Consider the following 57,671-nt stretch of genomic DNA (forward strand, 5'->3'; position numbering starts at 1 on the left):
CCGCCCCCGAATCGGAGCGGCCCGCGGCCGCCGCTCCGCCAGCGCCCCCGGCGGCGTCCGAGGCCCCGCCGCCGCCGGATGCGATGAGCCGTTTGCTGGAAGCGAAACGGCGCAACCGCAAGTAAACGCCGCGCCTTCTGGCGTTTTTTCCGCAAGTGAGATACACTATTTGCAGATGAGTGTCGAACGGGCGCTCACTTTCGGCGAATTGGGGAGGGAAGCCTTATGGCTAGAAACAGCTACTCCATCGGTGTGCTGCTGATCGGGGTTGCGATCGTTTTGCTGCTTGGGAAATTAGGGGTCTTTCACTTTGTCTTTGCTTATTTATGGCCGCTGGCGCTGCTTATTCCGGGGCTGTTGTTTCACGCTTTGTATTTTAACCGCATGCTTCCGGCCGGGGTTCTGCTGCCGGGCGGCATATTGACGACGTATTCGCTCATGTTTTTTTACTGCAACATTTTTGGCTGGGGCTCGATGAGCTACTTGTGGCCCGGCTTTATTTTCGGCGTGGCCGTCGGTCTATACGAGCTGCATTTGTTTGACCGGGGCAGCGACCGCGGGGTCATGACCGCCGCGCTGATTTTGGGCGTCGCATCCGCCGTTTTCTTCGTCCTTGCTTTATTGTTCAAGCTCGGCATCTACGTCGTTGCCCTGCTGCTCATCGTAGGCGGTGTGCTGATCATGATGCGCAAGCCGAGAATATGGTAGCGGGGATGGGCCTGCAAAGCGGGGAAATGTCCGTTTACAATAAAATAAAGTGCAAAATCCTTGCATAATGTCGCTTTTTTGCATATAATAATGTTAAATGTCAAGCGTCGGCGCTTTCGTCCGACGCTTCTTTTATGATCAGAGACGAAAATCATAGGGTAGAGAGGGTTTGAATAATTCATGCACGCTAGAGACAAGATTCGCAATATCGCGATTATCGCGCACGTTGACCACGGCAAAACTACGCTCGTCGACAAGCTGCTGCAGCAGTCTGGAACGTTCCGCGATAACGAGGCCGTTCAGGAAAGAGCCATGGACTCCAACGATTTGGAGAGAGAGCGCGGCATTACGATTTTGGCCAAAAATACGGCGATTAATTATAAAGACTATTTGATTAATATCGTGGACACCCCGGGACACGCCGACTTCGGCGGCGAGGTTGAACGGATTATGAAAATGGTCGACGGCGTTCTGCTCGTAGTCGACGCTTTCGAAGGCACGATGCCGCAAACGAAGTTCGTACTGCGCAAGGCGCTGGAGCAAAACCTGTCGCCGGTCGTCGTCGTCAACAAAATCGACCGCCCGAATGCGCGTCCGGCGGAAGTCGTCGACGAAGTGCTCGATTTGTTCATTGAGCTTGGAGCGACGGATGAGCAGTTGGATTTCCATGTCGTGTACGCCTCCGCGCTTCAAGGCACATCCAGCCTTGACCCGGATAAGCAGGATGCGAACATGGAAGCGATCTATGAAACGGTCGTTCAGCATATTCCTGCGCCTACGGAAGACGTGGATCAACCGCTGCAGTTCCTCGTTACGCTGATGGATTACAACGAGTATTTGGGACGCATCGGGGTCGGCCGGGTTAACCGCGGCAAAATCCGCCAAGGGCAACCGGTTGCGGTTATTACCCGCGAAGGCGCTACAAAACAGGCGAGAATCGAGAAATTGTTCGGTTTCTCCGGCTTGAAACGGATTGAAATCGAAGAAGCCGGCGCAGGCGATATCATCGCGATTGCCGGGATTAAAGAAATCAACATCGGCGAAACGGTTGCCGATCCGGCGAATCCGGAAGCACTGCCGGTGCTGAAAATCGACGAGCCGACGCTGCAGATGACGTTCCTCGTGAACAACAGCCCGTTTGCCGGCCGCGAAGGCAAATGGGTAACGTCCCGCAAGCTGCGCGAGCGTCTGTACAAAGAGCTGGAAACCGACGTCAGCTTGCGCGTGGAGGACACGGACAGCCCTGATGCTTTCATCGTCTCCGGGCGCGGCGAGCTTCACCTCGGCATCCTGATCGAGAATATGCGCCGCGAAGGTTTCGAGATGCAGGTGTCCAAGCCGGAAGTCATCATCCGCGAAATCGACGGGCAAAAAATGGAGCCGATCGAGCGCTTGATCATTGACGTTCCCGAGGACAGCATGGGCGCGGTTATGGAAAGCCTCGGAACCCGCAAAGCGGAAATGGTCAATATGATCAACAACGGCAACGGCAACGTGCGCTTGGAGTTCCTGATTCCTGCACGGGGCTTGATCGGATACAGAACGTACTTCCTGACGCTGACACGCGGCTACGGAATTATGAATCACGCGTTTGACAGCTACGGTCCTTACCTGGGCGCAGGCGTCGGCGGCCGTCACGAAGGCGTGCTCGTATCCAGCGAAACGGGAGTGTCCACGCTGTACGGCATTCTTTCCGTCGAAGACCGCGGCGTGCTGTTCGTTCACCCGCAGACGGAAGTGTACGAGGGCATGATCGTGGGCGAGCATACTCGCGACAACGACATCATCGTCAACATTTGCAAGGAAAAAGCGGTCAACAACATCCGTTCGGCGAACAAGGAAGAAACGGTGAAAATGAAAACTCCCCGCATCTATTCCCTGGAGCAGGCGCTGGAGTACTTGAACGATGACGAGTACTGTGAAATTACGCCGAAATCCGTTCGTCTGCGCAAAAAGATTTTGAATAAAAGCGAGCGCGAACGCGCTGAAAAACACCGCAAAATGTCCGAAGCAGGCGTATAATAAATAAAAGGAAAAAAAGGGAAATGCAGCAGAGTTACTTTCTTGAGCTGTCATTTCCCTTTCCCTATATTTTTCGTATGCTTGTGAGAATTCGCTTTCATGGAGGTGAGACTTGTGTTGACTGGGTGGTTTGGCGATCATATCCTGATTACATATTTGTTGATTTTTGTGTTTATGTCGTATGTGTATAATAAAGTGTTCCGCGCGCGCAAGCTGCCGGTTTTGAAGACGCTCATCATCTACGTGCTGATTGCGATCGGCTCGATCATGCTGCTCTTTTTCCAGGTCGCGGGATTGCCGATCGTGCCCAGTCTGGCTGTGGCCGTATTTCTCATGTTCCTGGTCCGGGTGCGCTATTTTGTTGAAAAAAGAACCGGTAAAAGGTCTTCCCAATAAGGGAGGGGGATTGGTTGATGAACCGCTATTGGTTAACTCCTATTATTTGTAGGGAACCTGTAACTTTCGGGGCTGATCGTCTGTGCTGCGAACCGCCGGGCGAGGTTGACGCTTTGCGGGAGGAGGCGCATGCGCTCCATCCGCGGCTTTTGCCGATGTTCAAAGCCAGTCTGCTGCTGAGCGATGACGAAGAGCTGTGCGGCTCCGAGCTTGTCGAGGCGGATCTGGCCGCTCCTGGCGTGCTGGCGTTCGACGGCAATCCCTTGCATATATCCCATTGCGCGGAAGCTTTTTTGGATCGTCTGCTTGCTCCCGAGGCATCGAGAGATTTGGTAAGGGAACTGAAGGGCGGCGCAGGCGGACTTTCCGACCGGCAGCTGCTGTGGAAGCGCCAATGGCTGGAATGGCTGGAGAACGGGTATGAGGTCATTTTGCTGAGAGAGGATGGTAGATGAGTGAAACTTCAGGATGCGCTGTTTAATTGGCTGCAGATGCATATTGTCGCGGAAGCGCGGACGGAAGATCGGGCGGCGGCGGAAACGCTCGATTTCTTCGCCGTTCTATTGCGGGAGGATCACGCGGTAACAGGGATGCAGATCGAAGGTGAAGACGCCATCAAGGTCATCATCGCTTATGAGCAGGAAGGAGTAAGCAGGAGTGTATCCTTCGACCGGGAGGCGGCGGAAAAGCTGCTGGAAGACATCAACTCAAATCCTAAATATAATCAATAACTTGCGACACCGACATAACTTTGCCTTCCGGACGATACAATAGGGTATATCCTGCCGCAGGCCGAAGGAGTGTTCGCATGGATTGAAAAATGGATACATAAAAGTGGAACACGTGCTCTTGCTTGTGATATACTGAAATTGTAAGGCTAGTATGCTACTACCTTGTAGGAGGCGCAAACATCATGGCCGAACCAATTACAACTTTACCGGAGCAATTGTTTTCAGCCTTGCCAAGCGACAATCCGGCTTGTGCCGAGACAGACATCAAGTCGGCTCGGACCGCCGTGTTCTGTGCATTCAACCGACGTGCAGCGATTGAGCTGGACGGACAAGTTTTTCATGCGATAAAAAAAGCCTAGACATGCTTACGCTGTCAGGCTTTTTCTCGTCTTTTCCAAGTTTATCCGGTTATCGGGCTACAGGTTAGGTCTTCCTACCTGATTCGCATCGTTCGGTACGGGGGTGCTTGGGACATCTCTAAGATCGCGGGGGATCTGCGGCATAATCCGGCCGACGATATCGGCCATCTGCTCGGCGAAGCCTGTGACAGGCCTTCCAGCCCTAATATTATCGCGAATGTTGCGCAAGCGCTGATCGAGGTCCATATCCGCGGTAACGATGGCATTGACGCCGTACGGGTCTTTGCGCAGCGCTTCTGCGACGGAATACTTCACGGTTCCGACTTTGGATCTGTCCATATCTTTTTTTACATTGATTCCTACGACAGCCGTGTTGCCGAATACAACACAATGGGCACTTTCCACTTGCGGAACGCTTACCGCCAGGTTCTCCAAACGCTCTGCGACTTGCTGAGGATTTTTAATTTCCAGTTTTTGCGGAGCGATTTGTTGCACTTTAATTTGATCCTGATTTGCATTTGGAGAGGGGGCAGCACCACTTTTCGGCGCTTGGCTGCAGCCGGCAGCAAGGAAAAGCAGCGGCACTATCAGACAAATTCGTTTCACCAGCATCGATCCTTTCTTTTCCTTGAATCTTGCGTTTAGTTTGTCCTGCACAGCTATTTTGTATGTATGCATCAGATAGCATGGCATCTGGCACAAGGAATGAATTTGATTCCAGCGAATCAAAAATTGCATTCCTACAGCAAAAGATCTAACGCCAAATCCGGGAGGGGACACACATATGAAAAAAATTTACGTGTTGGATACCAATGTACTGCTTCAGGACCCTAATTCTTTATTTGCTTTCGACGATAATGAAGTAGTCATACCCGCCGTGGTGTTGGAAGAGATCGATTCGAAGAAACGGAACGCCGATGAGATTGGGCGAAATGCCAGACATGTATCCCGTCTGCTTGACGGTCTGCGCGTCAAAGGTACATTATCCGATGGAGTCACGCTGGAAAGCGGCGGCAGCATCAAGGTGGAGCTGAATCACCGCAGCTTTGCCAAGCTTCAGGAAACGTTCGCCGAGCTCACCAACGATAACCGGATTCTTGCGGTTGCGCTCAACTATCATCTGGAAGAACAGGAGAACGACGATCCGAAGCCTGTCGTGATTGTCAGCAAAGACACTCTGGTGCGAATTAAAGCGGACGTTCTCGGGCTGACGGCTCAAGATTATTTGACCGACCGCATTGTCTCCCAGACTGATATGTATACGGGATATGTGACGCTGCATGTGCATCCGTCGATCATAGACGAATTTTATACGTACCGCTTTTTGAACCTCCATTCGCTGAATCTCGGGTATTCGCTGCATCCTCATGAATTTGTTATTTTAAGAGATGAACTTGGAACGTCGAAATCCGCTTTGTTAAAAGTCAATGCCGAAGGCAAAAAGCTGGAGCCGCTTTATATGAGCAACGAGCCCGTATGGGGAATCGCGGCGCGCAACGCCCAGCAGCGCATGGCGCTGGAATTGCTTTTAAACGACGAGATCCCGCTGGTGACCTTGACCGGCAAAGCGGGCACTGGCAAAACGCTGCTGACGCTTGCCGCGGGGCTTATGAAAATCGAAGACGAGCGCAAGTACAAAAAGCTGCTGATCGCCCGCCCCGTCGTTCCGATGGGCAAAGATATCGGATATTTGCCCGGTGAAAAAGACGAGAAGCTGCGCCCCTGGATGCAGCCGATCTATGATAATCTGGAGTTTTTGTTCGATACGAAAAAAACGGGCGATATCGATAAAATATTGGCAGGGCTGGGCAGCATACAGGTGGAGGCCTTGACGTACATCCGCGGGCGCTCCATCCCGGGACAATTCATTATCATCGACGAAGCTCAGAACTTATCGAAGCATGAAGTGAAGACGATCGTCTCGCGTGTCGGCGAGAACAGCAAAATCGTGCTGCTGGGCGACCCCGAGCAAATCGACCATCCTTATTTGGACGCATCCAGCAACGGCCTCACTTATGTGGTCGAGCGATTCAAGCAAGAGGGGATCAGCGGCCACATCACGCTGGAACGAGGTGAACGTTCGCACTTGGCCCAACTGGCGGCGGACCTGCTATAACGAGAAACGCAAACAAGCCCTTATCCGTATCTGCGGATAAGGGCTTGTTTGCGTGGCATCGGTTCGTTGCGTGGAAAGCCCGCGATTGCATAGATATTCCCCGCTTAGAGCGGGCTTGAGCCTGCGCAGCGGCTGGAATGCCGTACTAACCTGAAAATAACGAACGATGAACACATGGGCATGGGGCTGCCCATAAACCCACACGCCAGGGCCGATCGCACAATCTGCCAAGCTGCACGAAAAACCTCAAAAGTCAGGCTGCCCAAAAAACTGCCGCGTCATAGGCGATAGCCACAATCTGCCTGGCTGCACGAAAAAACCTGCAAAAATACATGAATTTGTGTCCTTAACCACTGGCCACGAAGAATTCCTGCAATTGTGCAGGCTTTTCATCGAATACATGGACTCCGATTCACTTTCAGCGAAAATTCCTGTACTTTTGCAGGTTTTTCGCCAAAACAAACTAATTTCGCAGAAAAAACCTGCACTTTCGCAGGTTTTCTCCCTGTCCAGCCGGCTTGTGTCCTCCCACTTCAGCGCTGTAACTTGCTCAGGAGAGGAGTGGATTGGGGAAGAACGCTTGCACCACGGCTGCCCCCCTCAGGTTCCTCTATCCCATCACTTTATTATCAATCTGATTGTTGCAGGTTTTCGACGCAGCCCATCCGTTCACTTTGTAAAGGATAGCTTGAGTTTGACGACAGCCTTCCCGTCTTTTGTTTCTACGCTCACGACATCGAGGTAGCTGACCATCTTTTTCGGGATGAAGCCTAGCTTGAATTCTTTCATCATGTCCGCGATCGTCGTATCCGGCAGCTCGAAGCCGTTGAATTCGATACGGTCGATCAGGAACCGGACTTCGTTCATGTCCGTTCCTTCAATTAAGGCGAATTTGCCTTGCAGCTTGAAGGCGAGATCGTCTTTTTTCCCCGAGGCGACAATGCCGTCGTTCTGAAAGGTGAAGTCGAGATTTTTCAACTGCTCGTTAGTCCGGTGCAAATAGTCGTTGAAATCGCGGTCGCTGATCGTGATCAGCGGGTTGCTGAAGGAAGACAAATCCAAATATTTATTGTCGGCGCCGCTTTGCGTAATAAACTGGGGAAATTCAAGGAAAGCGGCGGACAACTGCTTCAAGTATTCGCGAAACACAGGCAGGCCTTCTTCTTTCCATTGATCGTTCAACGACTTGATCTGCTGCTGAACGACCGCCGCCTGGGCCGTCACTGCAAGCTGTTTGTCCAGTTCTTCCTGGAGCGTGACGAGCCGCTGCCGCTGCTGCAGCCAATTGTCTTTCGTTTTCTGCAAATCGCTGCGGGACGTATCGAGATCCGCCCGCAATTGCTTGAGCTTGGCGAACGATTCGGTAAAGCTGGCCAGCGCTTTGTGGTCGTTCACAAGTATCATTTGTATGTATTCCAACATTCGGATCGCATCGCTGACCGAAGTAACGGTGAACAGAAGCGTCCAAATCGTATCGCGGTCTCCGGTGTAATAGGCTCTGAGCACTTTGCCGGCATGCTTTCTCGTTTCTTGAACGCTGTCGTTTTGCCGAACGATATCCTGCTCGTTAAGCCGGATTTGGTCGGCGAGCTTGGCGTCCTGCTCGTTCAGTCTGGCGAGTTCCCGGTCGATTTCGTATATCGTCAGCCCTTTTTGCAGCAGCTCTTTCGTATTATCGTGTGCAGCGCCTGCCTCTTCAGCCAATACCGAACGGATGGGCGCGGCCGTATTCCAGATGAGCATTGCCGATAAAACGACGAGCATGATTCGGTTCCTGTATTTCATTCAGACGTTTCTCCCCCTATGTACAGATTATCATATTTCTATTAAATGAAGCACAAAAAAATACTTGCCCCCGGCGAAAGGAGCAAGCATGTAAGGAAAGCTATTTTTTTGTTTTGACTATCAGCTTAAGGACGTCATTAAAGTCTTTAACCTGGGCTGGAACTTGCTTGGTGAAGGCAGGGGCTTGATTGATCCCGTCATAGGTTTGGTGGAGCGTCAATTTGTTCTCCGACGATTTGCCGTCAGCCGCAGTTACCGTGAAAATAATGTCCATCGACTGGTCGCGGATGAAACCTTGATCGTCGATCGCGACGCTCAGCGTGCCAGGGGCTTTCAGTTGGACGCCGGTCAGCGATTTTTTGAGCTGTTCCGCTTTGTCTGCGGCGAGCAGGCCGTTATTTTGCAGCGTGCCGACGAAATCCGGCAGTTTGGCTTGCAGCATGGCGTTCAATTCTTTTTCGTTTTTCGCGGTCAGGTCGATGCTGATCGATTTGGCGTTCGAACCGTCTTTCAGCTTGACAGGTTCTTTGGCCTCTTTATACCATTTGGGATCGGTGCCCTGGAAAATGATGCTGCTTAGCGCCGCGGTCAATTGCGATGTGTTTTTCAAATTATCAAGCTTCAGCGGTGCCGCGCTGTTTTGGCTAAGCTGCTGCAAATCGACGGCATAATATTCGTCAGCCGTTTTATTGATAGCTGGTATATTGAAATACAATTTGTTATCTTTAATAAGAATAGGTATTGCAATCGGAGACGTAGTCCCTTTGGGGGTAATTTTCAAATCGGTCTCGAACTGCAGCGGATCGAGGCTGCTGGCGCCTTTCCACTCAATGGTGCTTTCCCGGAATACGCCGAGAATTCCGTTCGTAAGAGGATTCGGAGAGCTTATCAGCGCGTCGCTGATTTGCAGAGCTGCGCTGCCGTCAAACGAATACGATTTCATTTCCTGCTGCTTGGTTAACGATGTTTCCACTGTTTCTTTGATCTTGGTGTTATCCGTACAAGCTGTTAACGAAACGAGGCCGACCGAGGTGATCACCGTTAATGTCATCCATTTTTTAAACATGTATTCCAGTCTCTCCTTCCATAAGTCCTTCTTCATTATAATGGTTTATACCCGGTTTGTCTGTATGTAAACAATTGCAAAAAACGCTTGCAATTTGCAGCGAATTTCAGGAGGCAATCTTTGTGAATGTGCAGCTTGGTCACCCGGAAGTCGTTCAAGCGCTGATAGCCGCTATCCGGCGGCACGAGAAGCGGGCGATTCCGTTTCGCGATTATATGGATATATGTTTATACCACGAGCCCGGAGGATATTACCGCAGCGAGACTGTCAAAATCGGGAAAGACGGCGATTTCTACACCAGCTCTTTGATCGGCACCGCAATGGGCGAGATGGTGGCCGCGTTCATCGTTCGCCTGGCGGCCGAGACCGTACGGGAAACGGAGCCGGTTTCCATCGTAGAATGGGGAGGGGGCAGCGGCCGGCTTGCTCTTCATCTTTTAAATGAGCTGCGGCTGGCAGCACCGTCTTTGTACGCCCGTCTCAGCTATACGATGATCGAATCCAGCGGATATCATCGGCGGTTGCAGGCTGAGACCTTAAAGCCGCACGAGGCTGTCGTCCGTTTTGTTGCGGATGCGGACTGGCTTGCCGCTCCTCCGGTCGACGGGATTTTTGTGCTCGCCAATGAGCTGCTCGACGCATTTCCGGTTCACCGGGTAAGGTACCGGGAAGGGCGGTACGAGGAGGCGTACGTGGCGTGGGACGAGCCGGATCGATCTTTCCGGGAAGTCTGGCATCCTGCAGCATCCAAACGATTATTAGACTATATGACCGGGCTAAAAGTTCAATGGCTGGACGGACAAATCGGGGAAGTGAATTTCGCCGCGGAGGACTGGCTGCACGCGGTAGCGAAGCGCGTTCGGAGCGGAGGCGTCATGGTCATCGATTATGGCGATCGGGAAGAGGAAATCTACGGGGCGCACCGGCAGCGCGGCACGTTGATGTGCTACCGGCAGCATCAGGCTGCGGACGATCCGTTTCAATTTCAGGGGCGGCAGGACATGACAGCTCATGTCAATTTCAGCTTGTGCCTGGATGCGGCGGCGCGAGCGGGGTTTACCGGCTGTACGCTGCGGACGCAGCGGGAGTTTCTTGTGGAGCAGGGCATTTTGCACAAGCTGCAGGAGCATCACGACCCGAATCCGTTCAGCGAGGTTGCAAGGAAGAATCGCGCCATCCGCCAGCTGCTGCTCAGCGATCAAATGAGCGAGCTGTTCAAGGTAATGACAGCGCATAAAAAAAGGTGACCCGAATGATGTCATTCGGATCACCTTTTTGAATTTTACACGGACATTCTGAAGAAAGACCAATACGTAAATCCGCTGAAGGAGATGATCATATATCCCCAAAACAGCAGTATGTAGGTGCGTTCTGATAAGCGCATATAGCCCAGAATCACGAAAACGGCCGTTTGGAAAAAGAAAAGCAGAGACATCGGAATCATATCTCCCGCTAAACTCATCAATGCGATGACAAGCGTCCAAAATCCTAAAACCCGAAACATGCGATCCATTTACGTTTTATCCCCCTCTCATGCCGCGATGCACTTTTACTACATCACATTATACCTTTTGCTTAGACGAGTGTAAACCTCCAAGCGCGAAGAAATTAAAAACATTTCGTCTTGCATCATTAGTATGGCTTTTTGTCCGAATCCGATGTATGAGCCGTAAAAAAAATGGCAATACCATTTAGTATCAAATAGATTCTATGAACTCTACTATGGGCATAGAAATAGTAATAATGGCACGAATCAATTTATACCTTCTCTTGCGAATTGATTCTCTCTATATTTAGATGCATTTGCACAAATACGTTAGGAGGATTGACCTTATGTCAGCAATTAGACAAGACGCTTGGAGCGACGAAGACGATTTAATTTTAGCGGAGGTGACGCTGCGTCATATTCGTGAAGGGAGCACTCAGTTGTCCGCTTTTGAAGAAGTGGGGGAGCGGATCGGCCGTACGGCTGCTGCATGCGGTTTTCGTTGGAACAGTTTCGTCAGAAAGAAATATGAGGCCGCCATTCAAATTGCGAAAGCCCAGCGGCAAAAACGCACACAACTGAAAAAACATGCTGCAGTCAGCATTTCAAGCTCATCCGTGGCTCTGCTTGACACCCAGGAACTGCCTGGAGGCAAAGCGGAGGCGATTTCCGAAGAAACGCTATCGATCGATGCGGTCATCCGCTTCCTCAGACAATGGAGAAGCACCTATCAGGATATGAACAGGCATATTAAAAACCTGGAAAAAGAATTGCAGGACAAAGAGGAAGAACTCGACCGGCTGGGCCGGGAAAACGACAAGCTGAACAAGCAGGTCAACGAAGTGGAGACCGACTACCGGGTTGTCAATGACGATTACAAGGCGCTGATCCAGATCATGGACCGCGCCAGGAAAATGGCGTTCCTCGTGGAAGAGGAAGAAGAAGGAAAGCCGCGGTTCAAGATGGACGCCAACGGCAACTTGGAAAGAGTAGACTGACAGGATCTCAGTACCTATAAAAGCATAGTCAATCGAGAAGCTCCGGAGCAGGCCAACGCCTCGCTTGCGGGGCTTTCGTGCTATAATGAGGAGCGTATCCAAGTAAAGAGGGGGCGGGCTACATGCACATCATGATCATTGGAGCGGGTTCGCTGGGGCTCTTGTATGCGGCCAAGCTAGCGGAAGTTTGCGACAGCATGACGGTAACGGCGAGGACAGAGGCGCAAGCTCTGGCGCTGCAACGGGAAGGTATCGTGCTCGACTGCCGGCCCGCTGCGGCATTTTCGCCCGCGGTCCGATTCGCAGCTTTTGAAGAACATCGGCTTTCTACGGGCGGGGATGCGCCGTACGATTTTATTTTTCTGATGGTCAAGCAATCCGCCATTGAAGAAAGCTTGCTTTCTTACATGTCAGCGAAGATGTCACGGCATACGGTTGCCGTTTGTTTTCAAAACGGGATCGGCCATGCGGAAAAGCTGGAGCAGGCGCTAGGCGCGGATCGCGTGCTGCTTGCGGTGACGACGGAAGCTGCCAAAAGGGACGGCCTGCATAAAGTCAACCATACCGGCCATGGGGTTACATACATCGGAAATGCCGGAGGCAGCGAGGAAAACAAAGGACCTGAGAAATTTAGACAAATTTTATTGGCCGACACGCTAAGAAAGGCAGGATTTGACGCGCAGGTGTCGAAAGACATGGATACGCGGGTTTGGAACAAGCTGATTATTAATTGTGTCATTAATCCGCTTACGGCGATACTGCGCGTGCGCAACGGCGAATTGCTGGAATCGGAATGGACGAGGCAGCTTATGCGCGAGCTTTATCAAGAAGCGGCCGGATTGGCTTCGGCCAAAGGCATACCCGTATCCGAAGATTTGTGGGGGACGCTGCTTCAAGTATGCGAGGCGACAGCGGACAATCATTCCTCCATGCTTCAGGATCTTATGAACGCCCGACGGACGGAAATCGACAGCATGAATGGGAGTTTGCTTGGGATGGCCCGGGAGGCAAAGATGGAGCTTGCCGCTCACCAAACCGTTTATCGCTTCATAAAAGCCCTTGAATAAGAAGGTGATCCGTTCGTGGATGTTATTGCTGGTGTACTGACAAAATTATACGCTATTCTCGCTATTGCCCCGTTTGTGACGTTTATCGCCGTCTGGTTTGCCGTGTATTTTTTTATGAAAGACAAAAAGATGACGACAAGGCTGGCTATGGATATAACGACATTGTTTCTGATCGGATCCGTGTCCGTCATGTGGAACCAACTGTTCCAGACTTCGTTCGGTTTCTGGCTGATTTTGCTCGTTCTGCTGATTGCATTCGGCACGATCGGCGGCTATCAGACGCGGGTGAAAGGGAAATCCGAACTTTTGAAAGTGGGCAGGATCGTTTGGAGAATGGGTTTTCTCGGACTATCGGCCTTGTACATCGTTCTTTTTCTTCTGAATATAGGAAAGACCTATATATACTCTACATAATACGATTACATCAATGAGGAGATGGATGACATGGTACGTAACTTGATGGAAGAACTTGTATGGCAATGCTTGAGGGATTTGCAGCAGCATCAGGAACTGTTAAGAGGTTGTGAGGAGCAAAAGTTGGCCGATATTATGGCGATCACACTGAACCGCATTCCCCCGAAATACGTGTCGTCCTCGCAAGGAGAAATGTTTGTGAAAACGCAATTAAGGCAGCTGGAGCCGGAAATTTACCGGGAACTCGCTTACGCCATCGACAAAGTTATGAATGATAGCAGAAAAAGCGATTTCTGATAGTACAGGGCCTTTTTGTAATATTTATTTGAGAATTGTAGAAAATAACAATGATTTTCGTGTAGATTTTATTAACCGTTGGTTGTATAATTAAAATCCATGAAGATCTTTTTTTAGACATTAATTTGACACTGGTGAATTAAGGCTGGACATTATGGCGTAATATGTTATAATTTCTCACGTATTATATAGTAAATTTTTTTACCAGAGATATATGTTAGATTATATTACGTATTTAAAAGGTTTTCATTGTATCTTGGGTTTTCGGTGTTAGGTTAACGTAAATTTATTTGACAACATACACCTGACCATAAATAGATATACATATTTTTAAAGGAGGAGTTTTATGAAATCGAAGAAGTGGGTTACAACAGCATTGGTTCTTACACTGGCAGGCAGCTTGATTACTGGATGTACAACGACGGGGGACAAGAGCGCTACGGACAGCAGTTCGGGAACAAATAGTACAACCAAAGCGAAAGAAGCCGTAATTAATACTTACATTAATGGTGAGATCCCGACTATCGATCCTGGTATTGCAAAAGACAGTGCTTCCAGTTGGGTATTGGATCATGTTATGGAAGGATTATACTTTCAAGATAAAGACGGTTTAAAACTGGGGCAAGCTAAAGATGTTCAGGTCAGTGCGGACGGTTTAACTTATACAGTCACGCTGAAAGATAATTTGAAATGGTCAAATGGAGACCCTGTTACCGCTGGGGATTTTGAATTTGCATGGAAACGCGTGCTTGATCCGGCTACGGCTTCTGAATATGCGTACCAAATTGCTGATTATCTTAAAGGCGGAAGAGAATATAATGGAGCGGATTCCAAGAAAGTAAGCGCTGACGAAATGAAAAAGCTTCGTGATGCGGTTGGGGTCACAGCTAAGGATGATAAAACGTTGGTTATTACGTTAGCTTCGCCGACTCCTTACTTTACACAATTGCTTTCCTTCTATACTTATTACCCCGTTAATAAAAAAGTAGTGGAAGCGAACCCGAAGTGGGCCGCCGAAGCTAGTACGTATGTTGGCAACGGTCCTTTCAAAGTAACAGAGTGGTCAAAAGATAAAGTGCTTGTCGCCGTGAAAAATGACAATTATTATGACAAAGCCAAAATTACAGTCGATAAAATTGTCTGGAACAACATTTCTGACGACAATACAGCTTGGCAAATGTATACCAACGGCGATCTGAATTTTTATCGTGCAGTGCCTCCAGCAGCTGTCGAAGTTGCTAAAAATAGCGGGGAGTTGAATGTAAAGCCCAAGTTGTCCACTTACTTTTACCGTTTTAACACAACTAAGCCTCCTTTCAATAATGTAAATGTTCGTAAAGCTTTTGCGATGGCTATTAACCGCCAGCCAATCATCGACAATATATTGAAAACGGGCCAAAAACCAGCGTTTGGCATCGTATCTCCAGGTATTCTTGTTGATGGCGGTAAAGACTTCCGCGAAGGCATTCAAGATTACTTTAAAGAAGACAACGCACAAGCGAAACAGCTTCTGGATCAAGGTCTGAAAGAACTGAATCTCACAGCACTACCCAAAATAGGGATCAGCTACAATACCAACGAAGGGCACAAAAAAATTGCTGAAGCTGTTCAAGAAATGTGGAAAAAGAATCTGAATGTTGAAGTTGAATTGAAAAACTCCGAATGGAAAGTTTATTTGGATCAGGTGCACAAGCTTGACTATCAAGTTGCACGGGCAGGTTGGGTTGGTGATTACCTTGATCCAATGACCTTCTTGGGGATGTTTGTAACTGGCGGAGACAATAATGAAACCGGTTGGAGCAATGCTCAATACGACGCATTAATCAAACAAGCACAAGTCGAGCAAGATCCAAAAAAACGTATGCAAGAATTCCGTGATGCGGAGAAAATATTAATGGATGAAATGCCAATTGCGCCAGTTTATTACTATACATCAGCTGATGCGGTTAAAAAGGATATACAAGGTGTTTACACTCCGGCGAACCGTGACTCAATCTTCCGTTACGTAACAACAAAGTAACGTCCCTTACTGTAAAGAGAAATCTAATGTATCTTTCTGGTAGAGGTATGCCGGAGTTATGCTGGCGTACCTCTACTTGCTAATTTAAATGGACTTTTGAGGAAGGGGGAAGGTGTATGCTTCAATTTATGATCAAAAGGGGCGTTAATGCTCTTCTGACCATTTGGGTAATCGTTACACTTACATTTATTCTTATGCATCTTGTACCAGGAGGTCCCTTTACAAGTGAAAAACCTGTTCCTCCCGCGGTTCTTGACAATTTAAACAAGTACTACCATCTGGATGAACCCGTGTTTCAGCAATATTTGCGTTACGTAAAATCTTTACTTTCCGGGGATCTGGGTCCCTCTTATAAATCGAATACTCGTACTGTAAACGATATGTTGGCGGACACATTGCCTGTGTCATTCCAACTCGGTTTGCAGGCTTTGATTGTGGCTTTGATCGGTGGGACGCTTCTTGGCACTATAGCCGCGTTAAATCATAATAAATGGCCAGATTATACAGCTTCTATTTTTGCTGTTTTAGGTACGGCAGTTCCCAGTTTCGTGGTAGCTACCCTACTCATTCAAGTATTTGCTATAGAACTTAAATGGCTTCCTGTTGCCACTTGGAAGTCCTGGGAGTATACAATCCTTCCTACGATAGCTCTTGGTGTTGGTCCAATGGCCCAAATTGCCAGGTTGATGCGGTCCAACATGTTGGAAGTGTTAGGACAAGATTACATTAAAACAGCAAAATCAAAAGGTTTGTCGAAATATCAGACTGTTGCTTCTCATACTGTTCGAAATGCAATTATGCCTGTAATTACAATTCTTGGACCTATTGCCGCCGGTCTTCTGACAGGAACTTTTGTTGTAGAACAAATATTTTCTATCCCTGGAGCGGGCAAACTGGCTGTACAAAGCATAGGAAATCGCGATTATCCGTTGATTCTTGGAACTACGGTTGTATACGGAATTGTTTTGGTTGTGATTATGTTTATCACTGACGTTATATACTCGTTAGTCGATCCTCGAATTAAATTAGCGGGAAGGAGGGGGCGCTGATGTCGAAACAACTGCATCCGGATTTATTTCAACCGGTTGGGGATCAAAAAGATACGGAGTTAATCGTGCGCCCCAGTATGACATACTGGCAAGATGCATGGCGGCGTCTGAAGAAAAATAAAATCGCTATGGCTGGATTGGCTATTATCTTACTGTTTATGATCATGGCAGTTATAGGTCCGATGATTAGGCCATTTTCTTTTTCGGATCAAAGTTTTGCGGATGCAAATAAAGGGCCTTCCTTGCTGCATTGGTTTGGAACTGATGATCTTGGAAGGGATTTATTTGTGCGCGTTTGGTATGGAGCTCGTTATTCCTTATTTATCGCCATAATGGCGGCTCTCATTGATCTGGTCATTGGTGTGATTTATGGAGGTATTGCCGGGTTTAAGGGAGGAAATACAGACAATGTGATGATGCGTATTGTAGAAGTGCTTTATGCGATACCCACTTTGTTGGTTGTAATCATGTTGATGGTTGTTATGGGACAGGGCTTATTTACGATTATTGTGGCTCTGGGTGCATTAGGATGGATGAGCATGGCCAGATTGGTTCGGGGGCAAATTCTTCAGTTGAAGGAGCAGGAATATGTGCTTGCAGCTAAAACTCTAGGTGCCAACAGCAATCGTCTATTATTTAAGCATTTGGTTCCGAATACGTTAGGTGTTATTATCGTAAATATTACATTTACAATTCCCGGAGCTATTTTTTCTGAAGCTTTTCTCAGTTTCTTGGGACTTGGTGTTCCTGTGCCAAAAGCAAGCTGGGGAACTCTGGCTAATGACGCGCTGGGGAGCCTGATTCAAGGTCATGTTTACCAACTGTTTTTTCCTGCTTTTATGATTTCGATGACGATGTTGGCATTCAATTTATTTGGCGATGGTTTACGCGATGCTTTGGATCCTAAAATGCGAAAGTAAAGGAGGGAGATTTCATGAATAACGTTATTTTGGAAGTCAACAATCTCGAAGTCTCTTTTGATACGTATGCAGGCGAGGTGCAAGCTGTTCGCGGAGTTAATTTCGTTCTGGGTAAAGGTGAAGTTTTGGCCATCGTAGGGGAATCCGGTTGTGGCAAATCCGTAACAGCGCAAACGATTATGCGGCTAATTCCAACTCCGCCTGGAAGGATCAAGAACGGGCGAATTTTATTTGGCGGTAAGACGGATATAGCAAAGCTAAGTGATAAAGAGATGGAGAAAGTACGCGGTTCGAAGATGGGAATGATTTTTCAGGATCCGATGACTTCCTTAAATCCGACGAAAACGATCGGCAAGCAGATTATGGAAGGCTTGATAAAGCAACAAGGTATTTCAAAGGAGAAAGCGAAGGAACGGGCTATTGAGATTCTGGGTCTGGTAGGAATTCCGAGTCCAGAGACGCGGATTAAGCAATATCCTCATCATTTAAGCGGAGGGATGCGCCAGCGTGTTATGATTGCGATTGCCTTGTCTTCCAATCCGGAGCTGCTGATTGCCGATGAGCCTACCACTGCACTTGACGTAACCATACAAGCGCAAATTATCGATCTGATGAAAGATCTTCAACAAAAAATGGGCACTTCAATAATTATGATTACTCATGATTTGGGCGTTGTGGCAGATATCGCACAGAGAGTGGTTGTTATGTACGCAGGAAAAGTGGTTGAACAAGGTTCCATCAGGGATGTTTTCTATAATCCTCAGCATCCTTACACTTGGGGGCTGCTTCGTTCCGTCCCGCGGCTTGACGACGATTCTGATTCTGAATTAATACCAATCAACGGAACGCCGCCGGACTTATTCGCGCCGCCTAAAGGCTGTGCATTTGCTGCACGCTGTCCATACGCGATGCGGGTATGTTTGGAACAGGATGCCGAACATACTGTGATCGCGGATGGACACACAACTGCCTGCTGGCTGACGAATTCCATGGCTCCAAAAGTAGTGCGCCCGGTAGAAGTGGAGGGACGTTGAGATGACAGATCATATACTGGAAGTTCGAAACTTGAAAAGGCATTTTCATTTAGGCAGAGGGGCAATCCTTAAAGCTGTAGATGGCGTTTCCTTTTCAATTAAGCGCGGAGAGACTTTCGGGCTTGTCGGAGAGTCGGGCTGCGGAAAATCTACGCTGGGACGAACGATCATTCGCCTCTACGATTCTACGGACGGAGAGGTTTTGTTTAATGGAAAGAATGTTCATAAATTGAAGAAAAAAGACTCTCAGGAATTTCACAAAAAGATGCAGATGGTCTTTCAAGATCCATATGCTTCTTTGAATCCACGTATGACTGTAGGAGATATTATTGCTGAAGGTATCGATATCCACGAAATCGCTCGGGGTAAGGAACGAAAAGAACGCGTTCATGAACTTCTGAATACAGTAGGATTGAATGTGGAACATGCTAATCGATATCCACATGAATTTTCAGGCGGACAGAGACAACGCATCGGAATCGCCCGCGCATTGGCTATTGAGCCTGAATTTATCGTTGCTGATGAGCCGATTTCAGCGCTCGATGTTTCAATTCAAGCACAAGTGGTAAATTTGTTCGAGCGACTTCAAAAAGAACGCAATTTGACTTATCTTTTTATTGCGCATGATTTGGCAATGGTGAAGCATATTTCAGATCGAATCGGAGTCATGTACTTGGGAAAAATGGTTGAAACGGCAGCATCGCAAGAACTGCATCGCAAACCGCTTCATCCCTATACACAAGCCTTGTTGTCGGCTGTTCCGATTCCTGACCCGGATTTGTCGCATTCGCGGGAACGGATTATTTTACAGGGAGATGTTCCTAGTCCTATCTTTCCGCCTAGCGGTTGTCCGTTCCGAACCCGTTGTCCGAAGGCAATGCCGGAATGTGCTGCTTCGATGCCTGAAGTGAGAGAAGTGGAGCCTAATCATCTGGTTGCATGCCACTTGTATTCATCTTCTTAGTTTTAAGTGCATAGTTGCACTAGCTAGAACAATAATTTAAACCCTAGCAGGAAAAGTGGTTGAACAGAAGTTGCTTTCTGATCAACCACTTTTAAATGTTTTTTCGTTGTTCTCCATTCATTTGGCTGAATTTGAAAAATTGAATTTATTGTAAAAAAGAACCTCGTTCCGAAAATGTGGGAACGAGGTTCTTTTGAAAATTATTGCTCGTTGAAACGTTGGAGATTTTGGACCTATATGTTCGTTATGTCCGACTCCGCCGAAACTGCCGCTAGTTTCTAAAATCTTGCAGTTCCTATGTGTATAAGAAGGCGTTCCAGCATATTTTAGATCAGATCGGACGCATGCTCCAACTGGAATGAGGTTCAGGGTGGAATACTCCTATTGAAAAAAAAGCAACTGAGGAGCAGAGGAGCAATCGGGTTTTCATCGCCCTTTTCACGCCCGTTATTATACATATCATCTATTTTATAACAAGATGCAATGTGCACCTCCACGCTTGCCGTCTACTATTTTAAATAAAATACCATCTTATACTTATTTATACATATATCCCAACTCAATAAATTCGTTATGAATATTTCGGGTTTTATAATATTATACCATAATTGTTAAAAATCCGGACAACTAATTCTAAACAGCTTGTGGTTGTGTTAAGTCAAAAGCTAATTTCGCACCTTCCTTAGTAACTACTCCATTTTTTATTGAAATTGCGTATGGCTTCGGGGTCATTTTAAATGGAGCAATTAGTGAATCAGATACAACTAACGGAACCTTTAATTCGTTTGTTTTATTAATGTACTTCTCAAGTGCATGACTTTCATCCTCATTGATAAGTGCTACGATTTTATTCTCAACATCTTCTGCCGAAAAATTAATCTTATTTGTTATTGCTTGGTCAAGCAGATTACCGCATGAACCGCATTGTGAATCAAAAACAAAGATTGTCAATTCGTTATCACTTATTTTATTGACTGGAAGTTTATTTTGAATGTGTTCAATCGGAAGAAAATCTTCGATATTCTTATTTACGAATCCAACCTGCGGATCATTTTGAAAAGTATATTGTTTTTTTTCTACGCTTAATGCATCAACTTTATTCACAAAGGTACCAACAATCTTTAACAATCGGTAAAATGTAAAAATAACTAATAAAAATAGCACCAATAAAATTACGTTTATTATAATTAATACATTATTCATATTTTTAGAAACTCCTTTAGCTCTTATATTCGATTATCTTTATTTTTTGTTTCACACTAGAAAATTCATTTAGTATTTGGATAAATATTGAAATTAAAATGCACAACAAGATAATATAGATTAAAGCAATAATATTTTTGGGTTCAAAATAATTTCCGTATACAAATATTACAGGCGAAGAATTTAACAATATTACTATCGGTAAGAGCGCATATATTATATTTCTAAGTACGAGATACCAAGATAATTCATGATTGCCTGCAATTCCACCGCACCCGCACTTTGCTTTGTTACCTCTAAGTAGATTAATGATTATTGCCATCGAATAAACTAACAGCATGCAAATTATTAATATCGATGTAATCTGAAAATAAAAACCAAAAAATAAAAACGTACAGATTAGCGCTTGTATTACAATGTCAACATACGCAAATATCTTTTCAAAGCCATATGGAACAATTCGATATTGTGTTATATATTTAACATGATCATTAAACTTTATTACTTTGTCTAACAATGTGCTAAAGAAGAGAATAAATAACATTACTCTACAAAATAAAATTAAATAATCCATAACATCCTTCCACCTACATATACCATTTTAGTTGTTGTGAATACATTTCGAAATACATGCCTTTTTGTTGCATAAGCATATTATGATTTCCTGATTCTTGAATCTGACCTTGCCCCATTACGAAAATCCTGTCTGCCATTTTAGCTGCGGACATTCTATGCGATATAAAAATTGCAGTTTTGTTTCCAACTAGTTCTGCAAATTTCTCAAACATCTCTAATTCAGAAATTGGATCAAGGGATGCCGTAGGTTCATCTAATATAAAAATCTCTCCACCTTTCATAAATGCTCGAGATAGTGCAATTTTTTGCCATTGTCCACCTGAGAGATCTTCACCTTCAACAAGCACATTGCCCAAATTTGTATCATATCCAGTTGAGTAGCTACTTGCTATTCTGTTTACGCCAGTAAGCTCAGCAGCACGATATATTTTACTTTCATCATTAAAATCTTTAATATTTCCTATCGCAATATTTTCTTTTATCGATAAATTGAATCGAACAAAATCTTGAAAAATGCAAGTAAGATTATTAAATGTTTCATCTTTTCTTAATTCTGAAATTGGAATTCCATCTATTAGAATTTGTCCTTCTGTTATTGAATAGAAATTCAATAAGCAGTAGATTAGACTTGATTTACCAGAACCATTTTCACCAACAATTGCAATTTTCTCACCAGCATTAATATGAAAAGTAACATTTCTTAGTGCGTATTGTTCACTATTTGGATATTTTAATGAGACATTAATAAATTCTATGCCTTTTACCAAAGGCTTTGGAAATTCCAGATTTCCATTTACTTTATTGTCTACATTCTCGAAAGAATCAAATTGAAGAAATTTAAATAAATCTGTTACAAATAAATTGTTTCCATATACTTTTGCGATACTATTGGCAATCGTGATAATTAATCTTTGAGCACTTTCAATGGATTGAATAATTGCTGTATACGTTCCGATTGAAAGTAAATTGACTTTTAAAAGTTTTATGACAACAAAAATTGCAAGGATTTGAAAAATAGATGAAATTGAAATATTAACTAATCTAAAAAGCTCGTGCAATCTTGTGTGCGCTAGTCTTTCGCTTAGATTTTTCAGATAAGTTTTTGACCATAAAGTGATAAAAAAGTCTTTCAGCTGAAATATACGAATTTCCTTAACACTATCTCTATCATTTAGCATTGCAGCAAAGTAAGTAGCTTTTCGCTCATCTGGTGCTTGCTTTGAAACCAAATTAAATTGTTTTTTGCCGAACCGAGATTCAATCACTAAGGTTGGAACAACTGAAATTGTTGCAAGTACAGCAAGTAACCAATGTAGCTGAAATAGAAATATTACAAAAGAAACGCAGGTAATTATATCTTTTACGAATGAAAAAAACTCTTGAATTGGAGTTAGAATGCGCCTGCCTAAATGCCCTTGTAATCTTGCATGACTATTGTAAAATTCAGGGTTAGAAAAAAAGGAAACTGGAACAGAAGACACTTTTTCAGAAACCATTTTTATCAATGTATAGTTTAGTTTTTCTTGTACATTTGTGTCAAAAAGATTAATAGCACTTCTGACAAAAGAACTTAATATCAGCACTATTGCCTGCAATAAAATAAAAGTCATTAGTTCTTTGTAATTATCGCCATTGGATTGAATAAAGAAACTAATCTGATCAATTGTTTGCTTTGACAACCAAACATTAATTAAAGGAATAAAACCAAAAATAATAGTAGATATTAATGATATGTAGATCCAACTTTTATATTCAGAATATACAAGTTTCATAGATAACATCAGCGATTTAAATTCCATTATATTTAACCTTCATCACATTGTAATTTATCTTATATTAAAAATAACAGGGTTCTAATAATAGAACCCTGTTTGTTGTTTCTAGCAAAGTGCTGGAATGCAATAGTCATAATATTCAGGATAAATTCCATCTGGGCAACATAAGTATGCACTTTGTGTACCACCTGGACGGACATCCGCAAATTTAGTTGCATGATACCCACATGGGCAGCAAGTTTCACAAACCACTTTGGGTGAAATAGTACCTAATGTCTTAGCGATTTTTAACAACATTGTAGAAATCTCTCCCTAGAATAATTTAGTGTCTTCGAGTGTTGATCACCACTGTCAGAGTGTTAAAAGGACGTCCCTCATACAAAATATACCAAGGAATAAAATACCAGTCAATAAAATATTTTCTATATAAACAAATAATGAATTAGATTGGTGAATAAACCCATCTCTAAACGCGGCCGATTCTTTTTGAAAAGCCTTGGTTTGTGGGGCGAGGCAAAAAGCAGGGATGGCGCAGCCCGATTTTGCTAGTTTTGGTGCCCGAAGACGGAATCTGCGCCCTGATAGGCGGCTCGGCACTTAATGCTCGGCGGTGTGGTAAGTTTCGCGGACGTCAAAGTGCTCCACGGACTTCGCTACTGCCGGTTTTGGGGGAGAGACAAGGTGCAGATGCAAGTGCTCCTAACTGCAACTGCACAGAACATGAAAAAGATAGCCCTCCACCTCTCCAAGAAAGCAGGATGATTGCACATTTTCAGGAATTTGTCGTGGCGGGCGTATCCATCGGGCAAAACTGTATTTTTGCAGGCTTTCTGGTCGTTGGCAGGTAGACGTTGGCTCCGGATGGGTTTTCGCAACGCACGTACCTTCTGCGAGTGTCCCTCGGGTGAAGTAGCCGATGCAGCTGCACATTTTCCTTTCAAATGCTTTCGCACCGCGCGCAGATCCTAGCGCGCGGTGTGGCGTCGCATGACGGTCGTCAACCACCACTGCATGTGGCCGCGGGGGCGGGCGCCATCCCGCATTTCACTTCCATTCGAATTGCAAGGAAGCCAGTCCCGGCTTCTCTCGATCTTAAGGATGCGCAGCATTCGCTCTTTTTTGGGAGTGAAATGTAACTGAATAAAATACAGTTTTGACTTAAGCGGGACCGGAAGTGTACAATCAAACATAGGAGTCTGTTCGACGGAGTTACTCCAGAGACACATCTTTATTTGGGATAAAGAGGAGACAACGGAATGCAAACGGAAGCTTTTCACTGGAAAAGAAGTCAGGCGCTTGCCGAAGACTACATACAAAACAAAACTGGTTCCAAAAAGTTGTTCCCGTATCATTTTGGCAGTGCCGACGACTGGGCCGAGCGGGCGCAGTGGCTGACGGAGCCGTCCGGTGCGCCGCGCGCCGACCGCGGGGAGCTTGTCAACGTTTTGACCGCTTATAATGAAAGAATCGGCAATGCGCCGCTTGCGTTCGATAACATCGGCGCTCTTGCCGATCCCGGGGCGCTCGCCATTGTCGGCGGTCAGCAGGCGGGGCTTTTCGGCGGGGCTTTGCTCGTTCTGTATAAAGCGGTAACGATTATTCAGCTTGCCCGCGAATGGGGCCAAAAGCTGAATCGTCCGGTCGTTCCGGTGTTTTGGATTGCCGGGGAAGATCATGATTTTGACGAGGCCAATCATACTCACGTGCTTACCGGCGCCCAGCAGGTTGAGAAGATCAAGGTCGATCATCCTACAGGGCTGCGAACTTCCGTTAGCAAGCTGCCTTTGCCGGATGAAGCTTGGGCGGAAGCGCTGGACATGCTGGACCGCACGCTGATGGATACCGAGTTCAAGTCGTCGCTGCTGTCCAAGCTGAAGCACGCTTCCAGCGGTTCGGCGACGCTGTCCGACGCGTTTGCGCGGTGGATGGCCGCGTTGTTTGGCGAATACGGACTCGTGCTGATCGATTCCGACGATCCTTCCTTACGCCAGCTGGAAGCGCCGATGTTCGAGCGGCTTGTCGCGGACAACGAAGCTCTCGGCCAGGCGCTGCTCCGCACGCGGTCCAAGCTTCAGGAGGCGGGCTATGAGCCGCAAGCGGAAATCGCCGATAACGGGGCGAATTTGTTTGTTTTTGCGGGCAGCGGACGGCTGCTGCTGCAGCGGGATGGCGAGCTTTTCACGGATAAAAAGCATGAATTCGCCTATTCGCGCGAACAACTGCGCGATATTGCGCTTACGCAGCCGGAGCTGCTCAGCAACAATGTGATGACGCGGCCGCTTATGCAGGAGTATTTGTTTCCGGTGCTTGCCACGGTTCTCGGGGCGGGCGAGATCGCTTACTGGGGCTTGACGGGGGAAGCCTTCGAGCTGTTCGGCATGAAAATGCCGATCGCCGCGCCGCGGCTGGAGTTCACGCTGTTGGAAGGAACTGTTCAGAAGCATATGAACAAGTACGAGTTGACGGTGGAGGATGTGCTGGAACGGTTCGAGCAGAAGCAGCGGCAGTGGCTTGACGGGAAGGATACGCTGAAGCTCTCGGAGCGGTTTGACGCCGTGAAGGCGCAGTTCCGCGCCAGCTATGAGCCGTTGGTGGAATCCCTTTCGGCGATCAACCCCGGCGTTAAGAAGCTGGGCGATACGAATCTGGCCAAAATTTTGGAGCAGATCGAGTTTTTGGAAAATAAAGCCGCGGATGCGTACAAGTCGCAGTTCGATTCGGCGCTTCGCCAGTTGGAGCGGATCCGGCTGACGATTTTGCCATTAGCAAAGCCGCAGGAAAGAGTGTATAATGGATGTGCTTACATGAATCGATACGGCAGCGATTGGCTGAAAAGTCTGGTTGAAACCCCGATACCGGTAGACGGTATGCACCGCATTTATTATCTGTAGGATATAGGAGGACGTTCGAATGAACACTGTAGACAAAAGTATTGTCACGGATATGAAGCTGGCGCCGGAAGGCCATTTGAAAATCGATTGGGTGCAGGCGCACATGCCGGTTTTGAACCGGATTCGCGAGCAGTTCGAAAAAGAGCAGCCTTTTAAAGGGTTGAAAGTTACGATTTCGCTCCATCTTGAAGCCAAAACCGCTTATTTGGCCAAAGTCGTGAAAGCCGGCGGCGCCGATGTGACGATTACGGGCAGCAACCCGCTGTCCACGCAGGATGACGTGTGCGCGGCTCTCGTCGAGGACGGGGTCACGGTTTTTGCCAAGTACAATCCAAGTCCGGAAGAGTACAAAGAGCTGTTGATCAAAGCTTTGGAAACGAAGCCTGATCTGATCATCGACGACGGCGGAGACCTGGTTACGATTTTACATACTGAGCGCCAAGATTTGCTGGAAAACGTCAGAGGCGGGGCTGAAGAAACGACGACAGGCATTCAACGCCTGAAAGCGATCGAAAAGGACGGGCAGCTGCGCTTCCCGATGGTTGCGGTCAATGACGCATTTTGCAAATATTTGTTCGACAACCGCTACGGTACGGGACAGTCCGCATGGGACGGCATCAACCGCACGACGAATCTCGTTGTAGCCGGCAAGACCGTTGTCGTCGTCGGTTACGGCTGGTGCGGCAAAGGTGTGGCGATGCGCGCCAAAGGCTTGGGTGCCAACGTTATCGTGACGGAAATTGACGCGATTAAAGCGGTGGAAGCTTACATGGACGGGTTTGCCGTAATGCCGATGAGCGAAGCGGCCAAATTGGGCGATTTCTTCGTGACGGTTACAGGCAACCGCGATGTGATCCGCGGCGAGCATTACCAAGTGATGAAAGACGGTGCCGTTCTTTCCAACGCGGGCCATTTTGACGTGGAAGTGAACAAGCCGGAGCTGGAGGCACTGTCGGTTTCCATACGTACGGTACGCCGCAACATTGAGGAGTATCAGTTGAAAGACGGACGCAAGGTTTACCTGCTAGCCGAAGGCCGTCTCGTAAATCTCGCGGCAGGCGACGGGCATCCCGCGGAAATTATGGATATGACGTTCGCGCTGCAAGCGATGTCGCTGAAGTACGTGAACGATGAGTACCAAAACATCGGCAAAAAAGTCGTGAACGTGCCGTATGCGCTCGACGAGCAGGTTGCCAGATTCAAGCTCGAATCGCTGGGAACGAGCATTGATTCCTTGAGCGAAGAGCAAAAAGCTTACCTGGACAGCTGGACTTTGCACTAAGCGATAGTAAGAAGGCTGAGGCCCGAGGGGACGAATGTTGTCTGCTCGGGTTTTTTTGCATTTTTTTCGGGGCGGGTGCCGCTCCTGGAACGGGATGCAAGCCTGATTGACGCTGCGCAGCCGTTTCCTTTAGCGAGGAAAGGCTGCGTGAAGCGGGGGCGGTGGCAGGGGCAAGGGCAGGGGCAGGGGCAGGGGTCAGTGCGCGGCGGTTACCGTCAGGCCATGCGGCGCCGTGTGGGGTTCTGACCGCTGCCATGCGTCGGCGACGCAGTGCGCGCCCGAGATTCACGCGCGTTGGGGGCCGGGGGTTGCCCTCAAGGCTGCGTTCATAGCAGCACATCGTGCTTCTGCTTCTTGGCAGCGCGGAAAAAGCCTGCAAAAGTGCAGTTTTTTGTCCGCGGCTACGCTTTCAGCGAAAAATTCCTGCAAATGTGCAGGCTTTCCAGCTGCTGCACGAGCTCAGACGCGTTTTAACGGGAAATTCCTGCACAATTGCAGGAATTCCTCCAAACGAATCATTTTGCCCGAAAAAGCCTGCACTTTCGCAGGCTTTTCGTTTGCGCAGCCGCACCATGACCACCTACGCCATCTTGTGCAGCAAAAGAAACGTTGGGCAAAAATTAGGGGCGCCCCATCCGCTCTAACTATCTCCCATTTGCCTTATTTGTGCCTCATCCGCTCAAAGCGGCCGTCTTTCCACCCAAAGCAGCCTCCCCGTCGCAACTTTTCAAGGGTGGGGTCCGTTAATAGGGTGTGTCACCTATATATGGAAAAGGGGCGATGAACATGGTGCAGAACTTGCAATCCGCACAAAGAACGCATCACGGGGGAAAAGCGGGTAGGGGAAGGCGCATGGCGCTGCTTGCGCTGAGCTTTTTGCTGCTGGCGGCGGTGCTGAACGGCTGCAGCGCGGCAAGCGAAAAGAACTCGTCAGCTGCCGGCGGAGAGGCTAAAATGGATGTGCAGACGAGCGGTGCCACGGCTGATAAGTCGATGAAAGCGGCGGACCAACGCGCAGAGTCTGCTTCCGCGGCAGCCGGTGCCGCTCCAAGCGGCAAAACGGCGCAAGAGCCGGCAAAAGCTCAGGCGGAAGAAAAACCTGCGCCGATTGCGATCGCTCCGTCGGATGGAGCGGACGGGAGTGATAGTTTTAGCCGGAAGCTCATCTATCGCGCCAATCTGGTCATGCCTGTCGAGAATTACAGCGAGGCGCAGACGCAGCTGAGGAATTTGGTCGCGTTAAGCGGAGGTTACATTTTACAGTTTTCGGAAAACGCGAGTACGGGGGAGCGCGGCGGGACTTTTACGATTAAGGTCGCTGCCGGCGGATTCGTCTCCTTGCTGGACGGATTGGAAAAAATCAGCCCTTCGATACAGCGCAACGTGCAGGGGCAGGATGTAACGGAGGAATACGTCGATTTGAATTCCCGCCTGAAGGCGAAGCAGGTCGTGGAATCGAGGCTGCTGAGCTTTATGGAAAAAGCGACCAAAACCGATGAGCTGCTCGCTTTTTCCAACGAGCTTTCCAAAGTGCAGGAAGAAATCGAGCGAATCAAAGGCCGCATCAGATATTTGGATCAAAATGTAGCGTACTCGACCATTGAGCTGCGCATGTATCAACAGAGCGGAAACAAGCCGCTGCTGTCCGATCCGAACAAGCTGACGCTGGGCGACCGTCTGCAAAAAGCGTGGAATTCCAGCTTGAATGTGCTGGCTGCGGTGCTTCAGGGAGTATTGGTGTTTTTGGCGGCTGCGCTGCCGATTATCGTCATACTCGCGATCGTCGCGATCCCGCTATGTCTGGTAAGACGCAAAAGAAACAGGAAACTGCTTGAGATGAGGAATCAATTTAAAGAACAAAACACAGCCATTACGACATCCCAAAGCGAAGATACGGAATCCAAGGACGGTCCATAGTTGAAAACAGAAATAAAATTTTCGGAAATCCTGCGTCTTTAGCAGGATTTTTTGCATTTTTGGCGAATAGACATATAAAAGTGGTGGAAAGTGGTACAAAGTGGAGGGAAAGGGGGCGCCATGCTATGTTCATGGGGGAACACCAGCATAGCATTGACGAAAAGGGCCGGATCATTATCCCGGCAAAATTTCGCGAAGCGCTCGGCGAATCCTTTGTTATCACCCGCGGCTTGGACCAATGTTTGTTTGTATATCCGAGGTCGGAATGGGCTGTGCTGGAGCAGAAGCTGAAGGCGCTGCCGCTAATGAAGTCAGATGCGCGCGCATTCACCCGCTTCTTTTTTTCCGGGGCGACGGAGTGCGATCTTGATAAACAAGGAAGAGCGAATATTCCCGGTAATCTGGTCGAACATGCCAAGCTGGAAAAAGATTGCGTCGTCATCGGCGTGTCCAGCCGGGTTGAGATTTGGAGCAAGCAAATTTGGGAAAGCTATTCCAGTGAATCCGAGCAGTCATTCAATGAAATCGCCGAAAAGCTGGTGGATTTTAATTTTGATCTGTAGCCGGAAGGGGCAGACGCTTACGAAGAAAGTTTTCCTTCGGAAAACTCTTAGGAGGACACCAAGTGTTTCATCATGTGACGGTATTAAAGGAAGAATCTGTTGAAGGATTACATATAAAGCCAGGCGGCGTATACGTGGATTGCACGATGGGGGGAGCCGGCCACAGTGCTCTGATTGCGTCCAAACTCGGCCCCGATGGGCTTTTGATCGCGCTGGATCAGGACGATGTGGCGCTGGCGAACGCCCGGACAGTGCTTGCTCCTTATGGAGACCGCGTGAAAATCGTAAAAAGCAATTTTCGCGAATTGGAGCGGGTGCTTATGGACGAGCCCAGGGCGGTTCGCGACGGGAAACCGCAGGTCGACGGCATTCTTTTCGATCTGGGCGTATCCTCTCCGCAGCTGGATGACGCCGAACGCGGCTTCAGCTACCATCAAGATGCCGAGCTCGATATGAGGATGGACCGGCGGACGGAGCTGAGCGCGAAAACGATTGTCAACGAGTGGCCGGAAGATCGAATCGCGAAAATATTGTATGAGTACGGCGAGGAGAAGTTTTCGCGCCGCATCGCCGCCAATATCGTGCAAGCGCGGGCCAAGCAGCCGATCGCAACGACCGGGGAATTGGTGGAGCTGATCAAGGAAGGCATCCCGGCAGCGGCGCGCCGAACCGGCGGGCATCCCGCCAAAAGGAGCTTTCAGGCGCTTCGCATCGCCGTCAATGACGAATTGGGCGCTTTTGAAGAAGCGTTGGAGCAGTCCATCCGCTGTCTCGCGCCTCAAGGAAGAGTAGCCGTCATCACGTTCCACTCGCTGGAAGACCGAATATGCAAGCAAATTTTTGCGAAAAATGTTGAAAAATGCACATGTCCGTCAGATTTCCCGATATGTGTATGCGGAAGCGTCGGAGTTGTCAAATTAGTGAATCGTAAGCCGATAATCCCGGGAGAACAGGAACTTGAAACCAACCAGCGGGCCAGATCGGCGAAACTGCGCATTGCAGAAAAGCTATGATACCAAAGGAGGAAACATGACATGCCTTCCTACATTCAAGGGAACCTCGCTCTAGACCCGAAACGGACGCCTAAAGTCAAAATCAAAGAAACGACGAAAGTTGTGTACCGCGCCAAATCGCTGCCGGTTCAGGAGAAAATGCTGTATTTGTTTACGGTTGTGCTCTGTGTCATCGTCGCCGGAGTTATCATTTGGCGGTATGCAACCATTTATCAAATGAATGCAAGCATTTTGAAAATGCAAAACGAGATTCGTCAAATTCAGGCGGAAAACAGCGCGCTCAAGCAGGAAGTGGAGATGCTGCAAAGTCCCGACCGTTTGAAAACGGAGGCTTCGCGCCTCGGGCTGAAGCCGCAAGATGATATACCGGCAGGCCAATCGGCCGCCCAAAAAGGAAAAACGCCCGCCTCAACCGACAAAAAAAACAAAGTGGCCTACAATCCATAAACGGGCGGGGATGACATGATGACGAAAAAAATTAAAATTCGCTCATTTTTGATCGGGGGGTTCTTTACCCTTTTTTTTGTTGTTCTCATCGCGAAAATCTATTGGATTCAAGTCGTAGATGCGGCGTGGCTGACAAGTAAGGCGGAGAAAATTTGGGAAAAAGATAAAGTGATCACGCCGGCCAGAGGCGAAATTCTCGACCGCAACGATAAAGTGCTGGCTGTAGATGCGACCGCATATACCGTTTCGCTGAACCCGGAAATTATCAATCTTTATAACATTTCGGACGACGTCGCGCAAGGGCTGGCTGATATTTTAAAAGAGTCGGACGATGGCAAAGCAGCTTTGGTTGCTAAAATCCGTGACATGGCTACGAGAAAAAGAGATAACGGCACGTTTGCAAAAAATGTGGAGGTTCGCAGCGAAGGCTGGAAAATCGAAAAAGATAAAGCGGACGCCGTGCAAAAACTGATCGCCTCGCTGCAAACCAAACTGGATAAGAAACCGAAAGATAACGTCGGCATCTACCTCCTTGAGGACAAGAAACGCTATTATCCAGGAGAAACGCTCGCTTCCCATGTGCTCGGCTATACGAACAAAGAGGGAGCCGCTTCGATGGGGCTGGAAGCCAATCTCGACGATATCCTCAAAGGGGTTCCCGGCATGATGAAGCACGAAACCGATCCGAAGGGCGTCGAGCTTCCCGATTCCAAAATCAACTTTAAACCCGCCGAGGACGGCAAAAACGTCAGGCTGACGATCGATAAAAACATCCAGTACTATATGGAAACCGCACTTGCCAAAGTGAACGAAAAATGGCATCCTAAAAGCTTGACGGCTATCGCGGTCGACCCACAAACGATGGAAATACTTGGAATGGCTAATTTACCGACGTTCAATCCGAACAAGTACTGGACGTTCAAGGACCAGAACGATTTTAAAAACAACGCCATCGCTTCCCGTTACGAGCCCGGTTCCACGTTCAAAATCGTCACTCTCGCCGGCACGGTGCAGGAAGGCTTGTTTAACCCGAACGCTACATATCAATCAGGCGCCATACGTGTGGAAGACAGGGAGCTTCATGACCATAATCGCGTAGGATGGGGGAAAATAACTTATCTGGACGGTTTGAAACGTTCCAGTAACGTGGCATTCGTCAAGCTTGGCTATGAAATGCTGGGAAGAGAACGGCTCGATGACTATATTAAGAGATTCGGGTTCGATAAAAAAACGAATATCGATCTGCCGAACGAGGTGTCGGGCTTGATCGCCATGAAGTACGGCCCTGAGTACGCAACGGCGACTTACGGTCAGGGCAAGGTCGTTGTGACCGCGATTCAGCAAACTGCCGCGTATGCGGCGATGGCCAACGGCGGCAAGCTGATGTGGCCGCATGTCGTCAAAGATATCGTCGACCCGAAGACGGGCGATGTCATTCAGTCTTTTGCCCCCAAAGTAGTCAGCCAGGTTGTAACTGAGCAAACCGCCAAGCAGGTGACCGATTATTTGGAGCAGGTCGTTTCCGACCAGGATATCGGTACAGGCAAGCTGGCCTACATGGAGGGGTATCGCGTCGCCGGGAAAACAGGAACGGCAAACATCGTTTTGCCCGGTGACAAAACGTATTCCACCAATACATGGGTCATTTCGTTTATCGGCTATGCGCCGGTTGAAAATCCGAAGATTTTGATTACGCTGATTGCCGACCAGCCGGACCTTGGCGGGAACTACCACTTGGGCGGTCAGGTGCTCGCTCCGGCGTTCAAAGAAATCGCGACCGAGTCTCTGCAGTACATGGGCGTTGCCTCGACCAAGCAGACGAAAGTCGTGACGCAGGAAGCGAACAAGATGACGATGCCGGATCTCGTGGATGCGACGCAGGACATCGTAACCGACAAAGCCAAGGAGCTGAATTTGAAGCTCGAAGTGTTCGGCAAAGGCAGCCAGGTGATCGAACAATTTCCGCGGGCCGGTACTGAAATTTTGTCGACCCAACGAATTTATGTAGCTATGCAGCCGCTTGATTCTTTGCCTGTTCCCAGCTTTAAAGGCAGGTCGCTGCGCGATGCGATGGAAGCCTGCTCATTTCTCAAGCTGAACTGCCAAACTTCGGGAGAAGGCTACGTAACGGATCAATCGGTGGCGGGAGAAGGGGATTCGCGTACGGTAACCTTGCAGCTCCAACCGCTAGGCGAAACGGCTTCACCGCCGTCACCATCTCCGTCGCCATCGCCGGGGCCGAATGCGAAAGATAAGGACAACGGCAAAAAATCGGATACGGCTGCGAAAAACGGTGCGGCGAAAAAAACGCAGTGACGGATAGCTTGTTCTAACCCCAGTTTGTCCCGAATAGTCATGATATGAACGATCTTGACTTGTTTGGAAGGGGGAGCGAACGCACATGCGCGTATCCAACGTTACCGTTCGTCGCAGACTGTTTGCAGCGCTCATTATCGGAACGGTCATTTTCTCGGCGCTCATCCTGCGTCTGGCTTACGTACAAATATGGATGGGCCCGGATTTGGCGGAAAAGGCGGAGAACAGTTGGCGGAGGGATATTCCGTTCGCACCGAAGAGGGGCGAGATTCTCGACCGGAACGGCGTCGCGCTCACCTACAATGTCAGCACGCCGTCGGTGATGGCGATTCCCGTACAGCTGAAGGACGCCCGGACTGTCGCCGGGAAGCTGGCGGAAGTGCTGCAGGGCAATGAGGACGAAATCTACAAGCAGATGACCAAGCGGGCGAGAATTAACGAAATTAAGCCTACAGGCCGCAAAATTACAGTTGAAAAAGCGCAGGAAATCCGCAATTTGAAGCTGCCCGGCATCGTCGTCGCGGAAGATAACAAGCGTTATTATCCGTTCGGCACGCTGGCCGCCCATATACTCGGGTTTACAAACGCATATAACGAAGGATTGACCGGTGTAGAAGCCAAGTACAACAAATATTTGAACGGCATTCCCGGCAGCATTTCCTACATGGCCGATGCGGCGGGAAGGCAGCTGGAAGGCACGACGGACGAGTATGTGAAGCCCAAAGACGGCCTGAACCTGCAGCTGACGATCGACAGCCACTTGCAGTCCATTATGGAACGGGAGCTTGACCAGACGATGCTGCAGTACCAGCCGCAAAACGTGCTGGCAATCATGATGGACCCGAACAATGGGGAAATACTGGCGATGGGCAGCAGACCGACCTATGAGCCCGGCAATTATAAAGAATACGCGTCCGAGACGTATAACCGGAATCTGCCGATATGGAAAACGTACGAGCCCGGTTCCACGTTTAAAATTATTACGCTGGCAGCGGCGTTAGAGGAGAAAAAGGTAGATTTAAAGAACGAAGGTTTTTACGACCCCGGCTTCATCGAAGTGGGAGGGGCGAGGCTGCGCTGCTGGAAACGGGGCGGGCACGGCAGCGAGACGTTTTTGCAAGTTGTCGAAAATTCCTGCAACCCGGGATTCGTCGTGATGGGGCAGCGCCTCGGAAAAGAGAAGCTGTTCGACTACATTTCGAAATTCGGCTTCGGCAAAAAAACGGGCATCGATCTGGGCGGGGAAGAGAACGGAATCCTGTTCAAGCCTTCGCAGGTCGGTCCGGTGGAACTGGCCACAACCTCATTCGGGCAAGGGGTTTCGGTGACGCCGATTCAGCAAATTACGGCCGTCTCGGCGGCAATCAACGGGGGCAAGCTGTTCAAGCCCCATGTCGCCAGATCGTTCTCCAACCCGGAAACCGGAGAGGTTGTAGATGTGATCGAACCCGAGTTGGTGCGCAACGTCATATCGGAAAATACGTCCAAGCAGGTGCGTGAAGCACTGGAAAGCGTAGTCGCCAAAGGAACGGGCCGCAATGCGTTCATCGACGGATACCGGGTCGGCGGCAAAACCGGTACGGCGCAAAAAGTAGTGAACGGCCGCTATTCGCCGGATGAGCATATCGTTTCGTTCATCGGCTTCGCTCCGGCCGACAATCCGCGCATCGTCGTGTACGCTGCCGTAGACGATCCGCAGGGCATTCAGTTCGGCGGTCTGATCGCCGCTCCGCTGGTCAGAAACATGATGGCGGACGCTCTGCGCTACATGAAAGTTGAGCCCAGCAAGCAGCAATTGGACCGCGATTATCGCTACGGAGAAACGCCGGTCGTCGAAGTGCCCAATTTGATTGGCGCTACGGTCGAAGACATTTATGAAGATTTGAATATGAACTTCAAGCTGGCGAAGTCGGGGAACGGCAAATACGTGATGAGCCAAGCGCCGAAACCGGGCGCCAGGGTCGAACAAGGATCGACGATCCGCATTTTTTTGTCGAACAGCGAACCGCCGCAGCAATAAATTTCCTTTACTTGCGAAAAAAAGATGGGCCGCAGACATGTTTTGCTTTTCTCGGCGCATAAAATTGTCCATAATAGATACGATTGCGATTTTGTTTAAAACGGGAGGGTTCGCCGATGAGACTGAAAGAGCTTGCTTCCGCACTGCTCGTTGCCCATATACACGGAGATGGCAATACGGAGATTACCGGCATCGAGTCCGATTCGCGCAAAGTGCACGCGGGCGATTTGTTTCTTTGTATCCCGGGACTGGCCGCGGACGGCCATGATTTTGCCCCCAAAGCCGTAGAGCTGGGGGCTGCGGCGCTCGTTACGGAGAGAGCGTTGGACCTGCCGGTGCCTCAATTGGTCGTAAAAGACGCCAGGTATGCCATGGCGGCATTGTCGGCCCATTTTTACGGGTACGCCGGAAGCTCCATGAAAGTCATCGGAGTGACGGGGACGAACGGCAAGACAACTTCAACTTATTTGATCGAGCGGATTTTGAGCGATCAAGGATATAAAACAGGCTTGATGGGGAACATCCACATCAAAATCGGTGCGGAATACTCGGAGAACAAGGCGACCAACACCCAGGAAGCTTTGGAGCTTCAGCGCATTCTCAGAAAAATGGCGGATCAGCATACCGATTACTGTATTATGGAAGTATCTTCGCACGGGCTGGATAGGGGAAGAGTCAAAGGGGTTCGTTTCCGCACGGGCCTGTTTACGAATTTGACGCAGGATCATTTGGATTACCACCAAACGATGGACAATTACAAAGCCGCCAAAGGGCTGCTTTTTTCCAGGCTGGGCAACGAATTTACCGCCGATCCGAACGGCAGGCAGTATGCGGTGCTCAATGCGGACGATCCGGCGTCGGCCTATCTCGCCAAGCAGACGTCCGCGCAGGTCGTCACCTACGGCATCGACAACGAATGCGATGTGCGGGCGACCGACATTCGAATGACCGCGGAGGGCGTGGAATTCCGTCTCGTTTCATTTGCCGGCGAGACCCTGTTCCGCATGAAGCTGTTCGGCAAATTTAACGTTTACAATGCGCTTGGGGCAATTGCCTCAACTTTGGCGGAAGGCGTTCCGCTTGAGCAAATCCGGAATAGTTTGGAAAGTGTGGCCGTCGTGGAAGGGCGAATGGAGCCTGTGATCGAAGGCCAGAACTATTTGGTCCTGGTTGATTACGCCCATACACCGGACGGCCTGGAGAACGCGCTGACGGCGATTCGGGAATTTGCCGAAGGCCGCATCATTACGTTGTTTGGCTGCGGCGGCGACCGCGACCGTACGAAACGTCCGCTCATGGGCAAAGTAACGGCGAAATACAGCGATTATTTATATGTGACCTCGGATAATCCGCGGACGGAAGATCCCGAGGAGATTCTTCGGGATATCGTTCCAGGGCTTGAGGAAGCCGGATATTCGAGCGATAAATACGAGCTCATCGCGGATCGCAGAAAAGCGATACAAAAGGCTATTGAAGGGGCAGGCCCCAAAGATGTAGTATTGATAGCGGGAAAAGGCCACGAAACGTATCAGGATATCATGGGGGTCAAGCATGATTTTGATGATCGTTTGGTGGCTAAGGCTGCGATAAGGGGAAGAAAGCAATGATCAGTCGTACATTGGGGGAAATCAGGGAAATGCTGGATGCCGCCTTCGCGGAAGGCGGAGCGGGAGATGCGGCTTTGCGCATACAGGGCGTATCGACGGATACCCGGACGATTCAGCCGGGGACGCTCTTCGTGCCGCTGATCGGCGAGCACTTCGACGGGCACGCCTATGCGGCGGAAGCCTACGACAGGGGGGCTGCTGCGGCTTTATGGCAGGCGGACCGGCCGAACCCGCCCGAGGGCATGCCGATTGTCATCGTGCAGGATACGCTCGCTGCGCTTCAGCAGCTTGCCAAAGCTTACCGCAAGCAGCTGCCGGTGCGGATCGTCGGCATTACCGGCAGCAACGGGAAAACGACGACCAAAGATTTGGTCGCGTCCGTGCTGGGCGGCACATACAAGGTGCATAAGACGAAAGGAAATTTCAATAATCATATCGGATTGCCGCTGACCTTGCTGCAGCTGGAAGAAGCGACCGAATTCGCCGTCGTGGAAATGGGCATGAGCGGCAGGGGCGAGATCGAGCTGTTATCCAGGCTCGCCGAGCCGGAGGCGGCGATCATTACGATGATCGGCGAGTCGCATTTGCTCCAGCTCGGCACGCGCGAGGAGATCGCCCGGGCGAAGGCCGAGATCGTGAGCGGGATGCCGGACGGCGCGCTGTTCGTCTATAACGGAGACGAGCCGCTGATCGAGCAGGCGCTGGCCGAGCGTGCGCTGCCTGAAGGGTTGCGGACGATCCGCTTCGGCAGTAGCGAGCAAGGCGGCCTGTATCCGACGCACATCCGTATGGATGCGGACGGGGCTCATTTCTCCATTAACCGGCCGGACTACCCGGAATTGTACATCCCGCTGCTCGGCACGCACAACGTGATCAATGCGCTGGCCGCCGTCGCGATCGGGGAATCGTTCGGCGTGCCGCCGCAAGCCGTTGCAGCAGGCCTCGCCTCGCTGCAAATGACCAGCATGCGCATCGAGAAGCTGACGGCAGCCTCGGGGCTGACCGTGCTCAACGATGCGTACAACGCGAGCCCGGCGTCGATGCGCGCGGCGATCGCGCTGGCCGAGCAGCTCACCGGCTTCGGCCGCAAGTTCGTCGTGCTTGGCGACATGCTGGAGCTCGGCGAGCAGGAAGAGCAGTTCCATCGCGGCATCGGCGCGCTGCTGTCGCCCGACCGCATCGACGGCGTCTTCACGTTCGGGCGGCTTGGCGGCTTAATCGCGGAGGAAGCCGCGAAGGCGTACCCGCAGGGACGCGTGCGCTCCTACGACGACAAGCGGCTGCTCGCTGCCGAGCTCGCCGAGCTTGTGCAGCCGGACGACTTGGTGCTCGTCAAAGGCTCGCGCGGCATGCGGCTTGAACAGGTCGTGAACGCCCTGCTATCCTAAACTTATTGCAAATATTCAAGCTTATCGCCCCTTGCCTTTAGGGAAGCGAGCAGGAGGAACCAAAGTGGAAAACGCAATATTATTGACGATGGGTGTGGCCTTCGTGCTCGCGCTCATCATGGGACCGCTCTTTATTCCGATTTTGCGGCGGATGAAATTCGGCCAGCAAATCCGTACCGACGGTCCGCAAGGCCATCTCAAAAAACAAGGGACCCCGACCATGGGCGGCACGATCATTTTGCTCGCGCTGGCGCTGGCAACGCTGCGCTTTGCCGACAAAACGACCGATCTGCTCATCCTGCTGATCGCTTCGCTCGGCTATGGGCTCGTCGGCTTTCTTGACGACTATATTAAAATCATCTTCAAGCGCTCTCTCGGGCTGACGGCCAGACAGAAGCTGTTCGGACAGCTGCTGATTTCGGCGATTGTCTGCTTCCTGCTCGTCAGGGAAGGCCACAGCACGGACTTGTTGGTTCCTTTCATCGAATTTCATCTCAACCTGGGCTGGCTGTATTTCCCGCTGATGGCGATCCTGATGCTGGGCGCGTCCAACGCGGTCAATTTCACGGACGGCCTGGACGGCCTGCTGGCGGGTACCAGTGCCATCGCTTTCGGAGCCTACACGGTCATCGCGATGAACAACACGCAGCCGGAAGCGGCGATTTTCTCCGCAGCCATGGTCGGCGCCGTTCTCGGATTTCTGGTATTCAACGCCCACCCGGCCAAAGTGTTCATGGGCGATACGGGTTCGCTCGGCATTGGCGGAGGGCTTGTAGCGGTAGCGATCCTGACGAAAGCCGAGCTGCTGCTTGCGGTCATCGGCGGCGTGTTTCTCGTCGAGATTTTGTCCGTCGTCATTCAAGTGGTATCCTTTAAGACAAGAGGCAAGCGCGTTTTCAAAATGGCGCCGATCCATCATCATTTCGAATTGGTCGGCTGGTCCGAATGGCGCGTCGTCATCACATTCTGGGCGGTCGGTTTAGTTCTTGCCGCGCTCGGATTATATATGAATGAGGTGTTATAGATCATGAAGCATCCGCGGGAATATCGTGGACTTGAAGTCGTTATTTTGGGCTTGGCTCGCAGCGGAGTCGCTGCGGCTAAGCTTTTTCATCACTTTGGAGCCATCGTCCAAGTGAACGATAAAAAGGAGCGCAGCGCATGCCCTGAAGCCGATGAATTGGAGGCTCTGGGTATTTCTGTTGTATGCGGGCATCATCCGGACTCGCTCGTTCATAAGGGCGTGGCGCTCGTAGTGAAAAATCCGGGCATTCCGTATACCGTGGCACCGGTCCGCATAGCCGGGGAGCTGGGCATCGAGGTCGTGACCGAGGTCGAGGTCGCCTATCATATTTCTCAAGCGCCGATCATCGGCATTACGGGCTCGAACGGCAAGACGACGACGACGACCCTGATCGGCCAAATGCTGGACGCAGGCGGTCTTTCGCCGGTGGTAGCGGGCAATATCGGCCGCGCTTTGACCGAGGCTGCGCCGGAAGTGACCGGGTCCGACTGGCTCGTTGTGGAGCTGAGCAGCTTCCAGTTAAAGGGAACCGTCGATTTCAGACCGAAAATCGCTCTTCTGCTCAACGTATATGAAACCCATTTGGACTACCATGGCTCGATGGACGACTATATCGCGTCCAAAGCGAAGCTTTTTGCCAATCAGACGGTTCAGGATACGGCTATTGTGAACTGGGACGATCCGGTGTGCCGGTCGCTGGTTCCGGGTCTGAAGGCGAAGCTGCTGCCTTTTTCGATGAAAGAAGCGCTCGCATTCGGCGTCTATTTGGACGCACGCACGGATACGATCGTATATTCGGATGGGGAAGGCGTCATACATACGATTCTGCCGGCCAAAGAAATGGGCATTCCGGGTAGCTACAACGTGGAAAACGCGCTGGCTGCAGCCGCTGCGGCAATTACGGCGGGTGTGAAGCCGGAAGCGCTTGCGGATGTGCTCAAAAGCTTCAGGGGCGTCGAGCACCGGCTTGAGTTTGTGCGCGAGCTGAACGGCGTCACTTTTTACAACAATTCGAAAGCGACGAACTCGGCGGCTTCGATCAAATCGATCGAGGCGTTCGACCGGGGGGTTGTGCTGATCGCCGGCGGGCTGGACCGCGGCTCGGATTACATGGAGCTGCTGCCGGTTTTCCGCGAACGGGTGAAAGGCCTCGTCACATTGGGGCAGACGAAGGAGAAAATTAACCGCATCGCCGAGCTGGCAGGGATTAGCCGGGTCAAAAGCGTCGATACTGCTAAAGATGCAGCGGACGCGGTATCCCAGGCGGTACGGCTTGCTTCGCAAATGAGCGAAGCGGGCGACATCGTGCTGCTTTCGCCGGCTTGTGCCAGCTGGGACATGTTTCCATCCTATGAGGACAGGGGACGCATGTTTAAGGAGTCCGTGCATAACCTTTAAGTAGGGCCTATCCATATTCGGCGGATAAGCCCACTACACTTGCGTAAGAGGTGTTTGGTATGGGCAAAGCACGGTCCGCTCCGGATATATGGATTATTATTCCTACCTTGTTGTTATTGACAATCGGCGTTATTATGGTGTACAGTGCCAGTGCGGTTCTTGCTTACCGGGAATTCGGAGACTCGCTGTATTATTTGAAAAGGCAGCTCTTGTTCGCCGTTCTCGGCATTGCCGCCATGTTTTTTACGATGAATGTGGATTACTTGGTTTGGAAAAATTATGCCCGCATCGCGCTGCTCGTCTGTTTCGGCCTGCTCCTCATCGTGCTGATCCCGGGAATCGGGGTTGTCCGGGGGGGCGCCAGAAGCTGGCTCGGCATCGGCGCTTTCGGCATTCAGCCTTCCGAATTTATGAAGATCGGCATGATTCTCTTTTTGTCCAAAATGCTCTCGGATCAGCAGTCGAAAATCACGCTGTTTACGAAAGGGCTTATGCCGCCGCTCGGCATTATGGGACTTGCTTTCGGACTGATCATGCTCCAGCCGGACTTGGGGACGGGAGTCGTCCTCGTCGGCGCTTCTCTGCTGATCATTTACACGTCCGGAGCCAGGCTGCTTCACTTATCCTACCTGGGCATGATCGGAGCGGCCGGCTTTGTCGGGCTCGTCATTGCGGCGCCGTACCGCCTGAAGCGAATTACCGCGTTCCTTGACCCTTGGCAGGATCCGCTCGGGGCCGGCTACCAGTCGATTCAATCGCTGTATGCGATCGGGCCCGGGGGCCTCGTCGGGCTGGGGCTCGGCATGAGCCGGCAAAAATACAGCTATTTGCCCGAGCCTCAAACGGATTTCATCTTCTCGATTATTGCGGAAGAACTGGGCTTTATCGGCGGCACGCTCGTCCTGCTGCTGTTCACGATATTGGTGTGGAGAGGGATGAGGACGGCGCTAACCGCGCCAGACACCTTTGCCAGTCTGATCGCTGTCGGCATTATCGGCATGATCGCCGTGCAGGTGATTATCAATATCGGAGTTGTCATCGGCATGTTTCCGGTCACCGGCATTACGCTGCCGCTGATCAGCGCCGGAGGCTCCTCCCTGACGCTGATGTTGACTTCGATCGGCATTTTGCTGAACATATCCCGCTATTCGAGGTGAATGACCATGAAAACGATCGTCTTTACCGGAGGCGGCTCGGCCGGGCACGTCACGCCTAACATTGCGCTGATGACCAAGCTCAAGCGGTTAGGCTGGGAGATCCGCTACATCGGATCGGCGACCGGCATCGAGAAGGATATCATCGAAAAGGAAGGCATTCCTTTTTATCCGATTTCCTCCGGAAAGCTTCGCAGATATTTTGACTTGAAAAACTTGAAAGATCCTTTTAAAGTCGTGAAGGGCGTATACGAGTCTTATAGACTGCTGCGCCGCCTCAAGCCCGCCATCGTCTTTTCGAAGGGCGGGTTCGTTTCCGTCCCCGTCGTTTTCGGCAGCAAGATGAACCGGATTCCTGTCATTATTCATGAGTCGGACATAACGCCGGGTTTGGCGAACAAGCTTTCGATTCCTTTTGCGACCAAAGTTTGCGTAACGTTCCCCGAGTCGCTGAAGCATGTGCGGGAACCCAAAGCGGTGCTGACCGGCCTGCCGATCCGCGATCAGATCAGCGGCGGCAAAGCTTCCCGGGGATACCATCTGTGCGATTTCCACAGCGGCAAGCCTGTCGTGCTGGTCATGGGCGGAAGCTTGGGCTCGCAAGCGATCAATCATGCGGTCAGGGAGAGTTTGCCCCGGCTGCTGGAACATTTTCAAATCGTGCATATTTGCGGGAAAGGCCATATAGCCCCTGACCTCGCGGGCCGGAGAGGCTACAAGCAGTTCGAGTACATTTCGGAGGATTTGCCGGATGTGATGGCGATGTCGGAGCTTGTCATTTCCCGCGCGGGCGCTACTTCGATCTATGAGTTTTTAATATTGGAAAAACCGATGCTGCTCATTCCGCTGACGCTTCAGGCAAGCCGGGGAGATCAACTCCTCAATGCGCAATCGTTCCAAAAAGCCGGCTATGCCGACGTGCTGTTCGAGGAGCAGCTTTCTGCGGACTCGCTCGCAGAGCGGGTCGAATCGCTGTACGCGAAGCGCGACGATTACAAGGCTGCGATGAAATCCCGCCAGGAGACCGATGCGGTCCAGGCGATCGTCCGGCTGATTGAAACTTACAGTTTACCCTCATAACTTTGACGGATTATGAATAGGCGATTGTCACACTCTCTTTCGATTTTACATAAACTACACTATAACCGTGACAGAAACCAAACGGCTTTATACAGCGCGACGCTCCGGAAACCGGCCATTTTCGGCCCGCTTGTATATTTGGAATCTTACAATTCCGCCCTGCGTTCTGTGAAGGAGGTTTCCCATGCAGCAGTTAATTTCGGCTTTGCAAGCAGCAGGCATTCATGACATTCGAACGAATGAACGTTTGGCCCCCTATACGACTTGGAAAATAGGAGGACCTGCCGACGTGCTGGTCATTCCCCGCAGTATCGATCAGATTGCCGCCGCCATACGGACCTTGCACGACAGCGGCATCCCGTGGACGGTCATCGGACGCGGTTCGAATCTGCTGGTGAGGGATAAAGGCATCAGAGGGGTCGTCATCAAGCTGGGCAGCGAGCTGGAAACGCTCCGTTTCGAGGGCGTTACCGCATACGCCGGCGCCTCGTATTCGTTCATCAAGCTATCGATTCTGGCTGCCAAAGAAGGGTTAACCGGGCTTGAGTTCGCGGGAGGAATTCCCGGCACTGTGGGAGGCGCCGTCTATATGAATGCAGGGGCCCATGGATCTGATGTGTCACGCATACTCAAGAAGGCTGATGTGATTCTGGATACAGGGGAATTGGTAACGATGCAGGCGGAGGATTTGCAGTATGCGTATCGGCATTCGATTCTGCATACGCTGCCCGGCATCGTAACGGAAGCTGTCTTCGAGCTGCAGGCCGGAGACCGCAAGGAGATTGCCGGCGCCATGGCGGCGTACCGGGATCGCCGGCTTCGCACTCAACCGCTTCAATTGGCTTGCGCAGGCAGTGTTTTCCGCAATCCGCCAGGGGGCTTTGCGGCCAAACTGATCGAAGAGGCCGGCCTGAAAGGCAAGAGGGTCGGCGGAGCGGAAGTGTCCGCTCTGCATGCCAATTTCATTGTCAATACCGGGAACGCAACAGCCGAGGATGTTCTCGCCCTTATACAGGAGGTGCAGCGGGACGTACTGAACAAGTACGGAGTATCGCTTGTGCCGGAAGTTTTGGTGGTGGGCGAGAGGTAAATCGGAGGTGGAACTTTGGAGAAGCTCGTTATCGAAGGTGGAAAACCTCTCTCGGGAGCCATCCAGATACACGGCGCTAAAAACGCCGCATTACCTATCTTAGCAGCCTGCATCTTAGCTAGCGGTACTCATACGTTGACGAATGTTCCCAATTTGCTGGATATCGATACGATGCTGCGGATTCTCCGCGCCCTGGGTTGCCGGGCCGAGCAGCAGGACGATACCGTAACCGTTCTTACATCCACAGCTCATTCCTCCCATATCCCTGAAGAATTGATGGGGCAAATGCGCTCCTCCATCTTTTTGATGGGTCCGCTACTAGCCAGATTCGGCAGCGTGACCGTGTACCAGCCCGGAGGCTGCGCCATCGGCGAACGCAAGATCGACTTGCATCTGAAAGGTCTGCAAGCGCTTGGAGCCCGAATTGAAGAGTCCGCCAACAAAATCGTATGCACCGCCGGCTCGCTGCAGGGAAGCGAGATCGTTCTTGACTTCCCGAGCGTAGGCGCCACGGAAAATATTATGATGGCTGCCGTGCTGGCCGAAGGCACTACAACGATTTACAATGCGGCCAGAGAACCGGAAATCCAGGATTTGCAAAATTTTCTGAACACGATGGGCGCCGATATTATCGGGGCGGGCACCGACACGATTACGATTCGCGGAGTCAAGACGCTTGAGCCCTGCACGTACCGCATTATCCCGGACCGCATCGTGGCCGGCACGTTTCTGGTCGCTGCGGCCGCTACAAGGGGAAGCGTCACCCTGGAAAGGGTGAACCCCGCCCATCTGACCTCCGCGATTCACGTCCTGAAGCGCGCAGGTATCCAAATCGCAATTGACGGTGATATAATACATGTGAGCTGTCCTGCGAGGCCGAAAGCCGTAGAACGGATCGTCACCTCGCCGTATCCCGCATTTCCGACCGACCTGCAATCCCAGGTCATGGTTTTGCTCTCTTTGGGCGACGGACTCAGCGTCATGAAAGAAACGATTTTTGAAGGCAGATTCAAGCACGTAGACGAACTGTCCCGCATGGGGGCGGATATACGTGTCGATCTGAGCTCGGCCTTTATCCGAGGCGTTCCGAGGCTTTACGGAGCGACGGTCGAGGCCACGGATTTGCGCGCCGGCGCCGCTCTTGTCATTGCCGGTCTGGCTGCGCACGGCACGACGATCGTTGAGCAAATTCATCATATTGATAGAGGTTATGATAGAATTGAGGTTATGCTGACCAGATTGGGTGCCTCCGTGCACCGCCAATCCCCGGTTCCGAGCGAGTAAGCACGTCCAGGCTCTGGCTGCTCCCTTCCTGCCCGCAGGAGGGGGCGGACGGTTTGCTGCGGCCGGCTGCTCGCGTACCGGTGCGGCGCATATCTCCATACTGCAAAAACGAGCCAGCTGCAGTTTGCGTTACTGGCCGATTCAACTGCTCTCCATTCCGCTAACGCGTTTGTCCGGGGGCGGAAATCTTTGGCGCTTTCTATCAAGGAGAAGGAGAGGGCGGTAATTAATAATAGGTGGTGCCCATCTTGCCCGAAGACCGCAAAGTACCCGCCATACCCAATCCGAAGCCGCGCTCGCGTTCGAACCGGAAGCTGCTGGGCTTCTTGTTCTTTTTTTTCATCACCGTGCTGGTGATCCTCTTTTTCCAATCTTCCTTAAGCCGAATCAGCGAAATACAAATCGAAGGCAATGAGCTGATTTCCGCCGATGCGATCGGACAAGCCGCCCAGGTTGCCGCCGGCGATCATTTTTTTGCCGTCAGCTCGGGGGCGATTGAAAGCCGCGTAGCGAAGCTGCCCATCGTCAAGGCGGTCGAGGTTACGAAGCATTTTCCCGGCGTTATTCACATTCAGGTGCAGGAGCATCCCAAAGTAGCGTTCCAAATCGCAACCGACGGCCGCAAGCAGGCTGTGCTCGCCGACGGTGCTGTCGTTGCTTTGGCCGACGGCAATTTTCCGCTGGACAAGCCGATTCTGACGGGATGGTCGGACTCCGATCCGAACAAAATCGCGCTTTGCAAAGCGCTCGGCAGCATTCCCGCCGCTTCCCTGTCCGACATTTCGGAAATCAAACCGGACCCTTCAGATTCATACCCGGATAAGATCAAGCTGTATACCCGGTCCCAGTTCGAGGTGTATACGACGATCGCCTACTTGCCCGCGAAAATTGACAAACTGCCGGCTTATATAGCAAGCTTAGGAGAAGATCATATTACGAATGGCATTATTAAAATGTTCGAGGTCGACAATCACGCTCCGTTCGATCCTTCCGACTCGTCCCCAAAAGACGCTGCCGGCCAGGACGGGGCAAAATCGGGAAGCAATGCGGATTCCGCTGCGGATTCGAAAAAGGATGTGAAAAAAGATGCGGATAAGTCTGACGCCAAATCCGTTCCCAAAAATACGCCCAAACCGAGTCCCAAACCGACGACGAAAGATACGGCCCGGCCATCGTGACAAAAAAACGCAAATAGACTACTCAATCCATTGAAATAATGTTAAAATTAGTTTTATGGTTACTTTTTTCAATATTCTTTCAAACTAGCAACTTTTCGTGGAAACGATTGCCAATGCGTAAGCGATAATGCAATTTGAGACTTGAACTTGCAGCAAAAAAAGCGTAAAAAAAAGAGGGAATATGGCTACGGTGTGGAATAAGTACAAATGCACGCGTGAAGAACGCTCATTATTACCCAAGTTACAGGAGGTGCCAAGGGATTGAGCAACAATGACATCATTGTTAGTTTGGACATCGGTACATCCAAGGTTCGTGCTATTATTGGGGAAGTCGTGAACGGAACCATTAATATAATAGGTGTGGGATCTGCCGATTCGGAAGGTATTCGTAAAGGCGCTATCGTCGACATCGATCAAACCGTCAACTCGATTCGCAGTGCGGTAGATCATGCCGAGCGCATGGTAGGTGTACAAATATCCGAAGTTTATGTTGGAATTTCCGGCAACCATATCGCTCTTCAATCGAGCCATGGCGTCGTCGCCGTTTCGAATGAGGACCGGGAGATCGGAGATGAAGACATTGATCGGGTCATTCAGGCAGCCAGAGTTATCGCACTACCTCCCGAGCGTGAAATCATTGGAGTCGTACCCAAGCAGTATTTAGTCGATGGGCAGGAGGGAATTAATGATCCCCGCGGTATGATCGGAGTCCGGTTGGAAGTGGAAGCGACGATCATTACCGGAGCGAAGACCGGGATACATAATTTGCTTCGCGTCGTTGAAAAATCCGAATTAAAAGTGGCCGGTCTCATTTTGATGTCGCTGGCTTCCGGTCAGCTCGCTTTATCCAAAGACGAGAAAGCGATCGGAACCGTGCTTGTAGACGTCGGAGCGGGATCGACGACGATCGCCGTTTTCGAACAAGGAAATTTGCTTGCGACTTCCACGATTCCGATCGGCGGCGAATTTATTAGCAACGACATTGCCATCGGGCTTCGAACGCAGCTGGAAATTGCCGAGAAAATCAAGTTGAAATACGGCTGCGCGTCCATAGACGATTCTGCGCCGGATCAACTATTCAAAGTTGCGAGAATCGGAAGCAACATCGAAAAAGAATTTTCACAGGTCGATCTCGCGAATATTATTGAGCCTCGCGTACAAGAAATTTTCCATCTCATTCGCGCGGAAGTGCATCGTTTGGGTTACGGCGAGTTGACCGGCGGGTACGTGCTGACCGGCGGAACCGTTTGTATGCCGGGCATGCTTGCCGTCGCGCAAGCCGAACTAGCAACATCCGTACGCATTGCCGTTCCCGATTTTATCGGCGTGCGGGATCCTTCCTTTACAAGCGGTGTTGGCATTATTCAATTCGTTTCCAAATATATGAGAACTCGCAGCACGGGCGGCTCAGGCTTCGCCAAGAAAATTGCCGCCAAGGCTCCGAGCAAAAAATCCTCCGGCACCACAACGACAAAACCCGGTTGGATGGAACGGGTAAAAAATTTTTTCAGCGAGTTTATTTAGCTTTGGCAGTGAAAGTATAGTTAGGAGGATATGGCTCACATGTTTGAATTTGATCTGGATATGGACCAGTTGGCTCAAATAAAAGTAATTGGAGTAGGCGGCGGCGGCAGCAACGCCGTGAACCGCATGATTGAGGGCGGCGTAAGAGGCGTCGAATTCATCACGGTAAATACGGATGCGCAAGCGCTCCATCATGCGCAGGCGGAGATTAAACTGCAAATCGGGGACAAGCTTACAAGAGGTCTCGGAGCGGGCGCCAATCCGGAAGTCGGCAAGAAAGCGGCTGAAGAGTCGAGAGAGATGATTTTAAACTCGCTGCGCGGCGCCGACATGGTGTTCGTTACAGCGGGAATGGGCGGCGGCACCGGAACGGGAGCCGCTCCGGTCATCGCCGAAATTGCCAAAGAAGTCGGTGCTTTGACCGTAGGCGTCGTTACGCGCCCGTTCACTTTTGAAGGTCGTAAGCGCTCTATGCAGGCCGAACAAGGGATTGCCGCTCTGAAAGAGAAAGTCGACACGTTAATTATTATCCCTAACGACAGGCTGCTTGAAATCGTAGACAAGAAGACTCCTATGCTTGAAGCGTTTCGTCAGGCTGACAACGTGCTTCGTCAAGGGGTACAGGGCATTTCCGACTTGATTGCGGTGCCGGGATTAATTAACTTGGACTTTGCAGACGTCAAGACGATTATGACCGAGCGCGGATCGGCCCTGATGGGCATCGGCGTGGCGACCGGCGAGAACCGCGCTGCCGAAGCAGCCAAAAAAGCGATTTCCAGCCCCTTGCTGGAAACTTCGATCGAAGGCGCTCGCGGCGTTCTGATGAATATTACCGGCGGCACAAGCCTGAGCTTGTATGAAGTCAACGAAGCTGCCGATATCGTCGCTTCCGCTTCCGACATCGAAGTGAACATGATTTTCGGTGCGGTTATTGACGAGCGGTACAAGGACGAAATTCTGGTAACGGTTATCGCCACAGGCTTCGATCATAAAGTTGTGCAGCCTCAACCGCAGGTCAAACGTCCTTCCGCAGGCCAATCCGAACCTGCCGGCGACAATCGTTTGAACAATCTGAGACCTTTCGGCACGCAGACTTCGAACGACCAGTTGGACATCCCGACATTCCTCCGCAATCGCGGGCGGAATACCGACAAATAAATACACATTGCTCACATAGTAACCGAAGCCCCGCCACATTGGGGCTTCGGTTTTTTGCCGTTTCCGGGCCGTTTGAGCGCCTTCGGCAAGCCGCAGCAACTGACAAAAAAAGTTGCGTCCGACTGGCAAGTTTAGACAGACTTTGAAATATGATTACTATATACTGGTCTGGAGCCTAAATAATAAGTTTTCGTCAGAAAACTTGCTCCGCAAGCGTCTTCCTTGGGGAGGTGAGCAAATCGTGGTCGTATATGCGGATCTCATATTCCTGCTGAACTTTCTGATGGACGCGGCTATGCTCGCAGTGACGGCGAAGACCCGGAAAATAAAGTTCAAATGGTGGAGAATCGCGCTTTCGGCCAGTATCGGCGCTTCGTATGTCGTGTTAATGTTCGTTCCGGAGCTTTCCATCCTATATACATTTTCTGTGAAATGTATATTTTGTATCGGCATGATTATGACAGCTTTTGGATTCGGCAGCCTACAAAATTTTTTGCGAAACCTGGGAACGTTCCTGTTGGTTAACTTTTCTGTCGCCGGGGGCATATTCGGCATCCATTATGTGCTGTCGTCCTCGTCGGATGTAATGGACGGCCTTTTGTTTACCCATGCCGGGGGCGTGGCGTTCAAGCTGCAGATCGGCCTCGTATTCATCGTGATTGCAGCCGGCGTTATGTTCTGGTGGTTCAGAACCGTGTTTCTGAGCACTAAGCAGCGCGAGGAGTTAACGGCTTTTTTGGCGGAAGTAAGCATTTATGTGGATGATTTTACCGCTTCCTGCAGAGGTTTGATCGATACGGGCAACCAGCTCTACGATCCGTTGACGCGAACCCCTGTCATGGTCATGGAAGTGTCCGAGTGGGGGGAAGTGCTGCCGGAAGAATGGCTGCAGCGCATTCGTTCGGCTGACGTTGACCAAATCATCAGCGGCCTCGGGACGGAGGAATTTGCATGGCAGGACCGTTTGCGTCTTGTGCCTTACCGGGGCGTTAACCGCAATACGCAGTTTATGCTGGCCATCAAGCCCGATAAGGTGGTGATTACCTACAACGACAAGCAAATCGAGGCCTCCAAAGTGCTGATCGGTTTGGATGGAGGCAAGCTTTGCAGCGACGGATCGTATCAGGCGATCATACATCCCACCTTGGTTGCCACGGGATAACGCTTTCAATTGCCGTTCGACCGGGGAAAAAGAGCCCGGCACATGCTTACGAAGTCAGTTTTGCTAGTGCAAAACTCAGCCTATGCTTACGAAGTTAGTTTTCCTACGGAAAACTCAGCGAATGCTTACGAAGTCAGTTTTGCTTACGCAAAACTCTTAGGAGGAAACCAACATGCTCTTGAAGTGGAAATTGCTCTTGCAAATTTTTTATTACAAAATATTGATGAAGCTCGGGCTCAAAGGCGAGGAAATCTATTACATAGGCGGAAGCGAGGCTCTGCCGCCGCCGCTTACGAGAGAAGAAGAAGAATATTTATTGGAAAAATTACCATCGGGGGATGCGGCTATACGTGCTATGCTGATCGAGCGCAACCTGCGTTTGGTTGTCTATATAGCAAGAAAGTTTGAAAACACCGGCATCAACATTGAGGACCTGGTTTCCATTGGCGCGATAGGGCTTATCAAAGCGGTGAATACGTTCGATCCGGAGAAGAAGATCAAGCTGGCTACCTATGCTTCCCGCTGCATCGAGAATGAAATTTTGATGTACTTGCGCAGGAACAGCAAAATCCGCACCGAAGTTTCGTTCGACGAACCGCTGAATATCGATTGGGACGGCAACGAACTGCTGTTATCCGACGTGCTGGGGACGGAGAACGATACGATTTACCGCAACATCGAGGAGCAGGTGGACCGCAAGCTGCTGCATAAAGCGCTGGATAAGCTGACGGAACGCGAGCGCATTATTATGGAGCTGCGATTCGGCCTTCAGGACGGCGAGGAAAAAACGCAGAAAGATGTCGCCGATCTGCTCGGCATCTCCCAATCTTACATCTCCCGGCTGGAAAAACGAATTATTAAAAGGCTGCGCAAAGAATTTAATAAGATGGTTTAGCGAAGAGGGGCCGGCGCCTCTCTTTTTGCTTTGAAAAAATTTTTTCGCTTCCCGAATCGAAAATAATGCAGGACTATCGCGAGGGAGCAAGTTCAAACCCTTTTGTCAAGTGGGTCCGGGCGGGTTTTAAGGCGAATAAATCAATCGTTCGCGGGGATAATTAACATTAATGTTTCTCCTTGGGAGGTAATCACGGTGACCCGAAATAAAGTCGAGATATGTGGTGTTGATACCGCCAAACTGCCTGTTCTGACCAATGCAGAAATGCGGGAATTATTCGCTGAGCTGCAAACGAAACAGGAGCGGACTGCAAGAGAGAAATTAGTGAACGGGAACCTTAGACTGGTTCTCAGCGTGATTCAGCGATTTAACAATCGGGGAGAGTTTGTGGACGACCTTTTTCAGGTGGGGTGCATCGGTTTGATGAAGGCGATCGATAACTTCGATTTGGGCCAGAACGTCAAATTTTCCACGTATGCCGTGCCGATGATCATTGGCGAGATCCGCCGCTACCTGCGCGATAATAACCCGATCCGCGTTTCGCGGTCTTTGAGGGATATTGCCTATAAAGCTTTGCAGGTGAGAGACAGTCTGACGAATCAAAACTCGCGGGAGCCGACGATATACGAAATTTCCGAGGCGCTGAACGTTCCGAAAGAAGATGTCGTCTTCGCGCTAGACGCGATCCAAGACCCAGTCTCGCTGTTCGAGCCGATTTACCATGACGGAGGAGACCCAATCTACGTGATGGACCAAATCAGCGACGAGCGCAACAAGGATATGTCCTGGATCGAGGGCATTGCCTTGCGGGAAGCGATGCGGAAGCTGAACGACAGGGAAAAAATGATTTTGTCCATGCGTTTTTTCGAAGGGAAGACGCAAATGGAGGTGGCCGACGAAATCGGAATTTCGCAGGCGCAAGTTTCCAGGCTGGAGAAATCGGCCATTTCCCAGATGCAAAAACACGTCAAGACCTGAACCTTCATAAAGACCGAATCGGCTTAGACAGGCCGGTACGGTCTTTTTTTGATTGGCAGGACATTTTGCCCACACCCCACATATACTAGTACAAAGCCGGAAAAACTTCAGAAAATGCGAGGGTGTCGCCTCATGAAAATATCCGATTTTCAAACGAAGGACGTTATTAATATTGTCGACGGGAAAAAGCTGGGGCAAATCAGCGATTTGGAACTGGATTTGCGGCAGGGGCGCATCGAATCGATCGTCGTGCCGAACCAAAGCCGTTTTTTTGGCTTGTTCGGATCGGGTACCGATGTCATCATTCCGTGGAAACATATCGTGAAAATAGGAGCCGACGTCGTGCTGGTGAAGCTGGACGATACGCGGCCTTACCGGCAAAGTGACGAGAATGAGCAGATTTACGAGTACAATCAGCAATTTCGCGCTTGAAGTCAAGCACACGGGCAGGCAACCCCGGATAGGGCAAGCCGGACAAAGATCGTGTGTCTTTTCATTTTGTGCTAAAGTAGAGACAAAGATGCAATAAGGGAGAGGAACAGAGCGTGGAACCGTTTGTTAGTCGTGTTATAGAAGGAAAGCCGACGCTTTTTGCCCTGGAGAGCTGGATGCGGCAGTTTCCGGAGCTGACCGCCGGATTTACGTCGCGGCACGGAGGCGTAAGTGAAGCGCCCTACGGAACGCTGAACTGCGGGCTGCATGTCAATGATGCCGCAGAGCGGGTCGTTCAAAACCGCGAGCTCATCGCCGAAGCGCTAGGCCTGCCGTTCGCCCGCTTTACTTACGCCGAGCAGGTACACGGCTGCGAAGTGCAGCTCGTTGGAAGAGCCGATGCGGGCCGAGGGCGCTTGAGCCGGGAGGCGGCGATTCAAGCGCGGGACGCTTTCATTACGAATGAAGCGGGCATCGTCCTGTGCGCCCAATTTGCCGATTGCGTGCCGATTTATTTTTACGATCCCGTTCAGCGGGTGGCAGGGCTTGCGCATGCAGGCTGGAAAGGGACCGTGTTAAAAATTGCCATGGCTACGATAACCTCAATGACAAATACTTTTGGTAGCAAGCCGGAGCACATCCGGGCCGCCATAGGACCGTCGATCGGCGTTTGCTGCTACGAAGTGGACGATACCGTCGCGAGCCGGGTGAAGGAAGTTTTGCTGGAGATACATGCTTCCGCAGCGGCTGCCGAACCTATTCTTCAAGAACGGGCAAACGGGAAATACATGCTCGATCTGCAAGGTTTGAACCGAATTTTGATACTTCAAGCAGGAATTTTGTCGTCCCATATCGAAGTAACTCAGTTGTGTACGAGTTGCAGCACCGATATGTTCTTTTCCCATCGAAAAGAAGGCGGTTCTACGGGAAGAATGATCGCTTGGATCGGAATGACCGAACCGGACCGGCAAGATTTCGCGTGATGCATGGAAACGAGGTGGCAGAATAGATGAGTTTACGGGGACAGATTGACGCGGTGGAGGCCCGAATTGCCGCTGCCTGCGAGCGTTCCGGCCGCCGGCGGCAAGAGGTTATGCTTATAGCTGTTACGAAATACGTCTCGCTCGAGACGGCCAGAGCGGTGCTGGACGAAGGCGTCCTGCACATCGGGGAGAACCGCTGGCAGGATGTGAAGCCGAAGTGGGAGGCGCTGCACGATCGCGGCACCTGGCATTTTATCGGACATTTGCAGACGAACAAGGTAAAAGATATCATCGGGAAGTTTGCTTACATTCATTCGCTTGACCGCCTTTCTCTTGCCAAGGAGCTGGACAAGCAGGCGGCGGCGTCAGGGTTGCAGGTTCAATGCCTCATTCAGGTCAACGTATCCGGTGAGGAAACCAAGTACGGTTTGAGACCTGAGGAGCTTTTCGACTTTGCCGCCGAAGTGAACAACCTGAAACATATACATATAGCAGGCCTGATGACAATGGCGCCTTACGAGCTGGAAGCCGAGGCGACAAGACCTGTTTTTCGCGGATTGAGAGAGCTGCGGGATCGTTTGAACGGACAAGGCATACTGCCTTATGCAGTCGAGCACTTGTCCATGGGGATGTCCGGAGATTTCGAGGTGGCGATAGAGGAAGGGGCGACCATGGTGCGCCTGGGGACAGTTTTGGTCAAAGAATCGGGTGAAACCGTACAACCAATATAGAGAAGGAGGTATTCCTTATGGGTGTAATGAACCGCTTTATGAATTTTCTCGGGCTGCAGGAGGAGGAAGAAGTCGTCGAACGCGAACGGATTGTGGAGCAGCCGGAAGAACCTGAAACCAATCCATACGAGATTCGTAGTAAAAATAAGGCCAACGTCGTCAGCATTCATTCGCAAAAAAATGCCCGCGTTGTGCTCAGCGAACCGCGCACGTACGATGAAACGCAGGATATCGCCGACCATCTTCGTTCCCGAAGAGCGGTCATCGTCAATCTGCAGCGGGTTCGATCGGATCAAGCCGTCCGTATAGTGGATTTCCTGAGCGGAACGGTATATGCTTTAAATGGGTCTATTTCCAAACTGGGGCCGAATATCTTCTTGTGCACGCCCGATTCGGTCGATATTCATGGACATATCTCCGAGATGATGAGTGAGGAGTAGACGCATATCCTGACATTGAGGTGACTGCGCAAGTGCTTTACCAAATTGATGTGATTTTAGGTTACTTAGAGCAAATTTATTACTTCATGATTATCGGCTACATCCTTCTTTCCTGGTTTCCGAACGCAAGGGAAAGCTTTATCGGAGAGCTGCTGGGCAAGCTCGTCGAGCCGTATTTACGGCCGTTCCGTAAAATTATTCCTTCGATCGGGTTCATCGATCTTTCGCCGATCGTCGCCTTGCTCGCCCTGCACTTTGTCGTTCTGGGCATTCGAACCATTATTTCTTTTATAGTTGGAGCGTTTTAACCTTGCAAAAAGAACTTTATTCGCACTTTCACCCGGACGAACACCACTTTGTTGACAAAGCGTGGGATTGGGTGCAGCGGTCCGCCGAGCAGCATGCCGTAAAACGGACGGATTTTCTGGACCCCAGGCAGGCTTTTATTTTGAGCACGCTGGCGAACCGGCATCCCGATGTGCACTGCCGTCTGGATGGCGGTTACACCGGGGCCGAACGGAAGCGGGCGATCATTGCCCCCGATTACCGGCCCGTGGACGATGAGGATATGGGAATCGCGGTTTTGGCCGTTTCGTCCGGCGACGGCAAGTTTTTGACATTGGAACATGGAGATTACATGGGCGCCATTCTTGGACTCGGCATGAAGCGGGACAAGATTGGCGATATTCATGTTATAGAGGGAGGCTGCCACTGCCTGGTCGCAGAGGAGGCCGCCGATTACTTGCATCTGCACTTATCCCAGGTGCACCGCGTGCATGTCCAGACGGAGCTGCTTCCGCTGGATAAACTGCAGATCGCCTCAGTGCAGCTGGACGAACTGAATCTGTCCGTCGCTTCGATGCGCATGGATGGAATCGTCAGCGACGTATTCCGCTTGAGCCGCGCCAAGGTGCTGATTCCGATCCAGGCCGGCCGCTGCCGCGTCAACTGGAAGGTCGAGGAAGATCCGAGCAAACAGCTGAAGGAGGGCGATATGGTGTCCCTTCAAGGCTTCGGACGGTTTAAGGTGCTTGAAGTGGAAGGGATTACAAAAAAAGGCAGAATGCGTGTGAAGATCGGCAAGTATGCCTGAAATTGGACACGATATATGCGGATTTGCAGGAATTTCTTATTTTATGTCGAACTGAACATGCAGGATACTGATATCCGCCGTTGGGTGGAATCGGGATATACATACGAAGCTTTTTGTTGATTATTATTCTGCTATGTTTACAAAGGAGGTGCACCAATGCCACTAACGCCATTGGACATACATAACAAGGAATTTTCCCGTTCATTCCGCGGTTATGATGAGGATCAGGTCAACGAGTTCCTGGATCAGGTGATCAAGGATTATGAAGCGCTTATCCGTGAAAATAAAGATCTGCACAATCAGACGGTTGCGCTGCAGGAACGTCTTGACCATTTTGCCCATATCGAAGAAACGTTAAGCAAAACGATTATCGTAGCCCAGGAAGCAGCCGACGAACTGAAGAACAATTCGAAGAAAGAAGCGCAGCTGATTCTTAAAGAGGCGGAGAAGAACGCCGACCGCATTATTAACGAAGCATTGACGCGCTCGCGTAAGGTTGCATTGGAAATCGAAGAGCTGAAAAAGCAGGCTTCCATTTACCGCACGCGTTTTCGGACTTTGCTGGAAGCGCAGCTGGAGCTTCTCAATAACGAGGGCTGGAACAGCATGCAGATGGATCATAGCGAACCGTAAGGGCAGGTCGTATTGACTAAGCTTGGCGAATTCGTTATACTCCTGTTAAATGTATCGCAGCAAAGCGATGACTGGACCGAGTAGGACGTAACCGCAGTGCCAGCGAGTTAGGGATTTGGTGTGAGCCTAACCTCTGCAGCGTGCCGAATATCCCCCAGGAGCATCTCTCGAAGCCGAGTAGAGAGAATCGGGTCATGCCGTTATCCATGATCGAGTGAAAGAGCAGCCGAAGCGCGAGGCATATCGCGAACGCTGCGTATGCTTTTTAACGAGGGTGGTACCGCGAGCAGAGCTTCTCGTCCCTTTGGGGATGGGAGCTTTTTTTGTTTGTGGGCAGTTGAAATTTCTAAAGGAAGTGGAACGAATGGATTACGGAAAAACATTGAATTTATTGCAAACCGAATTTCCGATGAGAGGCAATCTGCCTCAGGCGGAGCCGAAAATTCAAGAGCAGTGGGCAGCCGAGGACATTTACGCGAAAGTTCGGGAGAGCCGCAAAGGCAAGCCGAAATTCGTGCTTCATGACGGGCCTCCGTATGCGAACGGTGACATTCATATCGGACATGCGCTGAACAAGGTGCTGAAAGATATTATCGTACGATTCAAAACGCTGCAGGGCTACGACGCGCCTTACGTTCCGGGCTGGGACACGCACGGGCTGCCGATCGAACAGGCGATCGCCAACAACGGCAAAGTCGACCGCAAAAAAATGTCCGTACACGAGTTCCGCGAGTACTGCAAAGAGTATGCGCTGCAATGGGTCGACAAGCAAAAGAGCCAATTCCAGCGCCTGGGCATCCGGGGCGATTGGCAAAATCCTTATATTACGCTGCAGCCGGAGTACGAAGCGCAGCAAATTCGCGTATTCGGCCAAATGGTGCAAAAAGGCTACATTTACAAAGGCCTGAAGCCTGTTTATTGGTCTCCGTCGTCGGAAAGCGCGCTCGCCGAGGCCGAGATCGAGTACAAAGAGAAAGTATCGACTTCGATTTATGTCGCGTTCC

At 50.4% G+C, this 57,671-nt stretch carries 54 protein-coding genes, 1 pseudogene and 1 other annotated feature (1 of these 56 running past the window's edge); of the genes and pseudogenes, 48 read left to right on the top strand and 7 right to left on the bottom strand.

Going from position 1 to position 57,671, the window contains the following annotated elements:
- Positions 1-225: 225 nt before the first annotated feature.
- The 6 genes from AC6RNO_RS13255 to AC6RNO_RS13280 all read left to right on the top strand — a co-directional run bounded on the left by AC6RNO_RS13255 (position 226) and on the right by AC6RNO_RS13280 (position 4,216).
- Positions 226-708, top strand: a complete 483-nt coding sequence (locus AC6RNO_RS13255) for a hypothetical protein (RefSeq protein ID WP_497105720.1) — start codon at positions 226-228, stop codon at positions 706-708.
- 180 nt (positions 709-888) lie between these two features.
- Complete coding sequence (gene typA, locus AC6RNO_RS13260) at positions 889-2,730, top strand: translational GTPase TypA (RefSeq protein WP_497105721.1); 1,842 nt, start codon at positions 889-891, stop codon at positions 2,728-2,730.
- Positions 2,731-2,847: 117 nt separating this feature from the next.
- Positions 2,848-3,126, top strand: coding sequence for a YlaH-like family protein (locus AC6RNO_RS13265; RefSeq protein WP_474684516.1), 279 nt, complete (start codon positions 2,848-2,850; stop codon positions 3,124-3,126).
- A gap of 17 nt (positions 3,127-3,143) precedes the next feature.
- Positions 3,144-3,581 carry a hypothetical protein gene (locus AC6RNO_RS13270; protein WP_497105722.1) on the top strand — a complete coding sequence of 146 codons (438 nt, stop codon included), beginning with the start codon at positions 3,144-3,146 and terminating at the stop codon, positions 3,579-3,581.
- A complete protein-coding gene (locus AC6RNO_RS13275; RefSeq protein ID WP_488435477.1) occupies positions 3,582-3,857 on the top strand; it encodes a hypothetical protein in 276 nt (91 codons plus the stop codon).
- 182 nt (positions 3,858-4,039) lie between these two features.
- On the top strand, positions 4,040-4,216 hold the full coding sequence (locus AC6RNO_RS13280; RefSeq protein WP_497105723.1) for a hypothetical protein: 177 nt from the start codon (positions 4,040-4,042) through the stop codon (positions 4,214-4,216).
- A 57-nt stretch (positions 4,217-4,273) separates the two neighbouring features.
- Here AC6RNO_RS13280 and AC6RNO_RS13285 read toward each other — a convergent pair whose 3' ends face one another.
- Positions 4,274-4,828, bottom strand: a complete 555-nt coding sequence (locus tag AC6RNO_RS13285; protein WP_474684460.1) for a YhcN/YlaJ family sporulation lipoprotein — start codon at positions 4,826-4,828, stop codon at positions 4,274-4,276.
- A gap of 172 nt (positions 4,829-5,000) precedes the next feature.
- Between AC6RNO_RS13285 and AC6RNO_RS13290 the strand changes: the two genes are divergently transcribed.
- Positions 5,001-6,332: a PhoH family protein gene (locus tag AC6RNO_RS13290; protein ID WP_474684459.1), complete on the top strand. Its 1,332-nt coding sequence runs from the start codon at positions 5,001-5,003 to the stop codon at positions 6,330-6,332.
- A 669-nt stretch (positions 6,333-7,001) separates the two neighbouring features.
- On the opposite strand, the gene AC6RNO_RS13295 is transcribed toward AC6RNO_RS13290, so the two are convergent.
- Complete coding sequence (locus tag AC6RNO_RS13295; RefSeq protein ID WP_497105724.1) at positions 7,002-8,117, bottom strand: hypothetical protein; 1,116 nt, start codon at positions 8,115-8,117, stop codon at positions 7,002-7,004.
- A gap of 100 nt (positions 8,118-8,217) precedes the next feature.
- Positions 8,218-9,183 carry a hypothetical protein gene (locus AC6RNO_RS13300; protein ID WP_497105725.1) on the bottom strand — a complete coding sequence of 322 codons (966 nt, stop codon included), beginning with the start codon at positions 9,181-9,183 and terminating at the stop codon, positions 8,218-8,220.
- 122 nt (positions 9,184-9,305) lie between these two features.
- Between AC6RNO_RS13300 and AC6RNO_RS13305 the strand changes: the two genes are divergently transcribed.
- Entirely contained in the window at positions 9,306-10,430 is a 1,125-nt protein-coding gene (locus AC6RNO_RS13305) for an SAM-dependent methyltransferase (RefSeq protein ID WP_497105726.1), read from the top strand.
- Positions 10,431-10,465: 35 nt separating this feature from the next.
- Here AC6RNO_RS13305 and AC6RNO_RS13310 read toward each other — a convergent pair whose 3' ends face one another.
- Entirely contained in the window at positions 10,466-10,696 is a 231-nt protein-coding gene (locus AC6RNO_RS13310; protein ID WP_474684455.1) for a DUF2626 domain-containing protein, read from the bottom strand.
- Between the two features lie 320 nt (positions 10,697-11,016).
- On the opposite strand from AC6RNO_RS13310, the gene AC6RNO_RS13315 reads away from it, so the two are divergent.
- The 9 genes from AC6RNO_RS13315 to AC6RNO_RS13355 all read left to right on the top strand — a co-directional run bounded on the left by AC6RNO_RS13315 (position 11,017) and on the right by AC6RNO_RS13355 (position 19,432).
- Positions 11,017-11,667: an RsfA family transcriptional regulator gene (locus AC6RNO_RS13315; RefSeq protein WP_474684454.1), complete on the top strand. Its 651-nt coding sequence runs from the start codon at positions 11,017-11,019 to the stop codon at positions 11,665-11,667.
- A 122-nt stretch (positions 11,668-11,789) separates the two neighbouring features.
- Positions 11,790-12,734 carry a 2-dehydropantoate 2-reductase gene (locus tag AC6RNO_RS13320; RefSeq protein ID WP_497105727.1) on the top strand — a complete coding sequence of 315 codons (945 nt, stop codon included), beginning with the start codon at positions 11,790-11,792 and terminating at the stop codon, positions 12,732-12,734.
- A 15-nt stretch (positions 12,735-12,749) separates the two neighbouring features.
- Positions 12,750-13,148, top strand: a complete 399-nt coding sequence (locus tag AC6RNO_RS13325; protein ID WP_474684452.1) for a DUF3397 domain-containing protein — start codon at positions 12,750-12,752, stop codon at positions 13,146-13,148.
- A gap of 30 nt (positions 13,149-13,178) precedes the next feature.
- Positions 13,179-13,445: a late competence development ComFB family protein gene (locus AC6RNO_RS13330; protein WP_474684451.1), complete on the top strand. Its 267-nt coding sequence runs from the start codon at positions 13,179-13,181 to the stop codon at positions 13,443-13,445.
- A gap of 346 nt (positions 13,446-13,791) precedes the next feature.
- The gene (locus AC6RNO_RS13335) at positions 13,792-15,465 is read left to right on the top strand and encodes an ABC transporter substrate-binding protein (protein WP_497105728.1); all 1,674 of its coding nucleotides are present in this window, start codon (positions 13,792-13,794) and stop codon (positions 15,463-15,465) included.
- A gap of 116 nt (positions 15,466-15,581) precedes the next feature.
- The gene (locus AC6RNO_RS13340) at positions 15,582-16,514 is read left to right on the top strand and encodes an ABC transporter permease subunit (RefSeq protein ID WP_497105729.1); all 933 of its coding nucleotides are present in this window, start codon (positions 15,582-15,584) and stop codon (positions 16,512-16,514) included.
- Positions 16,514-17,434, top strand: coding sequence for an ABC transporter permease subunit (locus AC6RNO_RS13345; protein ID WP_497105730.1), 921 nt, complete (start codon positions 16,514-16,516; stop codon positions 17,432-17,434). The genes AC6RNO_RS13340 and AC6RNO_RS13345 overlap by 1 nt, the downstream gene beginning before the upstream one ends.
- 14 nt (positions 17,435-17,448) lie before the next feature.
- Positions 17,449-18,468, top strand: coding sequence for an oligopeptide/dipeptide ABC transporter ATP-binding protein (locus AC6RNO_RS13350; protein WP_497105731.1), 1,020 nt, complete (start codon positions 17,449-17,451; stop codon positions 18,466-18,468).
- A 1-nt stretch (position 18,469) separates the two neighbouring features.
- Positions 18,470-19,432, top strand: coding sequence for an oligopeptide/dipeptide ABC transporter ATP-binding protein (locus AC6RNO_RS13355; protein ID WP_497105732.1), 963 nt, complete (start codon positions 18,470-18,472; stop codon positions 19,430-19,432).
- A gap of 633 nt (positions 19,433-20,065) precedes the next feature.
- On the opposite strand, the gene AC6RNO_RS13360 is transcribed toward AC6RNO_RS13355, so the two are convergent.
- From AC6RNO_RS13360 to AC6RNO_RS13370, 3 genes are read right to left on the bottom strand one after another with little or no spacing between them, the layout of a single operon-like run.
- Positions 20,066-20,635 carry a hypothetical protein gene (locus AC6RNO_RS13360; protein WP_497105733.1) on the bottom strand — a complete coding sequence of 190 codons (570 nt, stop codon included), beginning with the start codon at positions 20,633-20,635 and terminating at the stop codon, positions 20,066-20,068.
- A gap of 16 nt (positions 20,636-20,651) precedes the next feature.
- Entirely contained in the window at positions 20,652-21,209 is a 558-nt protein-coding gene (locus AC6RNO_RS13365) for a MauE/DoxX family redox-associated membrane protein (RefSeq protein ID WP_497105734.1), read from the bottom strand.
- Positions 21,210-21,222: 13 nt separating this feature from the next.
- A complete protein-coding gene (locus tag AC6RNO_RS13370; protein ID WP_497105735.1) occupies positions 21,223-23,010 on the bottom strand; it encodes an ATP-binding cassette domain-containing protein in 1,788 nt (595 codons plus the stop codon).
- A 594-nt stretch (positions 23,011-23,604) separates the two neighbouring features.
- Between AC6RNO_RS13370 and AC6RNO_RS13375 the strand changes: the two are divergent.
- The 31 genes and pseudogenes from AC6RNO_RS13375 to ileS form a co-directional block, all read left to right on the top strand.
- A pseudogene (locus AC6RNO_RS13375) lies at positions 23,605-23,748 on the top strand (transposase); the annotation flags it as partial.
- A gap of 494 nt (positions 23,749-24,242) precedes the next feature.
- Positions 24,243-25,877, top strand: coding sequence for a bacillithiol biosynthesis cysteine-adding enzyme BshC (gene bshC, locus AC6RNO_RS13380; protein WP_488435466.1), 1,635 nt, complete (start codon positions 24,243-24,245; stop codon positions 25,875-25,877).
- A gap of 19 nt (positions 25,878-25,896) precedes the next feature.
- On the top strand, positions 25,897-27,159 hold the full coding sequence (locus tag AC6RNO_RS13385) for an adenosylhomocysteinase (protein ID WP_474684445.1): 1,263 nt from the start codon (positions 25,897-25,899) through the stop codon (positions 27,157-27,159).
- Between the two features lie 786 nt (positions 27,160-27,945).
- A complete protein-coding gene (locus AC6RNO_RS13390; RefSeq protein ID WP_488435464.1) occupies positions 27,946-29,076 on the top strand; it encodes a DUF4349 domain-containing protein in 1,131 nt (376 codons plus the stop codon).
- Positions 29,077-29,201: 125 nt separating this feature from the next.
- Positions 29,202-29,639, top strand: a complete 438-nt coding sequence (mraZ, locus tag AC6RNO_RS13395; RefSeq protein WP_474684443.1) for a division/cell wall cluster transcriptional repressor MraZ — start codon at positions 29,202-29,204, stop codon at positions 29,637-29,639.
- Positions 29,640-29,701: 62 nt separating this feature from the next.
- Positions 29,702-30,652: a 16S rRNA (cytosine(1402)-N(4))-methyltransferase RsmH gene (gene rsmH, locus AC6RNO_RS13400; RefSeq protein ID WP_488435463.1), complete on the top strand. Its 951-nt coding sequence runs from the start codon at positions 29,702-29,704 to the stop codon at positions 30,650-30,652.
- 21 nt (positions 30,653-30,673) lie between these two features.
- The gene (gene ftsL, locus AC6RNO_RS13405; protein ID WP_474684441.1) at positions 30,674-31,099 is read left to right on the top strand and encodes a cell division protein FtsL; all 426 of its coding nucleotides are present in this window, start codon (positions 30,674-30,676) and stop codon (positions 31,097-31,099) included.
- 15 nt (positions 31,100-31,114) lie between these two features.
- Positions 31,115-33,415 carry a penicillin-binding transpeptidase domain-containing protein gene (locus AC6RNO_RS13410; protein WP_497105736.1) on the top strand — a complete coding sequence of 767 codons (2,301 nt, stop codon included), beginning with the start codon at positions 31,115-31,117 and terminating at the stop codon, positions 33,413-33,415.
- Between the two features lie 85 nt (positions 33,416-33,500).
- Positions 33,501-35,435, top strand: a complete 1,935-nt coding sequence (locus tag AC6RNO_RS13415; protein WP_497105737.1) for a stage V sporulation protein D — start codon at positions 33,501-33,503, stop codon at positions 35,433-35,435.
- A 116-nt stretch (positions 35,436-35,551) separates the two neighbouring features.
- Positions 35,552-37,042 (top strand): UDP-N-acetylmuramoyl-L-alanyl-D-glutamate--2,6-diaminopimelate ligase, encoded by a 1,491-nt coding sequence (locus AC6RNO_RS13420; protein ID WP_497105738.1) that lies wholly within the window; start codon positions 35,552-35,554, stop codon positions 37,040-37,042.
- Positions 37,039-38,430: a UDP-N-acetylmuramoyl-tripeptide--D-alanyl-D-alanine ligase gene (locus AC6RNO_RS13425; protein ID WP_497105739.1), complete on the top strand. Its 1,392-nt coding sequence runs from the start codon at positions 37,039-37,041 to the stop codon at positions 38,428-38,430. Before AC6RNO_RS13420 ends, AC6RNO_RS13425 begins: the two co-directional genes overlap by 4 nt.
- 88 nt (positions 38,431-38,518) lie before the next feature.
- Positions 38,519-39,454: a phospho-N-acetylmuramoyl-pentapeptide-transferase gene (gene mraY / locus AC6RNO_RS13430; protein ID WP_497105803.1), complete on the top strand. Its 936-nt coding sequence runs from the start codon at positions 38,519-38,521 to the stop codon at positions 39,452-39,454.
- 3 nt (positions 39,455-39,457) lie between these two features.
- Positions 39,458-40,852 carry a UDP-N-acetylmuramoyl-L-alanine--D-glutamate ligase gene (gene murD / locus AC6RNO_RS13435; protein ID WP_497105740.1) on the top strand — a complete coding sequence of 465 codons (1,395 nt, stop codon included), beginning with the start codon at positions 39,458-39,460 and terminating at the stop codon, positions 40,850-40,852.
- Positions 40,853-40,911: 59 nt separating this feature from the next.
- Positions 40,912-42,009, top strand: coding sequence for a stage V sporulation protein E (gene spoVE, locus AC6RNO_RS13440; protein ID WP_497105741.1), 1,098 nt, complete (start codon positions 40,912-40,914; stop codon positions 42,007-42,009).
- Positions 42,010-42,015: 6 nt separating this feature from the next.
- Complete coding sequence (murG, locus tag AC6RNO_RS13445) at positions 42,016-43,086, top strand: undecaprenyldiphospho-muramoylpentapeptide beta-N-acetylglucosaminyltransferase (RefSeq protein WP_474684434.1); 1,071 nt, start codon at positions 42,016-42,018, stop codon at positions 43,084-43,086.
- Between the two features lie 184 nt (positions 43,087-43,270).
- Positions 43,271-44,176: a UDP-N-acetylmuramate dehydrogenase gene (gene murB, locus AC6RNO_RS13450; RefSeq protein WP_474684433.1), complete on the top strand. Its 906-nt coding sequence runs from the start codon at positions 43,271-43,273 to the stop codon at positions 44,174-44,176.
- A 15-nt stretch (positions 44,177-44,191) separates the two neighbouring features.
- Positions 44,192-45,460: a UDP-N-acetylglucosamine 1-carboxyvinyltransferase gene (gene murA, locus AC6RNO_RS13455; protein WP_474684432.1), complete on the top strand. Its 1,269-nt coding sequence runs from the start codon at positions 44,192-44,194 to the stop codon at positions 45,458-45,460.
- Between the two features lie 239 nt (positions 45,461-45,699).
- A complete protein-coding gene (locus AC6RNO_RS13460; protein WP_497105804.1) occupies positions 45,700-46,638 on the top strand; it encodes an FtsQ-type POTRA domain-containing protein in 939 nt (312 codons plus the stop codon).
- Between the two features lie 261 nt (positions 46,639-46,899).
- Positions 46,900-48,162: a cell division protein FtsA gene (gene ftsA / locus AC6RNO_RS13465; protein ID WP_474684431.1), complete on the top strand. Its 1,263-nt coding sequence runs from the start codon at positions 46,900-46,902 to the stop codon at positions 48,160-48,162.
- Between the two features lie 39 nt (positions 48,163-48,201).
- The gene (gene ftsZ / locus AC6RNO_RS13470; protein WP_474684430.1) at positions 48,202-49,320 is read left to right on the top strand and encodes a cell division protein FtsZ; all 1,119 of its coding nucleotides are present in this window, start codon (positions 48,202-48,204) and stop codon (positions 49,318-49,320) included.
- 241 nt (positions 49,321-49,561) lie between these two features.
- Positions 49,562-50,482: a sigma-E processing peptidase SpoIIGA gene (gene spoIIGA / locus AC6RNO_RS13475; protein ID WP_497105742.1), complete on the top strand. Its 921-nt coding sequence runs from the start codon at positions 49,562-49,564 to the stop codon at positions 50,480-50,482.
- Positions 50,483-50,654: 172 nt separating this feature from the next.
- Positions 50,655-51,377, top strand: coding sequence for an RNA polymerase sporulation sigma factor SigE (sigE, locus tag AC6RNO_RS13480; protein ID WP_474684428.1), 723 nt, complete (start codon positions 50,655-50,657; stop codon positions 51,375-51,377).
- Positions 51,378-51,572: 195 nt separating this feature from the next.
- The gene (gene sigG / locus AC6RNO_RS13485) at positions 51,573-52,355 is read left to right on the top strand and encodes an RNA polymerase sporulation sigma factor SigG (protein WP_474684427.1); all 783 of its coding nucleotides are present in this window, start codon (positions 51,573-51,575) and stop codon (positions 52,353-52,355) included.
- A 132-nt stretch (positions 52,356-52,487) separates the two neighbouring features.
- Positions 52,488-52,787 carry a YlmC/YmxH family sporulation protein gene (locus AC6RNO_RS13490; RefSeq protein WP_488435453.1) on the top strand — a complete coding sequence of 100 codons (300 nt, stop codon included), beginning with the start codon at positions 52,488-52,490 and terminating at the stop codon, positions 52,785-52,787.
- 113 nt (positions 52,788-52,900) lie between these two features.
- Positions 52,901-53,770: a peptidoglycan editing factor PgeF gene (gene pgeF / locus AC6RNO_RS13495; RefSeq protein WP_497105743.1), complete on the top strand. Its 870-nt coding sequence runs from the start codon at positions 52,901-52,903 to the stop codon at positions 53,768-53,770.
- A 26-nt stretch (positions 53,771-53,796) separates the two neighbouring features.
- Complete coding sequence (locus tag AC6RNO_RS13500) at positions 53,797-54,501, top strand: YggS family pyridoxal phosphate-dependent enzyme (protein ID WP_474684424.1); 705 nt, start codon at positions 53,797-53,799, stop codon at positions 54,499-54,501.
- Positions 54,502-54,518: 17 nt separating this feature from the next.
- A complete protein-coding gene (locus tag AC6RNO_RS13505; protein WP_474684423.1) occupies positions 54,519-54,941 on the top strand; it encodes a cell division protein SepF in 423 nt (140 codons plus the stop codon).
- Positions 54,942-54,973: 32 nt separating this feature from the next.
- A complete protein-coding gene (locus AC6RNO_RS13510; protein ID WP_488435451.1) occupies positions 54,974-55,249 on the top strand; it encodes a YggT family protein in 276 nt (91 codons plus the stop codon).
- Positions 55,250-55,251: 2 nt separating this feature from the next.
- Complete coding sequence (locus AC6RNO_RS13515) at positions 55,252-56,034, top strand: YlmH family RNA-binding protein (RefSeq protein WP_488435450.1); 783 nt, start codon at positions 55,252-55,254, stop codon at positions 56,032-56,034.
- A 156-nt stretch (positions 56,035-56,190) separates the two neighbouring features.
- Positions 56,191-56,667 carry a DivIVA domain-containing protein gene (locus AC6RNO_RS13520; protein WP_474684420.1) on the top strand — a complete coding sequence of 159 codons (477 nt, stop codon included), beginning with the start codon at positions 56,191-56,193 and terminating at the stop codon, positions 56,665-56,667.
- 58 nt (positions 56,668-56,725) lie between these two features.
- Positions 56,726-56,974, top strand: a binding site (T-box leader).
- A 57-nt stretch (positions 56,975-57,031) separates the two neighbouring features.
- Positions 57,032-57,671, top strand: partial view of an isoleucine--tRNA ligase gene (gene ileS, locus AC6RNO_RS13525; protein WP_497105744.1) — the beginning only. Its footprint extends 2,129 nt past the window's final position; the window shows 640 of its 2,769 coding nt (coding positions 1-640); it begins with the start codon at positions 57,032-57,034; its stop codon lies off the right edge, out of view.

This window comes from Paenibacillus sp. sgz302190 (assembly GCF_059820445.1).

Excerpts from the sequence above, each read along its gene's own strand:
- AC6RNO_RS13270 (WP_497105722.1), top strand. The coding sequence starts at position 3,144 with ATGAACCGCTATTGGTTAACTCCTATTATTTGTAGGGAACCTGTAACT.
- AC6RNO_RS13365 (WP_497105734.1), bottom strand. The coding sequence starts at position 21,209 with ATGGATTATTTAATTTTATTTTGTAGAGTAATGTTATTTATTCTCTTC.
- AC6RNO_RS13295 (WP_497105724.1), bottom strand. The coding sequence starts at position 8,117 with ATGAAATACAGGAACCGAATCATGCTCGTCGTTTTATCGGCAATGCTC.
- AC6RNO_RS13385 (WP_474684445.1), top strand. The coding sequence starts at position 25,897 with ATGAACACTGTAGACAAAAGTATTGTCACGGATATGAAGCTGGCGCCG.
- AC6RNO_RS13490 (WP_488435453.1), top strand. The coding sequence starts at position 52,488 with ATGAAAATATCCGATTTTCAAACGAAGGACGTTATTAATATTGTCGAC.
- AC6RNO_RS13320 (WP_497105727.1), top strand. The coding sequence starts at position 11,790 with ATGCACATCATGATCATTGGAGCGGGTTCGCTGGGGCTCTTGTATGCG.
- AC6RNO_RS13330 (WP_474684451.1), top strand. The coding sequence starts at position 13,179 with ATGGTACGTAACTTGATGGAAGAACTTGTATGGCAATGCTTGAGGGAT.
- AC6RNO_RS13410 (WP_497105736.1), top strand. The coding sequence starts at position 31,115 with ATGATGACGAAAAAAATTAAAATTCGCTCATTTTTGATCGGGGGGTTC.
- AC6RNO_RS13360 (WP_497105733.1), bottom strand. The coding sequence starts at position 20,635 with ATGAATAATGTATTAATTATAATAAACGTAATTTTATTGGTGCTATTT.
- AC6RNO_RS13340 (WP_497105729.1), top strand. The coding sequence starts at position 15,582 with ATGCTTCAATTTATGATCAAAAGGGGCGTTAATGCTCTTCTGACCATT.
- ftsL (WP_474684441.1), top strand. The coding sequence starts at position 30,674 with ATGCCTTCCTACATTCAAGGGAACCTCGCTCTAGACCCGAAACGGACG.
- AC6RNO_RS13425 (WP_497105739.1), top strand. The coding sequence starts at position 37,039 with ATGATCAGTCGTACATTGGGGGAAATCAGGGAAATGCTGGATGCCGCC.
- sigE (WP_474684428.1), top strand. The coding sequence starts at position 50,655 with ATGCTCTTGAAGTGGAAATTGCTCTTGCAAATTTTTTATTACAAAATA.
- AC6RNO_RS13285 (WP_474684460.1), bottom strand. The coding sequence starts at position 4,828 with ATGCTGGTGAAACGAATTTGTCTGATAGTGCCGCTGCTTTTCCTTGCT.
- AC6RNO_RS13415 (WP_497105737.1), top strand. The coding sequence starts at position 33,501 with ATGCGCGTATCCAACGTTACCGTTCGTCGCAGACTGTTTGCAGCGCTC.
- AC6RNO_RS13520 (WP_474684420.1), top strand. The coding sequence starts at position 56,191 with ATGCCACTAACGCCATTGGACATACATAACAAGGAATTTTCCCGTTCA.
- mraZ (WP_474684443.1), top strand. The coding sequence starts at position 29,202 with ATGTTCATGGGGGAACACCAGCATAGCATTGACGAAAAGGGCCGGATC.
- AC6RNO_RS13315 (WP_474684454.1), top strand. The coding sequence starts at position 11,017 with ATGTCAGCAATTAGACAAGACGCTTGGAGCGACGAAGACGATTTAATT.
- AC6RNO_RS13500 (WP_474684424.1), top strand. The coding sequence starts at position 53,797 with ATGAGTTTACGGGGACAGATTGACGCGGTGGAGGCCCGAATTGCCGCT.
- AC6RNO_RS13290 (WP_474684459.1), top strand. The coding sequence starts at position 5,001 with ATGAAAAAAATTTACGTGTTGGATACCAATGTACTGCTTCAGGACCCT.
- bshC (WP_488435466.1), top strand. The coding sequence starts at position 24,243 with ATGCAAACGGAAGCTTTTCACTGGAAAAGAAGTCAGGCGCTTGCCGAA.
- murD (WP_497105740.1), top strand. The coding sequence starts at position 39,458 with ATGAAGCATCCGCGGGAATATCGTGGACTTGAAGTCGTTATTTTGGGC.
- AC6RNO_RS13390 (WP_488435464.1), top strand. The coding sequence starts at position 27,946 with ATGGTGCAGAACTTGCAATCCGCACAAAGAACGCATCACGGGGGAAAA.
- AC6RNO_RS13420 (WP_497105738.1), top strand. The coding sequence starts at position 35,552 with ATGAGACTGAAAGAGCTTGCTTCCGCACTGCTCGTTGCCCATATACAC.
- AC6RNO_RS13505 (WP_474684423.1), top strand. The coding sequence starts at position 54,519 with ATGGGTGTAATGAACCGCTTTATGAATTTTCTCGGGCTGCAGGAGGAG.
- spoVE (WP_497105741.1), top strand. The coding sequence starts at position 40,912 with ATGGGCAAAGCACGGTCCGCTCCGGATATATGGATTATTATTCCTACC.
- AC6RNO_RS13280 (WP_497105723.1), top strand. The coding sequence starts at position 4,040 with ATGGCCGAACCAATTACAACTTTACCGGAGCAATTGTTTTCAGCCTTG.
- AC6RNO_RS13350 (WP_497105731.1), top strand. The coding sequence starts at position 17,449 with ATGAATAACGTTATTTTGGAAGTCAACAATCTCGAAGTCTCTTTTGAT.
- murB (WP_474684433.1), top strand. The coding sequence starts at position 43,271 with ATGCAGCAGTTAATTTCGGCTTTGCAAGCAGCAGGCATTCATGACATT.
- AC6RNO_RS13345 (WP_497105730.1), top strand. The coding sequence starts at position 16,514 with ATGTCGAAACAACTGCATCCGGATTTATTTCAACCGGTTGGGGATCAA.
- mraY (WP_497105803.1), top strand. The coding sequence starts at position 38,519 with ATGGGTGTGGCCTTCGTGCTCGCGCTCATCATGGGACCGCTCTTTATT.
- AC6RNO_RS13335 (WP_497105728.1), top strand. The coding sequence starts at position 13,792 with ATGAAATCGAAGAAGTGGGTTACAACAGCATTGGTTCTTACACTGGCA.
- ftsZ (WP_474684430.1), top strand. The coding sequence starts at position 48,202 with ATGTTTGAATTTGATCTGGATATGGACCAGTTGGCTCAAATAAAAGTA.
- AC6RNO_RS13370 (WP_497105735.1), bottom strand. The coding sequence starts at position 23,010 with ATGGAATTTAAATCGCTGATGTTATCTATGAAACTTGTATATTCTGAA.
- AC6RNO_RS13300 (WP_497105725.1), bottom strand. The coding sequence starts at position 9,183 with ATGTTTAAAAAATGGATGACATTAACGGTGATCACCTCGGTCGGCCTC.
- murG (WP_474684434.1), top strand. The coding sequence starts at position 42,016 with ATGAAAACGATCGTCTTTACCGGAGGCGGCTCGGCCGGGCACGTCACG.
- AC6RNO_RS13355 (WP_497105732.1), top strand. The coding sequence starts at position 18,470 with ATGACAGATCATATACTGGAAGTTCGAAACTTGAAAAGGCATTTTCAT.
- AC6RNO_RS13310 (WP_474684455.1), bottom strand. The coding sequence starts at position 10,696 with ATGGATCGCATGTTTCGGGTTTTAGGATTTTGGACGCTTGTCATCGCA.
- AC6RNO_RS13255 (WP_497105720.1), top strand. The coding sequence starts at position 226 with ATGGCTAGAAACAGCTACTCCATCGGTGTGCTGCTGATCGGGGTTGCG.
- typA (WP_497105721.1), top strand. The coding sequence starts at position 889 with ATGCACGCTAGAGACAAGATTCGCAATATCGCGATTATCGCGCACGTT.